The organism is Acinetobacter sp. ABJ-A23_2, assembly GCF_044538765.1.
GTDB lineage: Bacteria > Pseudomonadota > Gammaproteobacteria > Pseudomonadales > Moraxellaceae > Acinetobacter > Acinetobacter nosocomialis_A.
Window position 1 is genome coordinate 1 of the sequence record NZ_JBIUCP010000024.1, and the last position, 57671, is coordinate 57671.

At 39.5% G+C, this 57671-nt stretch carries 51 protein-coding genes, 1 other RNA gene and 1 CRISPR repeat array (1 of these 53 running past the window's edge); of the genes, 28 read left to right on the forward strand and 24 right to left on the reverse strand.

Annotated elements, in window-relative coordinates:
• From ACH63V_RS09905 to rimI, 4 genes are all read left to right on the forward strand, one after another.
• Window positions 1-650 (forward strand): EF-Tu/IF-2/RF-3 family GTPase (locus tag ACH63V_RS09905; RefSeq protein WP_396463402.1); only part of this gene is annotated, 650 nt, incomplete at its 5' end.
• A gap of 204 nt (window positions 651-854) precedes the next feature.
• Window positions 855-1736, forward strand: a complete 882-nt coding sequence (locus tag ACH63V_RS09910) for a metal-dependent hydrolase (RefSeq protein WP_396463403.1) — start codon at window positions 855-857, stop codon at window positions 1734-1736.
• A gap of 239 nt (window positions 1737-1975) precedes the next feature.
• Window positions 1976-2851 carry a metal-dependent hydrolase gene (locus ACH63V_RS09915; protein ID WP_002052039.1) on the forward strand — a complete coding sequence of 292 codons (876 nt, stop codon included), beginning with the start codon at window positions 1976-1978 and terminating at the stop codon, window positions 2849-2851.
• Between the two features lie 108 nt (window positions 2852-2959).
• Entirely contained in the window at window positions 2960-3415 is a 456-nt protein-coding gene (gene rimI / locus ACH63V_RS09920) for a ribosomal protein S18-alanine N-acetyltransferase (RefSeq protein ID WP_396463404.1), read from the forward strand.
• 44 nt (window positions 3416-3459) lie between these two features.
• Here rimI and ACH63V_RS09925 read toward each other — a convergent pair whose 3' ends face one another.
• From ACH63V_RS09925 to trxB, 3 genes are all read right to left on the reverse strand, one after another.
• Entirely contained in the window at window positions 3460-4275 is an 816-nt protein-coding gene (locus tag ACH63V_RS09925) for an arginyltransferase (protein WP_343569885.1), read from the reverse strand.
• An 18-nt stretch (window positions 4276-4293) separates the two neighbouring features.
• Entirely contained in the window at window positions 4294-5025 is a 732-nt protein-coding gene (aat, locus tag ACH63V_RS09930; protein WP_396463405.1) for a leucyl/phenylalanyl-tRNA--protein transferase, read from the reverse strand.
• A 119-nt stretch (window positions 5026-5144) separates the two neighbouring features.
• Window positions 5145-6092, reverse strand: coding sequence for a thioredoxin-disulfide reductase (gene trxB / locus ACH63V_RS09935; RefSeq protein WP_068933915.1), 948 nt, complete (start codon window positions 6090-6092; stop codon window positions 5145-5147).
• 269 nt (window positions 6093-6361) lie between these two features.
• On the opposite strand from trxB, the gene ACH63V_RS09940 reads away from it, so the two are divergent.
• Window positions 6362-9394 carry a DNA translocase FtsK gene (locus ACH63V_RS09940; protein ID WP_396463406.1) on the forward strand — a complete coding sequence of 1011 codons (3033 nt, stop codon included), beginning with the start codon at window positions 6362-6364 and terminating at the stop codon, window positions 9392-9394.
• Between the two features lie 150 nt (window positions 9395-9544).
• Window positions 9545-10165, forward strand: a complete 621-nt coding sequence (gene rhtC / locus ACH63V_RS09945; RefSeq protein ID WP_087606707.1) for a threonine export protein RhtC — start codon at window positions 9545-9547, stop codon at window positions 10163-10165.
• A 72-nt stretch (window positions 10166-10237) separates the two neighbouring features.
• Here the strand turns inward: rhtC and ACH63V_RS09950 are convergent, their stop codons facing one another.
• From ACH63V_RS09950 to ACH63V_RS09980, 7 genes are all read right to left on the reverse strand, one after another.
• Window positions 10238-10762 carry a hypothetical protein gene (locus ACH63V_RS09950; RefSeq protein WP_396463407.1) on the reverse strand — a complete coding sequence of 175 codons (525 nt, stop codon included), beginning with the start codon at window positions 10760-10762 and terminating at the stop codon, window positions 10238-10240.
• 144 nt (window positions 10763-10906) lie between these two features.
• Complete coding sequence (locus ACH63V_RS09955; protein WP_001218560.1) at window positions 10907-11194, reverse strand: PA4642 family protein; 288 nt, start codon at window positions 11192-11194, stop codon at window positions 10907-10909.
• A gap of 83 nt (window positions 11195-11277) precedes the next feature.
• The gene (minE, locus tag ACH63V_RS09960; RefSeq protein WP_000896934.1) at window positions 11278-11550 is read right to left on the reverse strand and encodes a cell division topological specificity factor MinE; all 273 of its coding nucleotides are present in this window, start codon (window positions 11548-11550) and stop codon (window positions 11278-11280) included.
• Between the two features lie 2 nt (window positions 11551-11552).
• Entirely contained in the window at window positions 11553-12365 is an 813-nt protein-coding gene (minD, locus tag ACH63V_RS09965; protein WP_134262941.1) for a septum site-determining protein MinD, read from the reverse strand.
• 70 nt (window positions 12366-12435) lie between these two features.
• Window positions 12436-13158, reverse strand: a complete 723-nt coding sequence (gene minC / locus ACH63V_RS09970; RefSeq protein ID WP_309454342.1) for a septum site-determining protein MinC — start codon at window positions 13156-13158, stop codon at window positions 12436-12438.
• A 121-nt stretch (window positions 13159-13279) separates the two neighbouring features.
• Window positions 13280-14326: a preprotein translocase subunit SecA gene (locus ACH63V_RS09975; RefSeq protein WP_396463408.1), complete on the reverse strand. Its 1047-nt coding sequence runs from the start codon at window positions 14324-14326 to the stop codon at window positions 13280-13282.
• 14 nt (window positions 14327-14340) lie between these two features.
• Complete coding sequence (locus ACH63V_RS09980; RefSeq protein ID WP_002051994.1) at window positions 14341-15267, reverse strand: acyltransferase; 927 nt, start codon at window positions 15265-15267, stop codon at window positions 14341-14343.
• Window positions 15268-15511: 244 nt separating this feature from the next.
• Here ACH63V_RS09980 and ACH63V_RS09985 point away from each other — a divergent pair, with 244 nt between their 5' ends.
• The 10 genes from ACH63V_RS09985 (at window position 15512) to ACH63V_RS10030 (ending at window position 25512) form a co-directional block, all read left to right on the forward strand.
• Window positions 15512-16165: an OmpA family protein gene (locus ACH63V_RS09985; RefSeq protein WP_396463409.1), complete on the forward strand. Its 654-nt coding sequence runs from the start codon at window positions 15512-15514 to the stop codon at window positions 16163-16165.
• 193 nt (window positions 16166-16358) lie between these two features.
• On the forward strand, window positions 16359-18398 hold the full coding sequence (gene rep, locus ACH63V_RS09990) for a DNA helicase Rep (protein WP_263613088.1): 2040 nt from the start codon (window positions 16359-16361) through the stop codon (window positions 18396-18398).
• A 23-nt stretch (window positions 18399-18421) separates the two neighbouring features.
• Window positions 18422-18874, forward strand: a complete 453-nt coding sequence (dut, locus tag ACH63V_RS09995) for a dUTP diphosphatase (protein WP_000868152.1) — start codon at window positions 18422-18424, stop codon at window positions 18872-18874.
• Between the two features lie 188 nt (window positions 18875-19062).
• The gene (locus tag ACH63V_RS10000; RefSeq protein ID WP_396463410.1) at window positions 19063-20481 is read left to right on the forward strand and encodes a phosphomannomutase/phosphoglucomutase; all 1419 of its coding nucleotides are present in this window, start codon (window positions 19063-19065) and stop codon (window positions 20479-20481) included.
• Between the two features lie 14 nt (window positions 20482-20495).
• Complete coding sequence (gene argB / locus ACH63V_RS10005; RefSeq protein WP_263613091.1) at window positions 20496-21404, forward strand: acetylglutamate kinase; 909 nt, start codon at window positions 20496-20498, stop codon at window positions 21402-21404.
• A gap of 118 nt (window positions 21405-21522) precedes the next feature.
• Window positions 21523-22305, forward strand: a complete 783-nt coding sequence (locus ACH63V_RS10010) for a GNAT family N-acetyltransferase (protein WP_114271870.1) — start codon at window positions 21523-21525, stop codon at window positions 22303-22305.
• Window positions 22306-22413: 108 nt separating this feature from the next.
• A complete protein-coding gene (locus ACH63V_RS10015; RefSeq protein WP_032047991.1) occupies window positions 22414-23262 on the forward strand; it encodes a class II glutamine amidotransferase in 849 nt (282 codons plus the stop codon).
• A 251-nt stretch (window positions 23263-23513) separates the two neighbouring features.
• Window positions 23514-23969 (forward strand): bacteriohemerythrin, encoded by a 456-nt coding sequence (locus tag ACH63V_RS10020; RefSeq protein WP_000782976.1) that lies wholly within the window; start codon window positions 23514-23516, stop codon window positions 23967-23969.
• Between the two features lie 152 nt (window positions 23970-24121).
• A complete protein-coding gene (locus tag ACH63V_RS10025) occupies window positions 24122-25189 on the forward strand; it encodes a hypothetical protein (RefSeq protein ID WP_396463411.1) in 1068 nt (355 codons plus the stop codon).
• Window positions 25189-25512, forward strand: a complete 324-nt coding sequence (locus ACH63V_RS10030; RefSeq protein ID WP_396463412.1) for an RnfH family protein — start codon at window positions 25189-25191, stop codon at window positions 25510-25512. Before ACH63V_RS10025 ends, ACH63V_RS10030 begins: the two co-directional genes overlap by 1 nt.
• A 55-nt stretch (window positions 25513-25567) precedes the next feature.
• Here ACH63V_RS10030 and ACH63V_RS10035 read toward each other — a convergent pair whose 3' ends face one another.
• Window positions 25568-25966, reverse strand: a complete 399-nt coding sequence (locus ACH63V_RS10035; protein WP_001170994.1) for an outer membrane protein assembly factor BamE — start codon at window positions 25964-25966, stop codon at window positions 25568-25570.
• Window positions 25967-26077: 111 nt separating this feature from the next.
• Between ACH63V_RS10035 and fur the strand changes: the two genes are divergently transcribed.
• Entirely contained in the window at window positions 26078-26515 is a 438-nt protein-coding gene (fur, locus tag ACH63V_RS10040; protein WP_002052029.1) for a ferric iron uptake transcriptional regulator, read from the forward strand.
• A 69-nt stretch (window positions 26516-26584) separates the two neighbouring features.
• Here the strand turns inward: fur and ACH63V_RS10045 are convergent, their stop codons facing one another.
• Both ACH63V_RS10045 and ACH63V_RS10050 read right to left on the reverse strand, forming a co-directional pair.
• Complete coding sequence (locus ACH63V_RS10045) at window positions 26585-27703, reverse strand: PilT/PilU family type 4a pilus ATPase (protein WP_396463413.1); 1119 nt, start codon at window positions 27701-27703, stop codon at window positions 26585-26587.
• A gap of 27 nt (window positions 27704-27730) precedes the next feature.
• Window positions 27731-28768 (reverse strand): type IV pilus twitching motility protein PilT, encoded by a 1038-nt coding sequence (locus tag ACH63V_RS10050; protein ID WP_107972265.1) that lies wholly within the window; start codon window positions 28766-28768, stop codon window positions 27731-27733.
• Between the two features lie 126 nt (window positions 28769-28894).
• On the opposite strand from ACH63V_RS10050, the gene ACH63V_RS10055 reads away from it, so the two are divergent.
• Together ACH63V_RS10055 and ACH63V_RS10060 are read left to right on the forward strand one after the other, a co-directional pair.
• Entirely contained in the window at window positions 28895-29587 is a 693-nt protein-coding gene (locus ACH63V_RS10055; RefSeq protein ID WP_396463414.1) for a YggS family pyridoxal phosphate-dependent enzyme, read from the forward strand.
• A 107-nt stretch (window positions 29588-29694) separates the two neighbouring features.
• Window positions 29695-30537 carry an undecaprenyl-diphosphate phosphatase gene (locus tag ACH63V_RS10060; protein WP_396463415.1) on the forward strand — a complete coding sequence of 281 codons (843 nt, stop codon included), beginning with the start codon at window positions 29695-29697 and terminating at the stop codon, window positions 30535-30537.
• Window positions 30538-30658: 121 nt separating this feature from the next.
• On the opposite strand, the gene ACH63V_RS10065 is transcribed toward ACH63V_RS10060, so the two are convergent.
• Both ACH63V_RS10065 and ACH63V_RS10070 read right to left on the reverse strand, forming a co-directional pair.
• The gene (locus ACH63V_RS10065) at window positions 30659-34255 is read right to left on the reverse strand and encodes an AAA family ATPase (protein ID WP_396463416.1); all 3597 of its coding nucleotides are present in this window, start codon (window positions 34253-34255) and stop codon (window positions 30659-30661) included.
• Window positions 34256-34264: 9 nt separating this feature from the next.
• Complete coding sequence (locus tag ACH63V_RS10070; RefSeq protein WP_192834604.1) at window positions 34265-35533, reverse strand: exonuclease SbcCD subunit D; 1269 nt, start codon at window positions 35531-35533, stop codon at window positions 34265-34267.
• 163 nt (window positions 35534-35696) lie between these two features.
• Between ACH63V_RS10070 and ACH63V_RS10075 the strand changes: the two genes are divergently transcribed.
• Window positions 35697-36170 carry an OsmC family protein gene (locus ACH63V_RS10075; RefSeq protein WP_396463417.1) on the forward strand — a complete coding sequence of 158 codons (474 nt, stop codon included), beginning with the start codon at window positions 35697-35699 and terminating at the stop codon, window positions 36168-36170.
• Between the two features lie 74 nt (window positions 36171-36244).
• Here ACH63V_RS10075 and ACH63V_RS10080 read toward each other — a convergent pair whose 3' ends face one another.
• Entirely contained in the window at window positions 36245-36625 is a 381-nt protein-coding gene (locus ACH63V_RS10080) for a VOC family protein (protein ID WP_396463418.1), read from the reverse strand.
• A 374-nt stretch (window positions 36626-36999) separates the two neighbouring features.
• On the opposite strand from ACH63V_RS10080, the gene ACH63V_RS10085 reads away from it, so the two are divergent.
• Entirely contained in the window at window positions 37000-37452 is a 453-nt protein-coding gene (locus tag ACH63V_RS10085; protein ID WP_107972257.1) for an ABZJ_00895 family protein, read from the forward strand.
• Between the two features lie 82 nt (window positions 37453-37534).
• Window positions 37535-38440 carry a TIGR01777 family oxidoreductase gene (locus ACH63V_RS10090; RefSeq protein WP_396463419.1) on the forward strand — a complete coding sequence of 302 codons (906 nt, stop codon included), beginning with the start codon at window positions 37535-37537 and terminating at the stop codon, window positions 38438-38440.
• Here the strand turns inward: ACH63V_RS10090 and ACH63V_RS10095 are convergent.
• Complete coding sequence (locus ACH63V_RS10095; RefSeq protein WP_396463420.1) at window positions 38432-39547, reverse strand: NAD(P)/FAD-dependent oxidoreductase; 1116 nt, start codon at window positions 39545-39547, stop codon at window positions 38432-38434. The genes ACH63V_RS10090 and ACH63V_RS10095 overlap by 9 nt on opposite strands.
• A gap of 25 nt (window positions 39548-39572) precedes the next feature.
• Window positions 39573-40586, reverse strand: a complete 1014-nt coding sequence (gene hemB / locus ACH63V_RS10100) for a porphobilinogen synthase (protein ID WP_396463421.1) — start codon at window positions 40584-40586, stop codon at window positions 39573-39575.
• Window positions 40587-40728: 142 nt separating this feature from the next.
• Between hemB and ACH63V_RS10105 the strand changes: the two genes are divergently transcribed.
• The 5 genes from ACH63V_RS10105 (at window position 40729) to ssrA (ending at window position 46989) form a co-directional block, all read left to right on the forward strand.
• Window positions 40729-41226 carry a thioesterase family protein gene (locus ACH63V_RS10105; protein WP_396463429.1) on the forward strand — a complete coding sequence of 166 codons (498 nt, stop codon included), beginning with the start codon at window positions 40729-40731 and terminating at the stop codon, window positions 41224-41226.
• A 267-nt stretch (window positions 41227-41493) separates the two neighbouring features.
• Window positions 41494-42645, forward strand: coding sequence for an EmrA/EmrK family multidrug efflux transporter periplasmic adaptor subunit (locus ACH63V_RS10110; protein WP_002052058.1), 1152 nt, complete (start codon window positions 41494-41496; stop codon window positions 42643-42645).
• A gap of 6 nt (window positions 42646-42651) precedes the next feature.
• Window positions 42652-44175: a DHA2 family efflux MFS transporter permease subunit gene (locus ACH63V_RS10115; protein WP_004703256.1), complete on the forward strand. Its 1524-nt coding sequence runs from the start codon at window positions 42652-42654 to the stop codon at window positions 44173-44175.
• Window positions 44176-44480: 305 nt separating this feature from the next.
• Window positions 44481-46466 (forward strand): gamma-glutamyltransferase, encoded by a 1986-nt coding sequence (gene ggt, locus ACH63V_RS10120; protein ID WP_396463422.1) that lies wholly within the window; start codon window positions 44481-44483, stop codon window positions 46464-46466.
• A 163-nt stretch (window positions 46467-46629) separates the two neighbouring features.
• Window positions 46630-46989: a transfer-messenger RNA gene (gene ssrA / locus ACH63V_RS10125) on the forward strand.
• A gap of 57 nt (window positions 46990-47046) precedes the next feature.
• A CRISPR array of direct repeats spans window positions 47047-51334; the repeat unit is 28 nt; unit sequence TTTCTAAATCATCTATGCGATGAGCAAG.
• A gap of 97 nt (window positions 51335-51431) precedes the next feature.
• Here the strand turns inward: ssrA and cas1f are convergent.
• The 6 genes from cas1f to ACH63V_RS10155 all read right to left on the reverse strand — a co-directional run bounded on the left by cas1f (window position 51432) and on the right by ACH63V_RS10155 (window position 56540).
• Entirely contained in the window at window positions 51432-52385 is a 954-nt protein-coding gene (gene cas1f / locus ACH63V_RS10130) for a type I-F CRISPR-associated endonuclease Cas1f (protein WP_396463423.1), read from the reverse strand.
• A gap of 11 nt (window positions 52386-52396) precedes the next feature.
• Complete coding sequence (locus ACH63V_RS10135; RefSeq protein ID WP_238516823.1) at window positions 52397-53005, reverse strand: type I-F CRISPR-associated endoribonuclease Cas6/Csy4; 609 nt, start codon at window positions 53003-53005, stop codon at window positions 52397-52399.
• A gap of 2 nt (window positions 53006-53007) precedes the next feature.
• Window positions 53008-54069 carry a type I-F CRISPR-associated protein Csy3 gene (csy3, locus tag ACH63V_RS10140; protein WP_396463424.1) on the reverse strand — a complete coding sequence of 354 codons (1062 nt, stop codon included), beginning with the start codon at window positions 54067-54069 and terminating at the stop codon, window positions 53008-53010.
• Window positions 54070-54098: 29 nt separating this feature from the next.
• Complete coding sequence (csy2, locus tag ACH63V_RS10145) at window positions 54099-54983, reverse strand: type I-F CRISPR-associated protein Csy2 (RefSeq protein ID WP_396463425.1); 885 nt, start codon at window positions 54981-54983, stop codon at window positions 54099-54101.
• Window positions 54980-56146, reverse strand: a complete 1167-nt coding sequence (locus ACH63V_RS10150; RefSeq protein WP_396463426.1) for a hypothetical protein — start codon at window positions 56144-56146, stop codon at window positions 54980-54982. The genes csy2 and ACH63V_RS10150 overlap by 4 nt, the downstream gene beginning before the upstream one ends.
• A 175-nt stretch (window positions 56147-56321) precedes the next feature.
• Complete coding sequence (locus tag ACH63V_RS10155) at window positions 56322-56540, reverse strand: hypothetical protein (protein ID WP_396463427.1); 219 nt, start codon at window positions 56538-56540, stop codon at window positions 56322-56324.
• Between the two features lie 587 nt (window positions 56541-57127).
• On the opposite strand from ACH63V_RS10155, the gene cas3f reads away from it, so the two are divergent.
• Window positions 57128-57671: the 5' end (the start) of a type I-F CRISPR-associated helicase Cas3f gene (gene cas3f, locus ACH63V_RS10160; protein ID WP_396463428.1), read on the forward strand. Its footprint extends 2693 nt past the window's final position; only the first 544 of its 3237 coding nucleotides appear in the window; its start codon is at window positions 57128-57130; its stop codon lies off the right edge, out of view.

Consider the following 57671-nt stretch of genomic DNA (forward strand, 5'->3'; position numbering starts at 1 on the left):
GTGAAGCAGGTCCTTACGGTGAAGAATCAGTTCTTGCTCTTGTAGCAGCTCTTGACTCTTACATCCCAGAACCAGAACGTGCTATCGACAAAGCATTCTTAATGCCAATCGAAGACGTATTCTCAATCTCTGGTCGTGGTACAGTAGTAACAGGCCGTGTAGAATCTGGTATCGTTAAAGTTGGCGAAGAAGTAGAGATCGTTGGTATTAAAGATACAGTTAAAACAACTGTAACTGGCGTAGAAATGTTCCGTAAACTTCTTGACGAAGGCCGTGCAGGCGAGAACTGTGGTGTATTACTTCGTGGTACTAAGCGTGAAGACGTACAACGTGGTCAAGTACTTGCTAAACCAGGTACAATCAAGCCGCACACTAAATTCGACGCAGAAGTATACGTACTTTCTAAAGAAGAAGGTGGTCGTCACACTCCATTCTTAAATGGTTACCGTCCACAGTTCTATTTCCGTACAACTGACGTAACTGGTGCGATCCAGTTGAAAGAAGGCGTTGAAATGGTAATGCCAGGTGACAACGTTGAAATGTCAGTAGAATTAATCCATCCAATCGCAATGGACCCAGGTCTACGTTTTGCGATCCGTGAAGGTGGTCGTACTGTAGGTGCTGGTGTTGTTGCGAAAGTAACTGCATAATCACTTTTCAGTGAAAAAAGCGCTCCTTTTGGGGCGCTTTTTTTTATGTTTAATTGTTCGACAATTCAATAGAAAGCTGGCCTTAACTGATACTTCAATGTCCCTATTTGCACTTAAGCCTTTTTATTAAGTTTGTATGATAAGAATCAAGAAAACGAACAATAAAGTTTAAGTAACTATGGTTACTAGCAAGGAGCTTTCACTATGAACGCTAAAGTAAATATTACGAATCGTGCCGGAGCAAGCTTTCCTGTACGTCGTATGAACTTTGACTTTAATGATGTGCCGGAATATTGGATGGATGGTTCTGCTGGGCTTACGCATTTTATGACAGCATTATCAGCACTATTTCCTGCTGGTGAGAAGTTCTTTATTGATAGTGTACGTGCAGTGCGTTATCACCCAGCGATTAAAAACAATGAAGAGCTACAAAAAGAAATTAGTGCTTTCATTGGTCAAGAGGCGATGCATACTCAAGAACATGTGAACTTTAATGCATCTGCACAAAAGTTTGGTCATGATGTCGAGACGTTGGAAAAATTTACTGATACAGCTATTCAGACTGCGCGTAAGACTTTTGCAAAGATCGTAAAACCATTTGGTATGACGCAAGAAATGGTAGATTTAACTGCGACTACAGCTCTTGAGCATTTTACTGCAACGATTGCATCCCAGCTTTTAGTTAATACCCATATTCAAGAGCTTATGAAAGATAAAACAATGTCAACCATGTGGTATTGGCATGCAATAGAAGAAAATGAGCATAAAGCCGTAGCTTTTGATGTTTACGAGGGGGTATTTGGCAAAGGTGTTAAAGCTTATGCATTACGTACAAGCTCACTTGTATTTGCGATGGCGCTTATTTTCGCAATTCAATCTTCGTTTGTGCTACGTCTTTTAAGACAAGATAAAAAATTAAACTTAGATGAATTGTCTGTGATTTATAAATATGGTTATAGCCCATCCAAAGGTATTATTACGGGTATGGCTAAAGAGATGTTGGCTTATTTTAAACCAGGCTTTCACCCTAATGATTTAGACACAGTGGGTCTATTAAAAACATGGAAAGCCAAACTTGGTCTTTAAGTGAAAAACAAAGTGAACAGGACTGTTAGCAGTCCTTTTTTGTTGTCTTGAAACTACTGCCCATTTTTAAAAATGATAGGTATTCATTTTGCTCCAGAAAGGGGCTGGTAATGACCTCATCTGATAATTTGCTGTCCTCATCTGCACTTAAATAGCGCTTTTAAAGGCGTATTATTATAAATATTAAGAAAATAAATAAGGATATAAGTGAATTGATGGTTCACTTAAAGGAGTCTGACATGAATGCTAAAGTAAATATTTCTAATCGTGCTGGAGCAAGCTTCCCTGTACGTCGTATGGACTTTGAATTTGCTCAAGTCCCACGCTATTGGGCAAATTACGATGCAGGATTGACTCACTTTATGACAGCATTATCGGCTCTTTTTCCTGAAGGCGAGCAGTTCTTTGTAAATAGTACGCGTGCAGTGCGAAATGATCCTAAATTAGCTGACCCAGCTCTTCAAAAAGAAATAAGTGCTTTTATTGGTCAGGAAGCTATGCATTCTAAAGAGCATTTAGCTTTTAATGCTTCTGCGCAAGCATATGGATATGATGTTCGCAAAATGGAAAAGCAAACAGGTACAGTCATTAAAATGGGGACAGCAGTTGTAACCAAGTTAATGAAACCTTTTGGTTATACTAAAGAGATGATTGATTTGACAGGTACTTGTGCTTTAGAACATTTTACATCGACGATTGCCGCTGAACTTTTACAAAATCCTGAAATTCAGGCCATGTTCCAAGATGACACCATGTATCACTTATGGATGTGGCACGCGGTAGAAGAAAATGAACATAAAGCTGTGGCATTTGATGTGTATACAAGCATGTATGGGCAAGGGCCAAAAGCTTATTTTATGCGCTCAACTGCTTTAATTATTGCAATGGCTTTAATCTTCGCAACTCAATCTTATTTTACTGCTAAGTTGCTTAAGACTGATGACAAATTAACTTGGAAAGACACCAAGTACATGCTTAAGTTTATGTATGGCCGTAAAGGTTTTATGACACGTCAAATTCCAGAGTTACTTGATTTCTTAAGACCAAAATTTCATCCAAATGATTCGGATACAACGGCTTTATTAGCAACTTGGCGTGAAAAGTTAGGGCTTTAACAGACGTATTAAAAAAAGGGCAATTTAATTGCTCTTTTTTTTGCTCGTTTTTTCTATTTAAGTTTCTATAATACATTTACTTTGAAATCTGAAAATGTGTTGAAATTCATGATTCGTACTATGCAAGCCTCCGATATTGATAGTGTTGCTCAAATTGAGAAGCTTGTTCAGACACATCCATGGTCTAGGCAGCAATTTGTAGAGTCTGTGAACTCTTATCAATGTACGGTAATTGAGTTAAATCATAAGGTTGTTGGTTTTTGTATTTTACAACCTGTGTTAGATGAAGCGAATTTATTGCTTATGGCAATTGATCCTGAAATGCAAGGCAAAGGCTTGGGATATCAATTGTTAGATGCATCGATTGAGCAGTTAGAAAATCAACCTGTACAAATTTTTTTAGAGGTTCGTGAAAGTAATAAAGCGGCAATAGGGCTATACGAAAAAACAGGTTTTCATCAAATTGATGTGCGTCGCAATTATTACCCAACTCAAGAGGGTGGGCGTGAAAATGCCGTTATTATGGTAAAAAGCTGTACAGATGATTTTGCTTCTTTATTTTAAAAATGGCTGTCTTGTTGCGGACTTAACAACAAGACAGAATCGAGCTATTTAATAATTAAATTATTCCACTCAGAAGGTAATGTCGTCATGAGTGAATTACCTAACTGATTGATCTCTTCAGGCGATAATGATCGATTTAAGCGGCGCCATTGCCCGTCTAGTAAAAGTTCTAGGGGGGTATATTGAGATTTATAATTCATTTTGGATGAGTGTGGCACCCAATAGCCTAAGTAAAGATATTCTAAACCAAGTGATTTTACATATTCGATCTGATTTAAAATTGAATAAACACCTAAAGATCTACGGTGTTCGTCTGGGTCAAAGAAAGTATAGACTGCAGATAATCCATCATCCATTAAATCACAAGTAGAAACGCTAATAAGACGGTTATCTTTCCATAGTTCTAAGAAGAAACTATCTGTACAGCTATGAACCAAGAATTTTTCAAACTGATCTAAACTTGGTGGAAACATATCGCCATCGGCATGGCGCTCATTAATATAACGTTCGTATAAATCATAATGAATTTGTGCAGCTTGCCGTGTTGGCAGAACAGTCATGGTAAGGTCTTGATTTCGCTTCCACGCTTTTTTTTGCATACTGTTCATTTGGAAATCGGCAACTGGAACACGACAAGACAAACACTGTCTGCATAAATGACATTCAGGACGATATACAAAGTCACCACTACGACGAAAACCTAATCGCGATAACTCTGAAAGAGTCACCACATCAATTCGGTGAATCGGGTCTAAAAAGACCATACGTGCTGACTTATTTTCTAAATAGCTGCAATCGTGAGGTGGGGTAATATAATATTGCAGATCATTTAAAAGGGACTTCGGGTGATATGATTTCATGATTGGTCCCTCCTGTTATCATTCCATTAATTTTGCATTTAATGCTATTGTTTTACTTGAAAATACACGTTCTTGATACTTTTTCCAATTGATAGAGGGGTGAATAATTACATCTTGTAACGATTTAAGATATTCCTGCCGAGAAAGTGTACAAGCCCCAAGACTAATTAAGTGACTATTTACAAGTTGGCAGTCAACCCAAGGAAGCTGATTTTCTTTACCAATTAACATTAAAGTATAAAAAGCCATTTTAGAAACATCGGTTTGGGTACTAAACATAGACTCGCCAAAGCAACCCTTACCGATCGTTACCCCATATAAACCACCTACCAGCTGTTCGTCTTGCCAAACTTCTACGCTATAGCCATAACCTGCATTAAACAACGCACAATATCCCTGAATAATATCTTCGCTAATCCAAGTTTCATTGGCATAACTTCGAGGTAGTGAACATGAACGTATGACCTGTTCAAAAGCACGATTTACCGTAATAGTGTAATCATACTTTTTCATATTCCGAATGAGCGATTTACTTGGTTTATAGTTTTGAGGATAAATCACACAGCGTGGTTGAGGGCTCCACCAACAAATAGGCTCATCTTCATTAAACCAGGGAAAAAGTCCGTGGGTATATGCTTCATAGAGCGTAGAAGGGGAGAGGTCAGCACCAATACAAATTAGACCATGACCATCTGGATCGGCTTCCTCTGGATCTGGGAAAATATATTGAGATAGAGGTAGTGTGTTCATAAGACTAAAATAATATGTGCTTAAGGGTTATGCTATAAAAATTAATTTGAGGCAGCCAGTAATTATTATAAATGATAAAAAAACAGCCGTTATAAAACGGCTGTTTGAAATATCTAAACTTAAAGGTTATCTAGATATTTTTCTGCATCTAATGCTGCCATACAGCCTGAACCAGCTGAAGTAATGGCTTGACGGTAGATACTGTCAGCCACATCACCCGCAGCGAAAACACCTGCTACAGAAGTTGCTGTTGCATTACCTGAAGTACCACTTTGTACTTGAATATAACCATCACGTAAGTTTAACTGGCCTTCAAACATTCCAGTATTTGGCTTGTGACCAATGGCAACGAATAAGCCTTGAACTTGGATATCTTGTTTGCTTTCATCTTTTGTAGATTTTAAGCGAACACCTGTTACACCAGTATTGTCGCCAAGAACTTCTTCAACTTCATGATTCCAAACAATGCTGATTTTGCCTTCTTTTTCTTTAGCAAATAAGTGATCTTGCAAAATCTTTTCAGAGCGTAAAGAATCGCGGCGATGAACTAGCGTTACATGTTCAGCAATATTTGATAAATAAAGCGCTTCTTCAACAGCAGTGTTACCACCACCTACAACCATTACTTTTTGGTTTTTATAGAAGAAACCGTCACATGTTGCACATGCGCTCACGCCTTGGCCCATAAACTTTTGTTCAGACTCTAAACCAAGGTATTGAGCTGTAGCACCGGTTGCAATAATTAATGCATCACAAGTGTACTCATCCATATCACCTTTAAGAACAAAAGGACGTACATTTAAGTCCACTTCATTAATATGATCATAGACGAGTTCAGTTCCGAAGCGTTCAGCATGTGCTTGCATACGGTCCATTAAAGCAGGACCAGTCAAACCTTCAGGATCGCCCGGCCAGTTGTCAACTTCGGTTGTTGTTGTAAGTTGGCCGCCAAGTTGTAAACCAGCAATAAGTGTTGGTTTAAGATTTGCACGTGCTGCATAGACAGCTGCACTATAACCCGCAGGGCCAGAACCGAGAATAATTAACCGAGAATGACGAGCACTCATTGAGGGTATCCTTATTTATTTCGAGAATTTTGAAAATTATACGTGAAATTGCCGACCAATAGCGTGAAATCAATGTGGATAATATTGATCAGGACAATCGAATTAAGTTATATAACAATATAGAAGAGCCTTATGTTAACAACAACTGTAAAGAATCATGCACCTTTTTTGTAAGAACAGGTGCATAATATAAAGTTCATTCGTTGAAGATCTGAAATGTAGGTCTTCACATCTCTAAACCAATAATTAAATGGGTTACAGGACAGTATATGACTGCGGTGTCAAGTGTTTATGCACAGCGCTTATTGATGACATTATTCTTGGTCTCTTTTGGTATTTATATGTTTCTGGCGACAGTAACATATACGCCATTTGATCCGGGCTGGATGCATATTTCAAGTGATACTCAGCAAGTATCCAATGCAAGTGGTATTGCCGGTGCATGGATTGCAGATTTGCTGTTTGGCTTTTTAGGTTGGGCAAGTTTACTTATTCCAATTTTTCTATTTGTTGAAGCTATTCAAGTCTGGTGGCCGCATAGTTTTCTAAACCGTCCATTCCGTTATGCTGCTCAATTCTTCTTAATTCTTGTTGTGTCGAGTTTGCTTTACTTACATTGGAATGTACCCGCAGATACTTTAGATAATGCGGCAGGCGGGATTATTGGTTATGAGTTGGGACAAAGCTTATCTCAACTGTTAACGATTTATGGTGCGACCTTATTTTTATTGGTTTTCGGAGTGGTATTGTTCACTTTGGCATTTGGGGTGCAGTGGAGCAAAACATGGGTTACGCTCAAAGCAATGCCAAGTTATTTACAAGATTTATTCTATAAGAACGTATCGCCAAATGAATCTGCTTATGACTTAACTACACAGCCTGCAAATAAAACAGCAACGGTGAAAGTTGCTGAGATGCCTAAAGCTGAAGTTGCTGATGAAGCAGAGCTAAATGTTCAGCCAGAAAAAACTCAAACCAAGGTTGGCTCTACACGACACGATGAAATGGCGGAGCGTTTATTTGCCGATGTGTTAGCGAAAGAGCAAAGCCAGCCTGAAACTGTTGAAGAAAAACCAGCTCCTCAGCCAGAAAGCTTTGAGCGTACACTTGAACAAGCTCAACAGCTTAAAAAAGACAGTGAGCGTTTAGTGGCGACAGGTGAGGTTTGGCGTGCCTTACAGCGCGATGATGCCAGTCATAAGCAAGAAATTGATGCGTTGTTAAGAGCTGCGGATGATTCAAATGAACATCCAAGTCATGAGCAATTCCAAGAAACGGCTTATCAGGCTAAACAAGCACAACCTCAAGCATCGAATAGTCATCAAGGTTTAGATTGGAATGATGATGAGATTTTTGATGAATTACTTGCCGCAGTTCCAAACAGTAAAACTGCTACTGATGTGCATACACCGTTCGTTCAAGATCATCATGTTGAACCAGCAGTAGCACCGCAAACACCTCATACATCAGTTGAAACATCTGTACCTGTATCGAATTTAAATCAGTCACCTAAAAACTTATCAAATGAACAGGTGTTTGATGATTTCGATGACTTATTAATTGATGAAGATATTGCTCCAGCAGCTCAACCGGTCAAAGCAAGTAGCTATGCGCAATCTTCAGCATTTGTAAAAGCACCTATTCAAACTACGATTGGTGCAGAGAAGCTTTCAAAAGAAGAGTTTATTGAAGCTTGGCAAGAAACTGCTGGAAAGCCAGAAGATGATCTTGAAGATGAGTTCGATTTTGATGCGCCATTAACTGATGCATCTGGTCGACCAGTGTCTCGTGCAATGCAGGTAGCCAAGAAGCGTTTAGATTTGCCAACATTACCGGGCTTTGAACTGCTTGATAAGGTTGATCCAAATAAGAAAGTTAACTTTACTGAAGAGCAGCTTTCTCGTTTGTCTGAATTGTTAGAGATTAAATTACAAGAGTTTAATGTTAAGGCTCAGGTGGTTGAAGCTCAGCCGGGTCCAGTTGTTACGCGTTTTGAATTAGATTTGGCACCGGGTGTGAAAGCATCTAAAGTGACTAATATTTCCCGTGACTTGGCGCGTTCAATGTCTATGGCTTCTGTGCGTGTTGTAGAAGTTATTCCGGGTAAACCATATATTGGTATTGAAGTACCAAATAGTGCCCGTGAAATGGTACGTTTGATCGAGCTATTGGAAACTCCAACATATCGTGACCCAAGTGCACTTATTAGCATGGCAATGGGTAAAGATATTTCGGGTAATCCAGTATTAACCGATTTAGCAAAAGCACCGCATATGTTGGTTGCGGGTACTACAGGTTCGGGTAAATCTGTTGCAGTTAACTCGATGATTTTATCGATGTTACTTAAGTATACGCCAGACCAATTACGTTTAATTTTAATTGACCCGAAACAGCTTGAATTAGCGAACTATAACGATATTCCGCATTTATTAACGCCTGTAGTCACTGACATGAAAGATGCAGTGAGTGCATTAAACTGGTGTGTAAATGAAATGGAACGTCGTTATAAGCTTATGTCGTTCCTTAAAATTCGTAAGTTAAGTGACTACAACCGAAAAGTTGAAGAAGCAATTGCGAATGGGGAAGACTTGATTGATCCAACGTGGAAACCAAGTGACTCAGCGACACAAGAGCGTGCACCTCGTTTAACGCCGTTACCATCAATTGTAATTGTGGCAGATGAGTTTGCCGACATGATCATGCAGGTAGGTAAGAAAGCGGAAGAAATGATTACGCGTTTGGCGCAAAAATCTCGTGCTGCCGGTATTCACCTTTTACTTGCAACTCAGCGTCCATCGGTAGATGTTATTACGGGTCTTATTAAAGCCAATATTCCAACGCGTGTAGCTTTACGTGTAAACAGTAAAATTGACTCACGTACGATTTTGGATGCTGGTGGTGCAGAAGACTTGTTAGGTCATGGTGATATGCTGTTCTTAGGGCCAGGTAAGATTGAGCCAGAACGTGTACATGGTGCATTTATTAGTGATGATGAAGTTAACCGCATTTGTGACGCTTGGCGTGAACGTGGTGAACCAGACTACGTAGATGAGATCTTAACGCCATTTGATGAAGAACCTACATCTCGTGGCTTTGAAGAAGGTGAGGGTGGTTCAGACCGTGATGCGCTTTATGACCAATGTGTATCGTTTGTCCTAGAAACTCGCAAAGCATCTACATCTTCATTACAGCGTAAGTTTAGCTTAGGTTATAACCGTGCTGCCCGTATTATCGACCAAATGGAAGAGAACGGTATTGTGAGTGCTATGGGTGCCAATGGTAAGCGAGATATTTTAGTTTAATATCTTCACTTGAAATTAAGCCTCTTCGGAGGCTTTTTTTGTAGTTAAAAATAATCATTATTCAGTGGTAATTTGAGATTTTATCAAATAGTAAAAAATGCTAATGTGTGCTTCTAAATAAATAACAATGAAACAAATCAGGAGGACAACATGTTAGTCGCGTTAATTACGTTAGCTTTTATTCATTTTTGTGCGCTTATTACTCCAGGACCTGATTTCTTTCTGGTATCGCAGACCGCAGTGAGCCGATCTCGTAAAGAAGCTATGTTGGTTGTTGCAGGAATAACAGCAGGCGTTATGTTTTGGGCATCTTTAGCACTGATGGGCTTAAATATTATTTTTGAGAAAATGGCTTGGTTAAAGCAAGGTTTACTCATCGCAGGTGGTTTATACTTATGTTGGTTAGGTTATCAAATGTTGCGTTCAGCATTTTCAAAAAATCAGCAGGAAGAGGTTACGGCTGTTGAGTTGCCTAAAGCACCTTACTTATTTTTTATGAAAGGATTACTCACCAATTTATCGAATCCTAAAGCTGTAATTTATTTTGGTAGTGTGTTTTCTTTATTTTTAGCTAACCCTCAACTTGATCAAGTGCATTGGTTGCTTTTTATTATTGTGTCGGTTGAAACGATTTTATGGTTCTGCTTTGTGACGTTTATTTTCTCGTTACCGAGTTTCAGAGTGGCTTACCGTAATTTTTCAAAATGGATTGATGGTATTTCCGGTGGTATTTTTACCGTATTCGGTATTTTCCTGATTGGAAATCGCTAAATCCAGACAGTAAAAAAGCCTCTTAAAAGAGGCTTTTTTTAATTACTAAATTTTAGATCACTTATACAGGGTTCATATAACAAAACCGATAAAAATCAGTAGCCACATAATAGATCCTATAATAATTAAAATAATTTGAGAGGTATTGAATTTCCCTTGCTCAACTGTCGTTACTATTTGTTTTTGTGCATAGCTCAGTGCTTTAAATGCTGGTATTAAAAATATAATGTCGCAGAGAGAGATGAGCCAATACGGATCAGGTAAGTAAACTAGTAAAGATGTAATTAGATATGCTAAATACATCCTACCTGAAGAAAAGTTATTGGTATACCCTTGTTCTTTCGAGTAGGTTTTTATGTGATTAAATAATGAATATAAAAAGAATATAGAAAAAACTGCACGAGCAGCAGGCATAATATTTAATTTATTTTTGATTAGAAAAAATCGCCATGCTTTAAATATCCACCAAATTTGATATAGACCAAAGGAAATAAAGGATAGAAAGATAAACTTATTAACGCTAATAACTTTTAAATTTTCTATATGATTTGATTGGATAGATTGTGTTTGATTTAAATTAATAGGTTCTGGATTCATGAATTTATATTTGGAATGAAATAGTGCTGATGACTTTAAGATTATTTTTTATAAAAGTAAATAATTTAGATATTTGAATAAACCACATAATCTATCTACTAAGTTTTACAAGATAGATTATGCAGTCTTATTCAAATAAAAAGCTTAAGCAAACTTTGCTAAAACTTCTAAAAACGGCGCTGATTGACGCGGAAATTTAGCAATCACGTCATGAATGCGTTCGCCTTCAGGGTTTGTTGCATTGATGTCTCGTCCATCTGCAACAAATTTAGTCAAAAGACGTTCATAGTCATTTGGACGCATATGTTTGAAAGCATGGTAGAGCACGTGAAAATCTGCGTTCACACCATTTGGAGGAAGTTGGTTGAGGTAGGCAAAAACACGCTCATCGGACCATTCTTCATTGAAAGTTGCTGGCTGTGATAATGCCATGACAATCTCCTCATTTTAAAAAAGGCAAAATAACTTGCGTTATTTTGCCTTGATTCTGATTTGTTGAATAGTCAGAAATAGAATTATCGTTCTTCAGGTAAATTGATATTCATTTCTAACATTTCGATATTTGCTTCAGAACGAACTTGCATTTGGATATGCTGTTCGCCTACACCGCTTACATAACGACTCACCACCTGCATGATTTCTTTCTTCATTTGGTCAATCTTGTCTTGGCTTAAACGACGGCCTAAACCTTGTTCTGATGCAACAATAACTTTTAAACGATCTTTGGCAGTTTGAGCACTTGATGGTTTTTCTTCACTGCTAAATAATTTACTCCAGAATCCTGCCATATCTACGCTCCAAATAGTCGTGCTAACCAGCCTTTAGGTTGAGCTGTGATGTGTCGATAAGGGCGGTCTTCGCCAAGAAAGCGAGCAACCAAGTCATCATACGCTTGTCCAGCTTTAGTTTCTGAATACAGAATAACTGGCTTACCTTCGTTTGATGCTTGTAATACACTTGGACATTCCGGAATAACACCTAATGTCGGTACGCGTAAAATATCTTTAGAAATATCATCAATCGTCAGCATTTCCTGACGGTCAGCACGTTCAGGGTTAAAACGTGTAATACATAAATGCTTACGTATACGTCCTTCGTTGTGTTCAACTTTTTTAGTTTTGCTGTCTAACATTCCGATGATGCGGTCAGAGTCACGTACTGAAGAAATTTCAGGATTTGTCACAATGATTGCTTCATCTGCATGGTACATTGCTAAAATTGCACCACGTTCGATCCCCGCAGGTGAGTCACAAATAATGTAATCAAATTCTTGAGCAAGCTCATCAATTACACGAGCAACACCTTCGTCGCTCAAAGCATCTTTATCACGGGTTTGTGAAGCCGGTAAAATATAAAGGTTTTCGATATCTTTATCGCGAATAAGGGCTTGTTGCAGACGTGCTTCATTGTTAATTACATTGACGAAATCATAAACAACACGACGCTCACACCCCATAATTAAATCAAGGTTACGTAAGCCTACATCAAAGTCAATCACAACAGTTTTATGACCACGAAGGGCTAAACCTGTTGCAAAAGATGCACTCGTTGTAGTTTTACCTACACCACCTTTGCCTGATGTTACGACAACAATTTTGGCCACCGAATCCACTCCTATTATGGTCATACATACACCCTTAAAAGGGCTGTTTTTTGGTGATTTGCTTAATAAACTAAAGTTCTAGAGCTTCAAATTCAAGCTCTTGCTTTTCATTTAAATAAATATGTACTGGCTTTTTTACCACATGTTTAGGGATATCATCTGCGACACAATATGTTCCGGCAATGGAAACGAGTTCAGCCTCTAAAGATTGGCAAAAAATGCGTGCAGCAGCGTGCCCACCCGCACCAGCAATGACTCTACCACGAACCGTGCCATAAATATGTATATTTCCTGAAGCAATCACTTCAGATCCACTATTCATGCCAGCTTTTAAAATAATATCGCCTTGGTCTTGTACAAGAGATTGGCCTGTACGCAAAATTTCATCATGATAAGAGGTAATATGGGCAACTGCATTATTATTTAGTGGTTTTTTTGTTTCTGGTGAAGCTTGTGCAGGTGCCGGTTTCTCTACAATTGCAACTTGCTCCGCAGTTGCTTTAATGCGTTGTAATGGCTGGTCGGCTGGTAATACAGGGAACTGAATGGCGCGTGCCTCATCACCTAAAATGCCGTCAATGACCGCCATAGGTTGCAAACCTAAGCTTACTAACAGCTGAATTAAAGCAATGAGCTCTTGCTCAACTGTACTATCTATAATAACGACAGTTCCCTGATAGGAACCTTCATTTAGAATATTTGATAATTGCTGGCGGATCACATCATGATCATTCGTATCGAAGGTTATCCTGCTAAAGTTAACCATTCTGCCGGTAATCCGGATATCAGCCATAAGTCTTCCTTCAAGGCGTTAAAACGAGCTGTAATATCGTTAAGTTTATTGTAAATAGAGCAAATGCTAGAACAAATCGTGCCAATTCTCTAGCGTGTTTCATAAAAAATTAAGTAAATGCTTATTCTTTGATTCGATCACGCTCCGCAAGGGTTTGTTGCCATTGTTTGACTTTAACTTGTTTGCGAATTGCTTCAAGACTTTCAAATACAACAGACTCGACAAGTTGCTCAAGCTCACGGTTATTAATATTCACGTTACTTATTTTTTCTGAAATTAATTGATACGTTGCATTGGGTTGATCTTTTGATCCTTCAATTAAAGGTTCAATTAAACCGGCACTGATATTTTCACCGAGTCGTTGACCAATACTTTGAATTTGCTGTTCGATACGACCACCCACTAAAGGAATTAAGCGTAATAATTGGGTTAACTCCGGCGTATCTTCTATTGCCTGATCAACAATTTGTCCCACACCTTTTGTGATTGCAGGTTTTTGTTCTTTTAAAGCCGTAGCTAAAGATTCTTGCAATATAGAGGTTAGGGTAACCGTAAATTGTTCGCGATGGTGATTAACCAGCTCATGAATAATTTGCTTATGTGTTGAGCTAGTTTGAAGCTCATTACGAATGCCATCAATAACCGTAATAACAACACGGTCAGATAACTCTTCCATAACAACACGGTAATAAAATAGTCCAGTTTTTCTCCAGCTTTCAGGAATAACAGGATAACCTAGTTCATATAAGCGATACGCGATAATACCAGCACGAAATAAACGTAAAAAACGTAACTGAGGAATGATGGCTAAAATTTCATACCAGTGAATGAATGGAAAGAAAAACCAACGCTTGTGGTGTTTATAAATAATTGAAATGCCCCAGCGGACAACAAATTCAGTAATTAAAAAGCCAATAAACCAAGCTTCAGTCGTAATTACCCAAGGGTGTAAATAAGTTTTATAAAACGTAAGTACTTGGGGCAGGTGAATATGTTCAAAAAACCATGCCCCAATACTGCTCATTAAAAAGAAATTTGCTGCAAGACAGAACAGATTGAAAATAATGATAAACACCATAAAGATGTCATAAATCAAAAACAGCTTAAATGAAGCGCTGCTTGGGTCCATATGGTAATATTTTGCTTGTTTTCTGGAACTGTTCTGCATAGCTATAAATGCTTTTAATGAGTTGAAGTAGTATATCGAGCTTTCATTTGTTCGATGAGTTGATCTTTTTCAGTCCAGAGTTCATGTACCCATTGTTGAAAACGTTCACGGTACACTGGGTCATCTTCATAGTTACCGCCGAGTACCCAAGCTGGTATTTCAATTTTACGAAGATTTACCGCAATTTGTGAAACATCACCTAACCAGAAATCGCCATAACCCGGTACACCGTCAGGGTAGACAATGGTCATATCAACTAAAGCATCAATTTTGTCGCCCAAAATATTTAGAGCCAGCGCCAAACCACCCGCTTTAGGTTTCAATAAATGTTTATATGGCGAATTTTGTTGGTCATGCTTTTCTTGGGTAAAACGCGTACCTTCTAAATAGTTTAATAAAGTAAAAGGCTGGCTCAAGAGCTGCTCACACGCTTTACGTGCTTCCATCATATCGCGGTCTTTAAGCTCAGGGTTTTTCGCAATTTGCTCTTTGGTATGACGCTTCATCATTGGGAAGCCTAAAATTTTAAAGGCTTGACCAACGAACGGAATAAAGATGAGTTCCCACTTGGTAAAAAAGCGGGTAAGGGGCATACGGGTTAAGCCGAAATACTGGTTTACGGTAGTATCCACCCAGCTTTGATGGTTACACGTCATTAAGTAACGGCCTTGCATACTTAAATCAAGACCTTCGTCGATCGTAATATCCCATTTTAAATTAGGTAGAACATGGTCAATGAGCCAATTATTGACACTGAGCCAGCTATTTGTAATTTGAATGTTGGTTTCATCTACTTTGGATGATTTTTTAAATAACTTGGTTAAGCCCAAAGCCAATACAGGTGGTCCATGAAAAAAGGTGCTACCTGTGATGACTGTACCTACAGTGAGTCCACGTGTAATTTTTTTTAGCGCAGATTGCTTATTGGGTGCAGTTGACATATAAATGGCCCCGAATATCCAAAATCCATAGAAAGTTGTTCAACTATAACTATCGTGAAATGAAATACAACGATATCTTAGACAACAATGAAGAAATTGTGATGAGTGCACGTCTTAAAGTGCATCAAAATATTACAAAAAACTAACTAAACTGTTTATTATTAACAAAATATCAATGTTTTATACTTCCTTTTTGTTTCATTATTCACTCAACAACAAAACACTCAAAGTGAGGAGGCATGCAATGCGTGCATTAGTTATTTCAACAGTGGTAGGGGCAGCAGTAGTACTTTCTGGTTGTCAAACAACAGGTAACAACCTTGGTGGCGTTGAATACGATAAAGCCGCATTAGGTACATTAATCGGCGCAGCAGCTGGTTACGGTATTTCTAAATCAAGTGCAAACTCTAGCCGTCAAAACAACCGTGCTGCGGCAATCGGTGCAGTTCTTGGTGCAGCTGGTGGTTTATACCTTGACCAAAAAGAGAAAAAATTACGTCAACAAATGGCTGGTACCGGCGTAGAAGTTGGTCGTAACCCAGATGGTTCTGTTCAATTGATCATGCCTGGTAGCATCACTTTTGATACAAACAAATCAAACATCAAGCCAAACTTCTATGCAACTTTGGACAAAGTAGCACAAACATTGGCTGAAGATAACAAGAGCGCGATTTTGGTAACTGGTTACACAGATAACACTGGTAATGACTCTATCAACATCCCATTATCTCAATCACGTGCTCAATCAGTTAAAAACTATTTAGCTGGTAAAGGCGTTCCATCTAGCCGTATCGATGCACAAGGTTATGGTTCTTCTAACCCAATCGCAGACAACTCAACTGCTTCTGGTCGTGAACAAAACCGTCGCGTAGAAATCAGCATTTATGCTAAACAATAAGATTTAGTTTATTGTTTCAAAAACCACCTTCGGGTGGTTTTTTTATGGATGCAGTATAAGAAATAATCACGACATTCTGCGGCGCGTAAATTGCATTATTAGACATCATTTATACATATCCGTAGATTTACTATTGGGATTCTAAAAAAGAGATGACTATAATCATGCTCGAAAAATTAAGAGGTAATACACGATGTCATCTGCCAGTCAACTGAACAACAAGCAAGAAGAAGCCATGAAATATACTCAAGGCCCTTTATTGGTGCTTGCTGGCGCTGGTTCAGGTAAAACATCGGTAATTACGCGTAAAATTGCCTATTTGGTGCAACATTGCCGTATTCCTGCGCATCGTATTACAGCGATGACCTTTACCAATAAAGCTGCGCGTGAAATGAAAGAGCGTGTGACCAAGCTTTTATCTCGTGAAGAAGCAAAAGGTTTATCCGTTTCGACTTTCCATACTTTTGGTTTAAATCTTTTACGTTTAGAACTTAAAAATTTACCTTTAAAAGCTAATTTTTCGATTTTGGATGCAGATGACTGTAAACGCATTTTGATGGATTTGATGCATCGCGATAATTTGTCGGGTGCGGAGAGTAAAGAATTAATTGCCAAGGCAATGAAGAAAATTTCAGATTGGAAGAACGATCTGATTTTGCCTGAACAAGCACATTCGACGTGTGAAACTCCTGAAGATGTGCAGTTTGCTCACCTTTACCAACTTTATGAACGTAATTTACGTGCCTACAATGCTGTCGATTTTGATGACCTCATTGTTATGCCAACGCGATTATTGCAAGAAAATGCAGAAGTACGTGACAAGTGGCAAAACCGTGTTCGTTATTTATTGGTCGATGAATATCAAGATACCAACACCGCGCAATATATTTTAGTGAAACTGTTGGTTGGTGTAATGGGGCAGTTTACAGCTGTGGGTGATGATGACCAGTCAATTTACGCATGGCGTGGAGCGAAGCCTGAAAACATGGCTTTGCTTAAACAGGATTTCCCAAATTTACATATTATTAAGCTTGAGCAAAATTACCGCTCGACCAGCCGTATTTTGAAAGCTGCGAACTGTGTAATTCAAAATAACCCGCATATTTTTGATAAGAAATTGTGGAGTGATAAAGGGCATGGTGAGGTCATCCGAATTATTACCTGTCGTAATGATGACGATGAAGCAGAGCGCGTGGTCAAAGACCTACTTACTCATAAGCTCATGAACGGTAAAAACTGGAAAGATTATGCAGTTTTATATCGCGGGAACTTTCAGGCGCGTGTATTAGAAACACAGCTTCGCCAAATGCAAATCCCGTACAAACTCTCTGGCGGTACATCGTTCTTCGCTCGTGCAGAAATTAAAGACGTGATGAGCTATCTGCGTTTGATTATTAACCCTGAAGATGACAGTGCTTTCTTACGTATTATTAATACCCCTAAACGCGCGATTGGCCCAGTTACTCTTGAGAAGCTAGGTTTATTTGCGCAAGAAAATAATTTGTCTTTACTTGGAGCTTCTTCTGACCAACGCTTAAGCATGGTTCTTCCTAAAAAAGCAGAAACTCAATTGCATGAGTTTGCTGACTTTATCGCAACGTTTACGCGTGAGTTACTAGAAGATGATGAGCCTGTGCCTAAAGTTCGTCAAATGATGAATGAAGCGGGTTATATCGACTATATTCGCGAGCAATCAGCAACACCTGCTCAAGAGAAAAGTAAACTCGATAACATCGAGAATTTATTTACCAGTATTCAAAATCTGATTAATCGTGCAGAAGATGTTGATGAAAAGAATATTGAAAGTGTTATTCGCAAACTGGTTTTACTTGATCTGTTAGAACAGCAGCAAGAAGAAGAGGACACTGACAAAGTAAACCTACTTACTTTGCATGCAGCAAAAGGTTTGGAGTTCCCATATGTGTACATTATGGGACTTGAAGAAGAGCTTTTACCGCATAAAAACTCGATTGCAGCTGAAACCATTGAAGAAGAACGCCGTCTTATGTACGTGGGTATTACTCGTGCACGTCAAGGGCTGACTTTGACTTTGGCAGAACAGCGTAAAAATGGTGGTCAAATGAAACAAATGACCCCAAGCCGTTTCCTTGATGAGCTTCCACAAGACGAACTCGAATGGTTAGGGCGTAAAAAGAAAATTGCAGCAAATGTTGACCCTAAAGAACAGGCTCAACAATATTTGGCAAATTTAAAAGCTTTATTAAAGCGTTAATTTTTTAATTTTTAGGAAATCCCATGAAAGTTCAAGTTAAATTGCTCGATCCGCGTTTAGGTAAAGAATGGCCTTTACCTTCGTATGCAACAGCAGGATCAGCAGGTTTAGATTTACGTGCCTGTTTAGATGAAGCAATTGAAATTGAACCAGGCCAAACTGTATTAGTTAAAACAGGTATGGCAATTTATATTCATGATGTGAATTTTGCTGGTTTAATTTTACCGCGTTCAGGTTTAGGCCATAAACACGGTATTGTTCTTGGTAATTTAGTTGGGTTAATTGACTCGGACTATCAAGGTGAATTGATGGTTTCAGTTTGGAACCGTGGTCAAACGACATTCCGTTTAGAACCAGGCGAGCGTTTAGCACAATATGTTTTAGTCCCAGTTGTTCAGGCTGAGTTTGAACAAGTAGAGGAATTTGAAGAAACTTTACGCGGTGCGGGCGGCTTTGGTCACACTGGTAAACAATAATTAACTTATAAAAAATAATGAAAAGAAACGCCTGTTTTACAGGTGTTTCTTTTTATACCTTGAATGTTACAATGAATTATATTACAACACGCTTTACTCATACTCTTTTAACTTTTTTAGCAAATACCCTTTTGAATACTCTATGTTTTTGCGATAGATCAGATTGATCTTTAAATAGAAGATACGCTATGAATGTAAGACACTCATTCCCAAAAAATATTTTCCGTGCTTACGATATTAGAGGCAAACTTTCTTATTTAACTACGGACGTGGTCCGTTCAATTGCCTATGGATTGGCACAACAATATAAACAAGCAGAACAAACTCAACTGGTCATTGGTTATGATGCCCGCCTTACCAGCCCCGCTTATGCGCATTTAATCGAAGAGATATTGGTAGAGCAGGGTTTAACTGTTACAAACATTGGTTGCTGCTCGACTCCGATGATGTATTACATTGCACGTGAGTTTGGTGGTAACGGAATTATGGTAACCGCTAGCCATAATCCGAAATCAGATAATGGTATTAAATGGATTTTAAGAGGTGAACCTCCATCTCCTGAAATGATTCAGCAAGTCGGTGAGTTTGCCCAAACTTATGTTCCAACTCATCCAATTTCATTATTAGAATTATCAACTCCTCAATTTAAATCAGAATTTTGCAAAAAATACCAACAGGCTCTCTTTAACGATATTCAACTCAAACGCCCATTAAAAGTCGTATTAGATGGTTTACATGGTTCGGCAGGGCACTGTGCGAAACTGGTACTTGAAAAAATGGGTTGTGAAGTCATTGCCTTACGTACTACTCCAAATGGCGAGTTCCCTGACCATGCGCCAGACCCTTCACATGCTGCCCATTTAAAAGAATTACGAAAAACGATTATTGAGCAAGCTGCCGATATTGGTATTGCGCTTGATGGTGATGGCGATCGTGTCGTATTACTCGATGAGAAATCCAACATACTTACAGCTGACCGTTTATTGTCGCTATTTGCACAAATGTGTCTGGAACAACAAACAGATAAGGAAATCGTATTTGATGTGAAATGCTCGTTGATGGTTCAAAGAACCGTAGAGCGACTCGGTGGTAAACCGAAAATGATTCGTACGGGTAGTAGTTTCCTCCGTTCTTATTTATCTAAGTCCAAAGGGCAAGCCATTTTTGGTGGTGAATATGCTGGCCACTATGTGTTTAATGACGGACGTGGTTTTGGATATGACGATGGTATATATGCTGCACTGCGCGTAATGGAATATTTCACCGAGTCTAGTGCGGCAACAGTTTCAGATTTATTTTCTATTTATCCTGAAAGATGCTGTACCGAAGATACCTATATCAGTACTCACCAATCAGACCCTAAGCATGTATTGCAAGATATTGAAATTCTGAGCCATCGTTTAGGCGCTCATATTAGTAAAATTGATGGCGTACGTCTTGATTTTGATGATGGTTTTGGCATTATTCGAGCATCAAATACGGGTGAGTATTTTACCGTAAGATTTGATGCTGATAGTCCTTTGCGTTTAAAGGAAATTCAGCAAAAATTTATTGATATGTTGCAAGAGCGTTATCCGCAAATTGCACAAGAACTTTCTGAGGCCTAATAAGGAGAGGCGCAATGCCACAACATCAGCATCTTGGCGTCGACAAAGCAAAAATCTTGATTGAAGCTTTGCCATATATTCAACGTTTTTCTGGTAAGACGCTGGTGGTGAAATACGGTGGTAATGCGATGACTGATCCGGAATTGGAAAGTTCATTCGCTCGCGATATCGTTTTACTTAAAACTGTGGGTTTAAACCCGGTTGTTGTACATGGTGGCGGCCCACAAGTTGACTCTTTCTTAAAACAATTAGGCCGTGAGTCTGATCGTATTGATGGTATGCGTGTGACCGATCAAGCCACTATGGAAGTGGTTGAAATGGTATTGGGCGGTAGCGTAAACAAATCTATTGTTAATTTAATTAATAAACATGGTGGACGTGCGATTGGCTTAACAGGTCAAGATGGCAATCTATTACGTGCCCGTAAATTATTAATGGAAAAGCACGAAGAAGACGGTTCTATCAAACATATCGATTTAGGTATGGTAGGTGAAGTGACTGGGGTAAAAACAGACGTATTAGAGATGTTTACCCAAAGTGACTTTATTCCGGTTATTGCTCCTTTAGGCGTTGATGAAAAAGGTAATACCTACAACATTAATGCTGACTTGGTCGCTGGTAAGGTTGCTGAAGCATTAGGTGCAGAAAAATTAATTCTGCTTACCAATATTACTGGCGTATTAGATGAAAACAAAAATCTCTTAACTGGTTTAACTACACAAGAAGTTGACCGTTTAATCGAGACAGGCGTGATTTACGGCGGAATGATTCCTAAAGTAGGTTGTGCGCTTGATGCTGTAAAAGGCGGTGTTGTGAGTGCACACATAGTAGATGGTCGTGTACCACATGCAACATTACTTGAAATCTTTACAGATCACGGTGTGGGTACGCTTATTTCTAACCGTTCAAATGCATCTCACTAAAGTGAGTATTTTGATTAAAAGACCACGCTAAGTGGTCTTTTTTTATGTCATCTAATTTTGGTCATTTTTTTGTCATGAGCTTTGACTAGTGTAAGGGGTGTCACTAGGAGCGTTCATTATGCTGGAAAAATTTAATCAATATCGCCAAACGTGGACTTTACCTCTAAATCGTCATAAGACTACGAATCAAACACAATTTCGCTTTGAATGGGTTGATAATTTAAAAGAATTACAAGATGTACAACGGTTTCGCGCACAACAATTTAGTAAACAATTCGGCATTCATTTTGAAGATAACTTAGATCAAGATATTTACGATTTTAGCTGTGAGCATGCAGTATTACGTGAGAAATGGACGGGAGAGATTGTGGCTTATACACGACTCAAGCTCTTCCAAGGCCATGAAATAGCGCAAAGCTATAGTGCTCATGAGTTTGATATTGTTCCTCACTTATCGCATTTGCCAAATGTATTAGAAATAGGGCGTACCTGCGTACATCCACGTTTTCGTAATGGTAAGGCACTTTCAACGTTATGGCTGAATCTAGCACCTAAAGTATTGTGGTCAATGCGAGCTAAATACTTGATGGGCTGTGTAAGTATTCACCTGCAAGATAATTTGGCTAGAGCGTACTATACGCACCGTCAGATTCAGCAATTACCAGACAGTAAAACCATCGATATTCGTTCTAAAAAGATTTATGAACCAGAATATCCAGAGTTCAGCTTTCCTCAAGATGAACGTATGCCAAAACTGTTCCAAATGTATTTGAGTATGCAATCTAAACTGTCTAAAGATGCCTTTTTTGATGCTGAATTTAACTGTCTCGATTATTTTGTATTTTTGGAAGTAAATAAAATCGCGACTTCCTTTGTAATGAACAAAATGGCTCAACGATAAAGATATCTTATATTTTGTAATAGCGAGCGCATATTGGGATTTACAAGCTATTTTACTCTCATGCACAATAGTATGTATGAGGTAATGAAGCGAAAAGTTTAGAACAATATGTGCCAGCTATTAGGAATGAATTGTGCAACACCAACGGATATCACTTTTTCTTTCCGTGGTTTTTCACAGCGCGCAGGAATTACCTCTGACCATAGTGATGGTTTTGGTATAGCCTTTTTTGAAGACAAGGCATGCCGTTTATTTGTAGACAACCAGTCTGCGGTTGAATCTCCAATAGCTGATCTTATTCGTAATTATCCCATCAAATCGCGTAATGTAATCGCCCATATTCGTAAGGCGACCCAAGGCAAAATCACGCTTGAGAACTCACATCCTTTTATTCGTGAGTTGTGGGGACGTCATTGGATTTTTGCCCATAATGGCGATTTACATGATTTTAATCCACCTTTGAGCGGGCGTTTTACACCTGTAGGAAATACAGATAGCGAAAGAGCATTTTGTTATTTACTCGACCAGCTCGTAGAAGTATTTGGTTATGAAGAGCCAAGTCTTGAGCAGATATTTGAAGTGTTAGAAAAAATTTCTCCGCAAATTGCAGAATATGGCACATTTAATTTCTGTTTATCTAATGGTAAAGCTTTATTTAGTTATGCCATTACTAAATTACATTGGTTAGTTCGTGAATATCCATTTAATAATGCACATTTAATTGATTTAGATGTCGAAGTTGATTTTAGTCAGGTAACTACTCCTGAAGATCGTGTGGCAGTAATTACTACTGAGCCTTTAACACATAATGAAACTTGGACAGCTTATCAACCCGGTGAAATGATTTTATTTCAACATGGTCAGCCTATAAAAAAATCAATAACACATGTTGAAAGATTAATACGTGAAGAGAAAAACCCTGAACTTAAACGTATTACTCGGGCAGACCAATATTAATTTTTAAGTAAATGAGTGTAAATGCTTAATTAATATATATATTTACTTAATTAATAATAAAGTATTTTGTTTAAAAAATACTTTATTGTTTTAGTTGGTTAATATTAATTAATTTTTTAAAAATCAAAAACTTAATTCATTATCTATTTTTATTTATATAAAGCCGACGAAATAGGTTTGTTTTTATTTATACCCTTTAAAGATAAGATGCGGCTTATGCAACAGTCATTGAACATCATTGGGGGTGGTGTATGAAAATGAAATGGGCTTCAGAATATAATACGGGTATTGATGTTATTGATGAGCAACACAAACGAATACTTGATTATATTAATGAGATTGATGATGTAAAAGATGATGAGGATAGACGTCGTATTAAGGATGTTTTAGATAATATTATCGATTATACGCAGTCACATTTTACCTTTGAAGAAAGTTTGCAAGAAGAAGCTGATTATAAATATAGAGTACCGCATAAACGTGTACATGACTTGTTTATTAAGAAAATAGAGTTATATCGTGAACGTTTTGAAATGGGACATACAATTGAAGCTGAATTACAAGAGATTTTGGCTAAATGGTTAATTAATCATATTCAACATGATGATGCTGATTATGTGGGGGCAGTAAAAGAAAATATGATGGGGATTATTAGAGAAAAAGAAAAGAAGAAAGGAAAGAATTGGTTCGCCCGTTTTTTCTCATAACTTTAAGTCGAAAAACTCTAATATACAGTTAGCGCGGCAAACTATCGTTTCGGTGGTTTGCTTTTTTTATGGCGCAAACTTTGATTTTCATGCATGAGACGGGCAAAATATCTAAAGACTTTTTCAAGGAATGCATAATGCAGGACATACCTATGTCACGTTGGTTATCGCCTCTTATGGCGTTTTGCTTATCTTTTGTCATCATGGCCACTTTGGCACCAACCATGGGCATCCAGATTGATCGTCAGCTCGATTTCTGGTTATTGTGGTTTGGCACAATGTTGTTATTGGCATTACCAGTTTGTTATTTGGAAATTGCTTTAGCAAAACGATCTAAAACAACCGCTTTAAATGCGTTATCGAGTTTAACTCGTGAAGCAGATAGCTCGCCTAAATGGCGCGTGGTTGGTTGGCTTGCTGTTGTTTTTATTCCTTTCTTGGCGGGTAATGTGCTGAGCACCGCAAGCAATATATTAGTTGCGCAGTTTGCTCCAAGCATTTCAGGTCAAATCATTTTTGCAGGCCTTGCAGTTACTGCCTTGGTCTTATCATTTATTCCTCGTCAAATTCTTGTTTTGTTAATGACCTTAGGGGTAATCGCTTCTATTGTGTTAGCAAACATGATGGGTACGACTTTGCAGCCTTGGCATTGGACCAATGTAGAGTTTAAAGAGTGGGGTAATGCAACCGTACTTGCGCTTGTAGCGAGTGGTTTAGGTTTAGGACTTTACTGGCAAAATAGTGTCGGCACTGTTCAGACTCAAGAAGGTGCAACTAAAACTGTTCTTCCAATTTGGTTGGCTCAACTCATTGCTGTAATTGCTTTTGGTTTCTTCTCGCTTCAAGCTCAATTACCTGTCCTTACGTGGATATTTACAGGTGTGATGACATCAGCGTTATTTGTGCAATTGGCAAGAGAGCAACTTGCTCAGCGTCAGCTTATGCCTGTTTTACAATGGGTAATTCTTGTTGTTGCGATTGCAGTTTGGGCGGTGCCTGAACTTCATCACTTATTTACGCTTGTTCTTATGCTTTGGGGCTTACTCATTAGTTTGATCTATGCAATTTTTGCAGGTTGGATTATGAAAATTAGTCACTTACGTAAATCAATGAATTTCAGCAATGAGCTTTTCTATAATTTATGGCGTATTGCTGTACGTATTGTATTACCACTTTCAATTATTGTGGCAATGATTGGTGTAATTGGGCAAAGTATCTAATGGAACGCATTCAACAAGTTTGGGTGGCATTTGCGGCGCCAGAGCAACAGTTTCTAATCTCTGTTCCATTTGAACAGGGAATGACTGCTTCACAGGCAGTTCAAGTCAGTTGTTTATCAAGTCAAGTTGATTTGCCTGAACCACTTCAGCTTGGTGTTTTTGGTGTAAAAGTAGAAGCTGATGCAGTACTACATGCGGGTGATCGAGTTGAGGTTTATAGACCTTTAACGATTAATCCAAAAGACATTCGCCGGAAACGTGCCGCGAAGAATCCTGTAGGCAGATACATTAAAGGCAATCGCTTTAAGCAATCAGCTCAATAAGCAAAACCCCTCAAGTTTTTTCACTTGAGGGGTTTCTTTTTATTAGAAAAAACGATTATAGTGGTGGGGCAGTTAAGATCGCTTCTTTAGAAGCAGGTAAACCTGGTTGCGATTCTGGAATAGTCTCTAAACCTTCAATTTTAGTTACAGTTCCAGTTCCATCAAAGTAAATTTTTAAATGCTGACCATGTGCTGCGGGGATTTTCGCTTTTTTAGCATATGTTCCCGGGATATAGTTGTAGATATAGTCCCAACGTTGTGGATTGAGGGGATCAGTCACTGTTGGGCTACCAAGCAAAAAGCGCACTTGCTGGAAATTCATGCCGACTTGTACTTGAGAGGCTTGAGCTTTAGTCAATGGAGTCCCTTGAGGAATATCAACCTTATATACACCAAAGATTGAACAACCAGCTAGGAGTGAAGTGACGAATAACGTCAGCACGAGTTTTTGCATTTTGCTACACTATCCCAATAAATTATGATGCATTTGATCAAAGGATAGATCATACTTCATATAAATTCTATTGCCTATTCCAACTTGAGATTTGTTGAGAGACCTTTTTTCATGCCTATTTCCAATCAAGATTTGCGCAAAGCTGGACTTAAAGTTACCCTTCCACGAATTAAGATTTTGGAATTATTAGAAAATTCAAAACAGCATCATCTTAGCGCTGAAGATATTTACAAGACTTTGTTAGAGCAAGGGGAAGATGTCGGACTTGCGACAGTTTACCGTGTGTTAACACAATTTGAAGCTGCGGGCATTATTCAACGTCATCATTTTGAAAATAACCATTCTGTTTTCGAAATTATGCAAGAAGATCACCATGATCACTTGGTTTGCCAAAACTGTAACAAAGTTATTGAATTTACTAATGATGTTATCGAGAAAGAACAGCATTCTGTAGCAGAACAACATGGGTTCACCTTAACAGGTCACTCATTAAATCTCTATGGTTACTGTAATGAACCTGAATGTCAGGATGCACTGCGCAAGAAATAATCGTTTTCACATAAAGAAAACAAATAAAAAAGGAAGGTTACGTTTAACCTTCCTTTTTTTATGAAGAAATTACTGACGGTCAAAAGTTAAATGCTGTTTTTCGTCTGTAATTTGATCAGGGCCTTCATTTGCAAGCTTAATCGTTAAACGTAAATCGTTTGGTGAGTCGGCATGCTTAAGGGCATCTTTATAAGTAATTTGGCCTGCTTTATATAAATCAAATAAAGCTTGGTCAAAGGTCTGCATACCCAGTTCACGTGAGCGTTTCATTAAATCTTTAATTTCATGAATTTCGCCTTTACGGATATAGTCTGAAATTAATGGTGAGTTAATTAAAATCTCAATCGCTGCACGACGTGAATTACCATCCGGCGTTGGAATAAGCTGCTGAGCAATCATGGCTTTTAAGTTAAGCGACAAGTCCATGTAGAGCTGGCTATGTCGGTCACTTTCGAAGAAGTGGATAATACGGTCGAGCGCTTGGTTGGCATTGTTGGCGTGCATGGTAGCTAATACAAGGTGACCTGTTTCAGCAAAGCCAATTGCGTAGTCCATCACTTCACGAGAACGGATCTCTCCAATTAAGATGACATCGGGTGCTTGTCGTAACGTGTTTTTTAAAGCAATTTCGAATGAGTCAGTATCAATACCGACTTCACGTTGAGTAATAATGCAGCCTGCATGTTCGTGAATAAACTCAATCGGGTCTTCAATGGTAATGATATGGCCTTTAGAGTTATGGTTACGATGGCTGATCATTGAAGCCAATGAAGTCGATTTACCTGTACCTGTTGCACCTACGAAAATAATAATGCCGCGTTTGGTCATCGATAAATCTTTAAGCACAGTCGGCAACTGTAAGTCATCAATCGAAGGAATTTTAGTTTCAATTCGACGTAGAACCATGCCCGGCATATCGCGTTGCTGAAAAGCACTCACACGAAAACGCGCCGTTTTATCGCGGTTCATAATGGCAAAGTTACATTCACGAGTTTCTGCAAATTCTTTACGCTGTTTGTCACTCATGATGGAATGTAAGAGTTGACCAATTACTTCGCCTGAAAGACTATTTTTTGAAATTGGAACAATTTGCCCGTTAATCTTCATTGATGGTGAAACGCCATCTGTAATAAAAAGATCCGATGATTTTTTCTCAACCATCAGGTTGAGCAAGTCATTAAAATCCATAATTGTATTCTCGCTGTTTTGTTATTTTTATAGGAATGATTCAGGCTGTTTCGCCGCTGTACGCGCCGTTTGCGGGCTAATTACACCACGAGACACCAAGTTTTTTAAGCTTTGGTCGAGGGTCGTCATACCATGGTTGGCACCCGTCTGAATGGCTGAATACATTTGTGCGACTTTGTTTTCACGAATTAAGTTACGAATGGCAGGAATACCAATCATGATTTCATGTGCTGCCACACGACCGCCGCCGTTCTTTTTAAGCAGGGTTTGTGAAATAACAGCTTGCAAAGATTCAGACAGCATGGCACGTACCATGTCTTTTTCTTCGGCAGGGAATACGTCAATTACACGGTCAATGGTTTTCGCGGCTGATGTGGTGTGAAGTGTACCAAATACTAAGTGACCTGTTTCGGCAGCTGTAAGAGCTAAACGAATCGTTTCAAGGTCACGCATCTCACCGACCAAAATAATATCAGGGTCTTCACGCAGTGCTGAGCGAAGTGCTTCATTAAAGCCATGTGTATCACGGTGTACTTCACGTTGGTTAATCAGGCATTTCTTTGACTGATGTACAAATTCGATTGGATCTTCAACCGTTAAAATATGGTCATAACGGTTTTCATTAATATAGTCCATCATCGCTGCAAGCGTGGTTGATTTACCCGAACCTGTTGGACCTGTAACTAGGACAATCCCGCGAGGATAATCACAAATATCCTTAAAGATTTGACCTAAGCCTAAATCTTCCATAGTAAGTACTTTAGATGGAATGGTACGAAATACTGCGCCAGCACCACGGTTTTGGTTAAATGCATTCACACGGAAACGTGCAACATTAGGTACTTCAAAAGAAAAGTCAGTTTCAAGTTTTTCTTCATAGTCACGGCGCTGTTTATCGTTCATGATGTCATAAACAAGGCGGTGGACATCTTTATGTTCTAAGGCTGGTAAGTTAATACGACGAACTTCACCATCGACACGAATCATTGGTGGCATGCCAGCAGATAAGTGTAAATCGGATGCGCCATTTTTCACAGAGAAGGCGAGTAGCTCTGTAATATCCATAATTTCCCCAAGTAAATCAAAATATGTCATTATTTTGTAGAATAATATACGGCTTTCACCGAGGCTTACCAACACCTCGCTTTAGGTGAAAAGCAAAAAAGTTTTTTGAAAATGAGAACCTTGTCAATGAATTACCTGCAAGATGCGCGACAGCACGTATTACAGCAAATCAGAACTGCTTGTGAACATGCTCAGCGTGCGCCTGAAACTGTACAACTTTTAGCCGTATCAAAAACACATCCAAGTGAAAGATTGCGTGAAATGTATGCAGCAGGGCAAAGGGCATTCGGAGAAAATTATTTACAAGAAGCTTTGGACAAAATTGAAGCTCTACATGACTTAGACATTGAATGGCATTTTATTGGACATGTTCAACGTAATAAAACTAAGCATTTAGCTGAAAAATTTGATTGGGTACATGGTGTAGACCGTTTGATTATTGCAGAGCGATTGTCTAACCAGCGTGATGATGACCAAGCTGCACTTAATATTTGTTTGCAAGTGAATATTGATGGCCAAGACAGTAAAGATGGCTGTGCGCCGGAAGAAGTTGCTGAATTGGTTGCTCAAATTAGCCAACTGCCGAAAATTAAACTACGTGGCTTAATGGTAATTCCCGCACCGGACAATACCGCTGCTTTCGCTGATGCTAAAAAGCTATTTGATGAGGTGAAAGGGCAACATGCTCATGTGCAAGACTGGGATACATTAAGCATGGGAATGTCGGGCGATTTAGATGCTGCAATTGCAGCAGGGTCAACCATGGTCCGTGTAGGTACAGCTTTGTTTGGTAAGCGTGACCCGATTGAGAAAAAATAACTTTTACGGGTTAGTTAAATATTTTGTGGTGGAACTGTAATCAGTTAATTTAAATTTAATTTTCCTCATTTATAAACCAGATATTTTAATATTTGAGTGCGTAATGTATGGATTTATTGCATGTTTTCATTCTGGCAGTCATTCAGGGTTTTGCTGAATTATTGCCGGTCTCTAGTTCCGCACACGTTATTTTAGCTGAAAAGTTAATGGGGTATGATCCATCTGCACCTGACATGACCTTCTTACTTGTAATGTTGCATACAGGTACGATGTTTGCAGTGATCGTCTACTTTTGGAAATCTTGGAAAAAAACCTATTTTTCTTCTTGGGAAAGTTTCAAAAAACAAGCCTTCTATATTATTTTGGCAACGTTCATTACAGGCGTGCTCGGTTTAGCACTCCAATCTATTATTAAACATGTGTTTTTCGGTGGTGCGAGCAGTTTCGAAATTGAGCATTTGTTTAGTAACTCAAAATTAATGGCTGCTGCACTAATTTCGGCAGGTGTACTTATTATTTTATCTTCGCGTTTAGATCGTGGTCAGCAGGGTGAAATCAGTTTGCGTAGTGCTTCTATTATTGGGGCAGTGCAGGCGTTATGTTTACCTTTCCGTGGTTTTTCACGTTCAGGTGCAACCATTTCTACAGGGCTATTTTTAGGTGTATCTCGCCAAAAGGCTGAAGAGTTCAGTTTTGCGTTGGCTGTAGTATTGACACCAGCAGTGATTTTAAAAGAATTATATCGTTTAGTTCACGCTCAAGGCTTACAAACCGTAGCTCATGGACAAGTGTTCCATTCGATGGTTCCAAGCTTGTTAGGTATGTGCTTTAGCTTTGGTGCTGGTCTTTTGGCATTGAAATGGTTGTCTTCATGGTTAGAACATGGCCGTTGGCATTTGTTTGGTCTGTACTGTATTGGTTTTGCGATTGTCGTTCTCTGCGTGAATTAATTTTTAATGTTTTAAAAATAAAAAATTAGTACAAGACCATACAAGAAAAAAAGGGGCGTAAATGATACGCCCCTTTGTTATATAAGATTCAATTAAATTTAAGATAAGTACCTAGATTAAATTAACCTACGACTTCAATGGTACTTGCACCCGCGCCGAGTGGTTTTACCTGAATTTGTACAGGAATACGCTCATGCATTTCTTGAATGTGTGAGATGAGAATGACTTGGCGTCCCTGATTTTGCAATTGGTCTAAAGCATTCATCACCATGTGCAAAGATGAGGCATCTAAAGTACCAAAGCCTTCATCAATAAACAGCGATTCAATTTTCATTGAGCCCGAGGCCATATTGGCAATCGCTAAAGACAAGGCAAGGGCAGTTAAGAACGACTCGCCGCCAGATAAAGATGCGACCGAGCGGGTTTCTCCATCCATGTCATGGTCAATAATCGCTAAACTTAAGGACTGATCTAGGCGTTTTAGCGTATAACGTTGCGATAGCATCGCCAGTTGTTGATTGGCATGTTCGACTAAAATATCGAGGTGATACTGCTGGGCATAGTCACGGAACTCTTTACCTTTAGCGTCACCAATCAAACCTGAAATTTTGCTCCAGCGATGTTCTTCTTGCTGAATGTTTTGAATTTGTTCGGCGTATTGTTGCTGCTTCGCAAGGTTTTGCTGATGTACTTCGAGCTTAAGCTTCAGTCGATCACGTGCTTCAAGTTGGGCTTTAAGCTCTGCAATATTGTCTTGAATGAGACTCACAAGCTTTTCATGCTCAATATCTGGCTGAGTTTGTAAATGCTCACTCAATTGCTCTTGCATGGTTTTTAGGGCAGAAGAAGCTTCACTTAATAAACGCTCGGCATGATTAAGACGGTTACGAATGTCTTGCTCTTGGGCGGAATTGATCGGCATGAGCCCTGTAAGATCAGATGCTTGAAAATCAGTGTGGGCTTTTAACCAGTTTTGAATTTGCTCATCAACCTGCTGCTGATGCCCCGCAGTGTGTTGATGTTGATGTTTAAGTTGATCGAGAGCTTGTTTTTGCTGCTCAAAGTGCTGTCTAGTTTGTTCGAAGCGTTGTTTAGCTTCATGATACGCCGTTTGTTGCTGCTGACGTTTAGCGTCGTGCTCAATTAACCATTCGTGCGGTTTAATATCACCATGGCCTGTCATTTGTTGAATGAGTGACACCGCTTTTTCATTATTTTGTTGGCCTTTAAGTGTAATCTCTTTGAGATTTTGATCGATCTCATCAATTTGCTTGGTTAATTGCTCAAGGTTAGCAGCTAACATTTTAAGGTCTTGTTGCTGTTGTTCAAAACGCTGTGAAAGCTGTTCTTGCTGCTCAAGTTGTTTCGCACGTGCATCAAGAATAGTCCAAGTTTGCTTAGCTATTTGGCTACTTGCTTGCTGCCATGCGTGTTGTTCAGTTTCCGATAAACACTCAACAATATGTTGAACTTGTTGTTGCCATTGCTGTGCCGTATTGAGCAAGCTTTCATTACGCTGAATAGATTGAACAAGCTGATTGTGTTGTTTAATGGCTTGGGTTAAACGCAAGTTTTCTGAGTCAAATGAACTTAAAACAGTTTGCGCAGCTTGTCTAAGCTCATTAAGTGTTTGCAAGATTTTTTCAGGAGCTTGATTAAGCTCAATGTGTAACTGATTGAGGCTGAATTGCTGCTCAAGTTCTTGCTGTAAGTTTGTTTGTTTGACTTGAAGTTGAGTTAAGTACTTCTGAACCTGTTCAAGTTCGGCACAGCACTGAGTAAGTGCATGCTGTTGGGTTTGCCATGCATTAAATTTAGTTTGCTCTAATGCAATAGCTTGTTGCTCTTGCTGTTGCTGCAAGTCGAATAAAGCTTTGGAAACTGCACTGTCATCAACACGGTAGGGATGGTGTGTGCTTCCACACACTAAGCAAGCTTCGCCATCTTTAAGATTGGCCCGTAACTGCTCAATATTTTCGGTGTGTAATAAACGCTGCTGTTGCAGAATGTGCTGTAACTTTTCACGTTCAGTTTTTGCTGTTTGGTATTCTTGTTCAGCTAACTGGCAAACGGTTTTAAGTTGCTGCTCTTGGGCTGATACTTGAGTTTGTTTTTCAGAGAATTGCTGAAGCTCAGCATATAGCTCATGATAAATTTTTATTTTTTGCTGAATAAGATCTAACTGCGTGACTTGAGCAAGCTTTTGTTCTTTGTCTTTACGTTGCTGTTCAAGCTTTAACTCAATTTGTTCAACTGTACCGTGTGAAGCTGTCAGTTGTTCAAGTTCACTTTTAGCTTCCGATAGCTTTTGGCGAGCAAGGGTAGGGTTTCCGAGCTGCTGTTCAATTGCTTGGTAATTTTGAATAAATTGCCCGAGCTGATGTAGATGTGCTGAAAGGCCTTTGTCCAATACAGCATATTGCTGAGTCTGGATCAGCTGCTGTTGTAGATGAATTTGGTTTTGCTCAAGCTGTGAAATGTGCTGTTGCACAGTGTTTTGCTGCTGGTGCAGTGGACTGAGTTTTTGCTCAAGTACGTTTCTTTTTTCTTTGCACTTTTTATATTCATCGGCAATAAAAGCGCGTTCTTGAATGGACTGTCGAACTTGATTTAAAGCATGTTGATGCTGTTGCTCAAAATCGAGCGTGTGTTTGAGCTGTTTTTCTGCAAGTTGATATTGTTTTTGTTCCGTTTCAAAAACTTGTAGCAGGTCATTAAATTTGGTCTGAGCTTGCTGAATTTGTGGCTCAAGTTGTTGTAGTGTTTGTAAATTTTGAGCTTGCTGAAAAACTTGTGGGCGTATTTCAGAGAAAACTTCGAGTCGTTTTAATTGCTCACGTTCACTAGCCAATTGTTGATGATGATTTTGCTGGGTTTGAAACTGTTGCTGTTTAGCCTGAACTTCTTGCTCAAGTTTTGCTTTACGTTCAAACCATTGTTGTTGTTTGTCTAAGACATGTTTTTGTTGTTCTAACTGTTGATGGTTTTGCTCGGCTTGCTGATATTGCTCGGTAAATGCAGCAATCTCTTCATCAGACAAAATTTCAATGTGGCCTAAGAACTCTTCAAGCTGTTTACGCTGCTTTGCAATATCTGCTGTTTTACGAAAAGCCAGTTCACCAATTTTAGCAAAAATACTGGAGTTGGTTAGGTACTCAAGTAATTCACCACGTTCGCTGTCTCGTGCTTTTAAAAATGCAGTGACTTCGGACTGCGCAAGTAATACGGCACGAGTAAACTGTTCAAATGAAAGTTGGGTAATTTGTTTAACTTTTTCATCGACTGCTTTGGCTTTGTCGGCAAGCACTACACCATCAGTCAGGCATTTTAAGTGGCGCTGTACACTTTGTAATTTACCATTTGGGTTTTCACGGGCGCGTTTAATTTCCCAACGTGCCAAATAGCGTTTTTGATCTTGTGCAATAAAGCAAAGCTCAGCAAAACCATGTCCTGTACCACGGCGTAATACAGTCAAAGGTGAGTTAGTGAATAACTCTGAACCATCAACATCTTTTAATTTGCCATCGCTGTCTTTAAGGCGAGGAACCCGATTAAACAAGGCCAGACACATCGCATCTAAAATAGTCGACTTACCAGCCCCAGTTTTTCCCACAATCGCAATGAGACCTGCATGGGCCAGAGGTGCGCTTTCAAAATCAATAAAGTGTTCATCAGAAAGAGATGCCAGATTTTTTATTCGAATGGATAAAATTTTCATGACATATCCTTAAGGGGTTGCATCATTTTCAAGATTTTTTTGTGCTTCTTGTACCAGACTCAGAAAATCTTTTAAGACCGCATCATCGGCGCTGTAACCTTGTTTTTCCCAGATATTTTGAAAGAGTTTTTCTGGTGTTGGCGGTTCAAGAGCGATTTGCTGAGTGGTATTTGAATCGGTGGTGTCTTTATTCACATATTGACGTGAAATACGTACTAAACGGTAGCGGTCAGGTGGTAGAGCCGCTTCAAACTGCTGACGTAAATTCGGCTGTGGTGGCGTTAAACTATAATATTCAATATCGACATATTCACGGTGGTCAATATTCTCAATCACACCGTTTGGCAATGCTTTGAGTTGTTGCAGCACTTCGTTTAATTCACCACGAATACGGTGCAATTGTATGCAACGTGGAATTTCGACAGCTTCAAATTGCAAACGGTTGTCTGTCTCTTGAGCTGGGTCAATTTTGACTTCAACCACTTGGTGTTTATAGTTAATTTCACTAAAAGAAAGTGGAATTGGCGAGCCACTATAACGAATGTGCGGCTGACCCACTTTTTGTGGTTTATGTAGATGCCCTAAAGCCACGTAGTCAACAGCATCTTCAAATAAAGTCGTTGAAAGTGCCTCTTCATTACCAATAATAATTGGACGTTCAGAGTCAGATGTTTCTCCACCTTGCATGTGGGCATGCGACATTAAAATAAGGGCTTGGTCTGGTGTTTTACGACGTTTGGCTTCTGCAATGAGTTGCTGGTGCAAATAGGCAATCGCATTTTTACTGTTAGTGGTATGTTCATTAAAGCCCGTAATTTCGGCCGAGCGTAAAAAAGGCAAGGCAAGGCACCACGCTACAATATCTTGATTTTGATTATAAATAGGTAAAAGTAGTCGATCGAGGTCTAGGGTTTTGTCTTCATTCCAGCGAACCACGCCCACGGTTTTTGCGTTGTATTTTTCTAATAGTGGCTCGACCTGTTCAATACGGTAGCCTGAGTCATGGTTACCCGCAATCATGAGTGTTTGCATGTGTGGTGCAATACGGTGTGCATCTGCTAAAAATTGGTAGAGTTGTTTTTGTGCTTGAGAACCCGGGTTAATGACATCAAAAATATCGCCAGCAATGAGCAGGGCATGCGGTTGTTTTTCTTGAATTTGAGTGAGTAACCAGCTTAAAAATTGTTGGTGTTCGTAGTGGCGTGAATGATTATAAAAAAACTGCCCCAAATGCCAGTCAGAAGTATGTAGAAAATGTACGGACATAGAAACAGACATCAAGCCAAAATAAACACAGATACGTTAGCATAAATTGGCAGGAGATTTTATCAAGACATTTTAAAGTGCTCGTTATTTAAGCCAGCAATGAAATCTGAATTATTTTGTCTCCTTAAGCTCTGCTTTGTTACTATCGACTTAAACCATGAACTTTGAGAACAAAATGACCATTCATAAATATGAAGTAAAAATACAGTGGGAAGGCAATACGGGTACAGGTACTTCATCTTATCGTTCATATAAACGCGATTTTAGTATTCAACATCCTCAAAAAGTTACTATTCAAGGTTCATCAGACCCTGCTTATTTGGGCGATGTGACCAGATGGAATCCAGAAGATTTATTGGTGGCTTCTGCTTCAGCTTGTCATAAGCTTTGGTATTTACACCTGTGTGCAGTCAATCATATTCATGTGTTGAGTTATGTCGATCATGCACTTGGTTTTATGGAAGATGCAGATCCAGTTAAACGTGGTCATTTTACCCAAATTATTTTAAGGCCTGAGGTTGTTTTAGAAAAAGGTGCTGACCCAGAGCTTGCAGCAAAACTACATGAAGAAGCACATCACGAATGCATGATTGCCAATTCGGTGAATTTCCCAATTACATGTGAAGCAAGTTTTAGCTTTGCCGAATAAATAATATGAAATAGCCACCGATAACAAGGCGGTGGCTATACATTAAAAATAAATAGAGTCGTTAAATAAGATCTTTAAGCTGCATTTTCATCGACTTGGAAAATACCAAAAACGTTGTAGTCTAAATCGACAAAGTAGCCATGCCAAGCACGACCGGGAATGGCGAATTTATCCATCGCGACAATACCACCTTGCTCTAAAATTTTTGCAGCCACTTCATCGAAATTTTCGACCTGAACCGAGCAGGTAAATGCATTGGTGCCATATTCCATTGGCGGAGTTTGGGCGGCAGGGCGCTTTAATAATCCACCCATGAGTGACGGCGTTTCTATACGATAATATTCAATGGGTAAGTTTGGATCTAATTTAAATTGCCAACCAAACACAGCTTGGTAAAACTGCGCATCGCGGGCAGGGTTTGAAGACTGGATTTCAAAATAGGCAATGTTGTTCATATTATTAAAAACATATTTTTATGGTGTAAAAAGTATACGCATGACTTTCATGGCTATGAAATAACGATTGTGTATGTTGAGCGTAAAATGAAAGTGCTAGAAAATAAAAACCGACGATTCGAGTGATGAGAGAATCGTCGGTCAAAGACTTCATCAAGGGTTTGGCTGCTAACAAAACCTAATCCGAAGGAAGAAAGAGTCGTAATGAAAGGTCACCGAAACAATTTTGCGGATGCCGTGCAAAGGAAGTATTCGGTTGCTGCGACCTTGTTACCCTATATAACGTCAAGAGATCAGGATTGGTTGACAGAAAAATGAAAAAAAATCGAAAAAAATTTATAATTATTTTTTGAACCCATAAATTAGGCAAAAATATGACCAAATTACGTTCTTACTTTCTCTGGTTTTTTGCTATATGCATCGTACTTACCTTAATTGTAGGCGTTGTTGCAGCACTATTGCCAGCGAGTGTAGGTGGTATTTTAACAGCCGTTCCATATTTAGGTGCAATGATTTTTGTCTTGTTTAGATTTTTAAAAAAAGAACGCCGTGCTCCGACTGTACCAGAAAAAAAGAAATTTACTTTAGGCTTTACCCTAATTTTTTGGGGCTATAACTTGTGTGGTGTTTTGTTTGGTCTGTTTTTATTTTCAAGACAAGACCCTGAGATTTTGCAAAACTTTATGCTTTACCTCAAGCAGCCTCAGTTCTTAAGTATCATGGTGATTATGATTTTAATGTTAGCTATTCCACTTTACTTAATTACTTACTGGTTCTATGGCAAACAAGCACAGCGAATGGCAGACAAAATGTTGAATGTGCAATAGAACACTACAAAAACAGCTAAGATTAGATCTAAATGATCCTTATATAATGAAATAAAACTGCTGTCCTCGTTTTGGAGGAAATATGAATAAGAATGTATTAATCACTGGTGCCAGTGGTTTTATCGGAACGCATTTAATTAAGTTCCTATTACAAAAAAATTATAACGTGATTGCTGTGACACGGCAGGCTGGAAAGGAATCTGACCATCCTGCCTTACAGTGGGTACAAAAGTTTGAAGATATTTCGACACGTCAAATTGACTATGTAGTGAATTTGGCTGGGGCAAATATTGGTGAGAAACGCTGGACTGAGTCACGTAAAAAACAACTCATTGAAAGCCGTGTAAATACGACCCGAAAACTTTATGTGTGGCTCCAGCAATCTCAAATTTTCCCCGAAGTGATTGTCTCTGGTTCAGCGATTGGCTATTACGGTATAGACGATCAAGAAAAGTGGGCAGAGGTGTGCACCGAACAAAGCTCACCACAACCTATTTTTATGTCTCGACTTTGCCAAGAGTGGGAACGAGCAGCTTTAGCAGACGCTCAGCAAAACACTAAAATTATTCGCTTAGGCGTAGTGTTTGGTAAGGGTGGTGGCATTTTGCCTAAAATGTTATTTCCTATTCGACTCAATTTAGTGGGGCAAATTGGTCATGGGCGTCAGCCTGTAGTTTGGGTACACATTGAAGATGTGTTAAATGCCATCGAGTTTATATTTAAACACCCCCAATCTACTCAAATTCATAATGTGGTAGCACCAGAAAATGTGACCCAAAGGGTATTTGTTGAGCAAGCTGCTGCGGTACTCAATAAGAAACCACTGTTGTCGGCGCCAAGCACGGTTTTTCGCTGTTTGTTGGGAGAGCAATCGCAATTGATCTTAAATGGTCAATACGTTAAACCCGCCGCCTTACAAGCTGAAGGATTTGAGTTTGCTTATCCTCAATTAAAAATGGCTTTAGAGAATGTACTTGCGTCAGGCTAAGATTTTATTTTGCAAACGCTCTGGTGAATATGCTTTAGCATCCACTAATGTCGGTTGACCCAGCATAAGCTGACGGAGCAATTGTGCAGAGCCTGCGCCCATACATAACCCATTTCTAAAATGACCAAAGTTTGCCCACAGGTTATCTATTTCAGGCATTTTGCCAATGTAGGGAACACCATTTGGTGAACTTGGTCTGAGGCCTGCCCAGCGCTGTACAATCGGGAAATCGGCCAGTTCAGGCACCATTTCTAAACACGCTTCTAAAATGTTGTGCTGGGTAGTTTCGTCGGTAGAAGTGTCAAAACCACGATGTGCCATGCTAGACCCACACACGATATGACCGTCCATACGTGGAATGAGATACATCACTCGATTCATACACATGGTCGGTAGCCAATGAGCAGGGGTTTTAAATAACAGCATTTGACCTTGAACAGGCTCGACTGGAATTTCGAGTTGTAATTGTGAGTTCCAGTAATGGCTCCAAGCGCCCGAAGTTATTACAAAATGATCTGCTGTGTGTTTGCGACCATCTTCGGTTTGTATGGCTTGTATAACGTCGCCATGTTGAATCAGTTTTTTAACAGCAGAGTGCTCAAAAAATTCAACTTTTGGATGTTGTTTTAAATAACTAATCAGGGACTGTAAAACGCGTGGATTACGGATATTAGACAGTTCAGGGAAATAAATCGCTTCTTGGAACTGATCGGAAATATGCGGGTTGACTTGTTCTAGCGCATCTCGCTGTAAATATTCACAGCGCTGCATCGGTTCTTGATGCTGCTCGGCGTAGGAAAGTCCAATGTCAAAATCTTCTTCATCAAAAATCAGCATGCCTGTGTCATGAATTTCAAAATCAATCCCTGTAACAGGGTAGAGCTTTTGGTTCCATGCTTGATAAGAGGCCTTGCCAAATTGAGCGAGTTGGTTCACTGCATGCACATAACGCCACGGGTACATCGGAGAGAGAATTCCTCCGCCAGCCCAAGAGGCTGCTTGTCCCGCTTGTTGTTGATCAAAAATGCTGACTTTACAGCCTTGTTCAACCAACTCCAGCGCAGACATTAATCCACTTATGCCCGCGCCAATGATTGCAATATGCATGCAGTGTTATCCTTTCTCTGCGAACTTAGTTCATTTCCTTGAGTTTTTCGGCAGCGGTTTCTGCAAAGTAAGTCCAGATCCCGTCTGCACCAGCACGGCGGCAGCACATGAGTGATTCTAAAATGACTGAATCTGATAACCAGCCATTTTGAATTGCGCCCGCTAACATTGCGTATTCGCCACTCACTTGGTAAATGAATGTCGGAATACCAAAGGTATCTTTCACTTCACGTACTACATCCAGATATGGCATGCCTGGTTTTACAATCACCATGTCGGCGCCTTCTTGAATATCTAGCGCAACTTCGTGTAAAGCTTCGGCACGATTACCAAAGTCCATCTGGTAGTTATATTTATTACCACCTTTTAGGTTGGTTGCAGAGCCAACAGCATCACGGAACGGACCATAGAAGCTAGATGCATATTTTGCAGAGTAGGCCATGATGTTGGTATAGATGTGGCCATTGGCTTCTAAAGCTTGGCGAATCGCGCCAATACGGCCATCCATCATGTCACTTGGTGCAACGACATCGGCACCTGCTTCTGCGTGACTTAAGGCTTGTTTAATCAAGCATTCTACAGTCTCGTCATTGAGCACATAGCCTGTTTCATCAATAATGCCGTCTTGACCATGCGTCGTGTATGGGTCGAGAGCACCATCAGTGATTAACACCATTTCTGGTAATTCTTTTTTAAGCAAACGGCAGGTAGTTTGTACTAAACCATCTTCACGCCATGCAGCTTCTGCGGTAAGACTTTTATCTTCTTGCGGGGTAACTGGAAAAAGAGCCAGTTTTGATACGCCTAATTCTAGAAGTCTTTCAGCTTTTTTCAGTAACAAATCTGCCGACAAACGCTGAATGTTCGGCATACTTGGAATATCTTGGGTCTGATTTTGTCCCGGTAATACAAATACTGGATAAATCAAGTGATTGGTAGTGAGCTGTGTTTCGCTGACCATCGCACGCAACTGGTCATTTTTACGGATACGGCGCATGCGAGTAGCTGGAAATGCAGGACGATTGAACGTATAAGTCATAACAATCTCGATGTTCGGTATTACACTAGGATAGGTTGGCGGATATTCCATTACTGTCAACCGACTGCTGTATTGTAGCCCCATAATGCTGGATTTGTACAAAATTATGGGTGTTTATCATGCTTTTAAATTTAGGCAACGTATGAGTGATGAAAAGAAAAATTGGACGGGGAACATACAATTAGGTGCAAAAACTGACCTAACTGTGGTGCTCAGCCAGTTATGTAAGGCGTTTAATAGCTCTCCTTTTTTTAAGCATAGTGGAATGATTATGCGTGTGGTAGATGGTCACATTGAAGGCTATATCGAGATGCAACCCAATCTGATTGGTAATCTGGCATTTCAGATTTTGCATGGCGGCGTTGCTGCAACTTTGCTCGACAGTATTGGTGGAATTGTGGCAATGGAACATCTCTATCGCCGTTCGACTCCAGAAACTTTAACCGAAACCATTAAGCAAGTATCGCGCTTGGCAACTGTCGATATGCGTGTAGATTATTTGGCGCCGGGACGCGGTAAGTATTTTATTGCACGCGCGGAAGTGTTACGTTTAGGTCGTAAGGGCTGCACTATGCGTATGACGATGGTCAATGATGAAGATAAAGCCATCGCTGCGGGTATCGCTTCATATGCCTATTAGGCGATGAATTGAACTATTTAAAAGCGCCATGTGCGCTTTTTTTAGTGCTTGAAAAGCTGGAATTTTCATAAAAATCTTGAGATAAACATTAATTTAATTAGAACGAACGCATGAGTTATATTTTTTTATTCTCATATCATGAGGTTTTAGCGTTAAAATTGACTGCTTTGACAATGCGATATGTCTTGTTCATAGAATAATAAAAACTCTATAACAAGGTGTAGTGCGAGATTGATGGCAAAGCCAACTCATCTTTAGGAACATACCATGACTGATGCACAAAGCAATGTACAAGAAACAGTGCCAACAACATCTGCCTCGGATGACAACAACCAAAACAAGCGCAAAAAATTTCTTGGTTTTTTTGCGCTGATTTTATTGATCGCCGCTATTTTATATGCAATTTGGGCATTATTTTTAAATCACTCGGTGAGTACAGATAATGCTTATGTCGGTGCAGAAACCGCGCAAATTACCTCAATGGTGAGCGGTCAGGTCGCTCAGGTTTTGGTAAATGATACTCAAACAGTACATCGGGGTGATGTGCTGGTTCGTATTGATGACCGTGATGCCAAAATTGCATTGGCTCAAGCTGAGGCTGAACTTGCTAAAGCAAAACGCCAATACAAACAGACTGCGGCAAACAGTAGTTCTTTAAACTCTCAAGTTGTGGTGCGTGCTGACGAAATTAACAGTGCCAAAGCACAAGTTGCACAAGCACAGGCCGACTACGACAAAGCAGCTTTAGAACTCAACCGCCGTGCGCAGCTTGCTGCTTCTGGTGCAGTGTCTAAAGAAGAACTGACTAAAGCACAAAGTGCGGTTGAAACAGCTAAAGCAGGGCTAGAGCTTGCCAAAGCTGGTTTAGCGCAAGCGTCTTCAAGCCGTAAAGCTGCTGAAAGTACTTTAGCTGCAAATGAAGCCTTAATTCAGGGTGTAAGCGAAACATCGACTCCGGATGTACAAGTTGCACAAGCCCATGTTGAACAAGCTCAGCTTGACTTAGAACGTACCGTAATTCGTGCCCCAGTCGATGGTGTCATTACCCGTCGTAATATTCAAGTGGGTCAACGCGTTGCACCGGGTGCCAGCATGATGATGATTGTGCCGCTGAATGAGTTATATGTAGACGCTAACTTTAAAGAAAGTCAGTTGAAAAAAGTCCGTCCAGGTCAACCAGTGACACTGACTTCAGATTTATACGGTGATGACGTTGAATACCATGGCAAAGTGGTAGGCTTCTCTGGTGGTACAGGCTCTGCCTTTGCCTTAATTCCGGCTCAAAACGCAACAGGTAACTGGATTAAAGTGGTTCAACGCTTACCGGTTCGTATTGCACTTGACCCGAAAGAACTTGCTGAACACCCACTGCGTGTTGGCTTGTCGATGGAAGCAAAAGTCGACTTATCTGCGAAGTAAACGCTTATGAAAACGCAAACACCTTTTGCCGAGTTAAGCGGTGGCCGTTTACTACTGGCAGCGTTTGTTATTGCCTTGTCGAACTTTATGGTCGTGCTTGATACGACCATTGCCAACGTCTCTGTACCACATATTACCGGTAACCTTGCTGTTTCAAGTACACAAGGGACATGGGTTGTTACGTCCTATGCAGTTGCAGAAGCGATTTGTGTACCTTTAACAGGCTGGCTTGCTGGTCGCTTTGGAACGGTTCGGGTCTTTATTTTTGGTTTAATTGGCTTTACGGTCTTTTCTTTCCTGTGCGGTTTGGCGACATCACTAGAAATGCTGGTGTTTTTCCGTATTGGGCAGGGCCTTTGTGGTGGTCCACTTATGCCACTCAGCCAAACCTTGCTTATGCGTATTTTCCCTCAGGAAAAACATGCACAGGCGATGGGGCTATGGGCAATGACTACCGTCGTGGGGCCAATTTTAGGACCAATTTTAGGCGGTCTGATTAGTGACAACTTGTCTTGGCACTGGATCTTCTTTATTAACTTACCTGTCGGTATTGTCTGTGTATTAGCAGCAATGCGCTTGTTAAGAGTAGCTGAAACAGAAACCATTTCTTTAAAAATTGATACGGTTGGTTTAGGACTGTTGGTACTTTGGATTGGTGCGCTACAGCTTATGCTCGACTTGGGGCATGAACGTGACTGGTTTAATAGTACCAGCATTGTGGTGTTAGGCTTAACTGCTGCCATTGGCTTTGTGGTGTTCCTGATATGGGAACTCACCGACAAGCACCCCGTGGTAGATGTCAAAGTCTTTAGGCATAGGGGCTTTGCCATATCGGTACTGGCCTTGTCACTTGGCTTTGGCGCATTCTTTGGCAGTATTGTATTGATACCGCAGTGGCTGCAAATGAACCTTTCCTATACCGCGACGTGGGCCGGTTATTTAACCGCAACCATGGGCTTTGGTAGTTTGACCATGTCACCGATTGTGGCAAAGCTCTCGACCAAACATGACCCGCGAGCACTTGCAAGTTTTGGTTTGATTTTACTGGGTATAGTGACCTTAATGCGGGCATTCTGGACTACAGATGCCGACTTTATGTCACTGGCTTGGCCGCAAATCCTGCAAGGTTTTGCTGTACCGTTCTTCTTTATTCCACTGTCCAACATCGCACTTGGTTCGGTACTCCAGCAAGAAATTGCATCTGCTGCGGGCCTCATGAACTTCTTAAGAACCATGGCAGGGGCGATTGGTGCTTCAATTGCAGTGACAGTCTGGGACGACCACGCTAAAGTTGCCCGTAGTGAAATGGTATCAAACCTGAACCCAACTGAAGTACAAAACAACCTTCTGCAAAATGGTTTTACGACTGATTCGACCTTAGGAATCATTTCTAACCTTGTCGATAAAGAAGCCATTACCATGTCGGCAAACCATGTATTTTTGCTGTTTGCGATCGTGTTTGTCTTTGCGGGATTAGTGATTTGGCTGTGTCCAAAACCCAAACAGGTCAGCGGCATGCCTTCTCACTAAACATAAAAAAAAGCATCTCTTCGGAGGTGCTTTTTTTAGGCTTACTAAAAAATGAGTGAATTTATAAATAGCAGATTTCATCTACATTTAAAGAAATAAAACATGCCAGAGTTGAGCAAATCAGTTATAAAAGAGTGTGATATCAAGCAAGGAGGCATAACACAGGGCACAGGATTAATGCCTTCAATCATTTAATATTATTAAAACTTTATTTTTATCAAAGATTAAAAAACTGAAGACCTGAAAACAAAGAAGCTTGCATGGCAATTGCATGGATAGGCAGGCGTATATATTGGAGTTATCACGTGAATAAAAGATATTCATTTTTGTTCAGTAGTTTATTAGCAGTCGGTTTATTACAAGGATGTGGAGATGACTCCTCGTCAGATCAGCCCAAGGATGATTCAAATACAACCCCGCCCAATTTAATTGTAGATAATGATCCGACCAGTTGTAGCAAACTGGCACAAGACGGTTCAAGCGTGGTGGTCGGTTCAAACCAAAATGGTGACCACGCCGCGCCAGAGGGTGCATCGGGTTATAGACTCGGTAACACGGTTAAATACGCAGATAAATATATGGTGGTGGCAAATACGCCACTTGCGGTAAAAGCAGGTTGTGATGTTTTAAAAGCAGGCGGTAGCGCAGTCGATGCAGCCGTTGCGGTACAAGCAGTGCTTGGTTTAGTCGAGCCACAGTCGAGTACCATTGCCGGCAGTGGTTTTATGATGTATTACGATGCCAAAACCAAGAAAGTCACGGCGTATGATGGCCGCGAAACCGCACCAGCCGCAGCCAACGAATTTTATTTAATTCGCCAAGATATATATGACCCAAATTCACTGGCACCAGTACCAAGTGCGCGCCGTAGTGGTCGCTCGATTGGTGTGCCGGGTGTGATGCGTTTACTGGAACAAGCGCAACAAGAACATGGCAAACTTAAGTGGAACCAGCTTTTTGGTGAAGCGATTGGTTTGGCTGACAACGGTTTCCGTATACCGGGACGTTTGGCAGATGCGATTACAAGTAATGCAAGCAGCTTAGCGCTCGATGCAAATGCAATGGCAACCTATTTCTACCCAGATGGATCACCACGTAAAGTCGGTGAGACCATGACCAATAAAGCCTATGCCAGAACGCTTGAAGCACTTGCTTCACAAGGGGCAAATGCACTGCACACCGGGCCTATTGCGCAAGCCATTGTGGCAAAAGCAGGCCAAACGGTGGGGGATGACCCAGCACGGACTCCAATTACCCCAAGTTTGATGACCTTGCAGGATTTATCGAACTATCAGGTGAAAAAACGCGACCCGATTTGTACGACGTACCGTGACCGTTACTATGTTTGTACCATGCCGCCTCCATCTTCGGGAGGAATTGCAGTTGCGCAAACACTGGGTATTTTAGAAAACTTTGATATGTCGCTGTATCCACCTAAAAATTCTGAAAATGAAGGTGGTGTGCCGGATGTGATGGGCGTGCATTTAGTATCTGAAGCAGAGCGTTTGGCCTACGCCGACCGTGACAAATATGTGGCAGATACCGACTTTGTTCGTTTGCCGGCACAGGGTATTCCAAGTTTTATTGATAAAAATTACTTGAAGCAGCGTGCAGCACTGATTAACCCGAACCAAAGTATGGGCGTAGCACCAGCAGGTAATTTCAATACAGCGGCAGGTGTGGACACCACTGTTGAACATGGCACGACTCAGTTCACGATAGTAGATGCCTATGGCAATGTGGTTTCAATGACATCGACTGTTGAATCGAGCATGGGTTCATTCCACATGGTGGATGGGTTCTTGCTGTCGAACCAATTAACTGACTTTAGCGCGAACCCTTATGACAGCACTGGGGCACCAGTTGCTAACCGTGTAGAAGGCGGCAAACGCCCACGTAGTACTATGGCGCCAACCTTAGTGTTTAAAGGCACCACGCCAGATGAGTTTTATATGGCAACAGGTTCACCAGGTGGCGGTACCATCATTCAATATGTGGTTAAAACTTTGGTGGGTGCATTGGACTGGAACTTAAATGCACAGCAGGCCACTTCGCTTGTAAACTTTGGCGCAACCAATAGCAAAAACACCAATGTGGATAGCTCGAATGTACAGCTTTCCTTAGTTGACCTAATTGAAGGCTTAAAAGCAAAAGGGCATGGCATCTCTAACACTGCGCAAACCAGTGGTATTTCAACGATTATGAAAGTAAATATAAATAATCAAAGTAAATACGCAGGTGGGGTAGACCCACGCCGTGAAGGGATCGTGTTAGGCAATGGTGCTTTATAGAGCAGGCTTTAAAAAAAAGCTGTCATTTTTGGCAGCTTTTTTTATAAGGGGCCTTGAAAAAAACAAAAGGCACTCAATTATGTAAGTATGTTCATCAGTAGCAGAGTGTTGATAAAATGCACAGCATTTTATTTTAGTTATGCTATGATGTGCAGACATTCATGGGGATGTTATTGGCTTCGACGCCGGTGATGAAACTCATAGATGCATGCCGAGAGCGCATTTTCTCTCGTAAATAAAATTTGCATTTTAATAGTCGCAAACGACGAAACTTACGCTCTAGCTGCCTAAGGGCAGTTTGTCCGCTTCCTAGAATACTTGTGGTTTAGGAACCCGACCGTAGCGCACGCACACAAGTCCGTATAGAGTCAAGCCTCGGGGCTTTATACCAAACTTAGAGGATCGCACCTTGTACCCTGTTCGTCGGGTCACTTGGTGTTAAAACAATAGACGATATCTAAGCATGTAGTATTCTCGAGCGTAGTGCTGGCGGACGCGGGTTCAACTCCCGCCATCTCCACCAAGATTCGAAAAAGCCCTGAAACGTAAGTTTCGGGGTTTTTTCTTTTTAAGATTTAAATTATTAAATCATCTACGCACTGAGCAACTGGTCATGGCTACAGCTGCTAAGAGATTGAATTTTCTAAATCATCTATGCGATGAGAAGTACATTTGCTACTCCCTTACTCATAGGCTGAGCTTTCTAAATCATCTGTGCGATGATGAACATCGTATTTTCTAGCAACTATGCAATGTATGCTTTTTAAATCATCTGTGCGATGAGCAACATGTTGAAGAAGGTCGTCGCATGAAGACGATTTTTCTAAATCATCTATGCGATGAGCAACAGTAACATCTGCTTCTTTGCAGAACTTGATACTTTCTAAATCATCTACGCGATGAGCAACGATCAGTTTATGAATGCAGTCTGTGTTATGGATTTCTAAATCATCTATGCGATGAGCAAGAAATTGAAGTGGGCCGACAAGCAACTGGTGGTTTTCTAAATCATCTATGCGATGAGCAAGATCCTAATGCAATTAGTCCAACAGGGGCTAGATTTCTAAATCATCTATGCGATGAGCAAGCAGAAAAAACTCTGTTTAGTTGTTATCCGTGATTTCTAAATCATCTATGCGATGAGCAAGCCAAACCAGCTACAAGCGACTTCAACCCTTCATTTCTAAATCATCTATGCGATGAGCAAGTTTGCTGCTGTTCAAAAGCTGCCTTAGCTTCTTTTCTAAATCATCTATGCGATGAGCAAGCCTATCATTTGCCCGCGTTCTATTCTCCGATCTTTCTAAATCATCTATGCGATGAGCAAGCAGGACGTTACATGTGGGGTGTACGCGCAATGTTTCTAAATCATCTATGCGATGAGCAAGTGAAAGTAAAGTTGTAGAAGTTTGCTGTCATATTTCTAAATCATCTATGCGATGAGCAAGGCTTGTGATAAATTCGGCGCTTTTGCAATTCATTTCTAAATCATCTATGCGATGAGCAAGATTGAATGACAAGTCCAGTACGACCATTTTCATTTCTAAATCATCTATGCGATGAGCAAGATCGATATAGACCTTCCCATAAATTCTTAAAATTTCTAAATCATCTATGCGATGAGCAAGCCACACCCCAACACCATCATCGTATGCTTTAATTTCTAAATCATCTATGCGATGAGCAAGCAAAAGGCCGATTCAAGCTTGTTGACGGCAAATTTCTAAATCATCTATGCGATGAGCAAGGTATACGCCAGACATTGCCTTTAACCACAAGATTTCTAAATCATCTATGCGATGAGCAAGAGACTGGGACTTTACTCCAGAGAATCAAGATATTTCTAAATCATCTATGCGATGAGCAAGGATTGCTTCAGAAGCTAGTACTTCAGCATTTTTTTCTAAATCATCTATGCGATGAGCAAGGGAGGTACTTGGCCAGATGTTAAAAGCTGGCTTTTCTAAATCATCTATGCGATGAGCAAGTGGGTATTGTTCCAAATAATACTGGCGGTTTTTTTCTAAATCATCTATGCGATGAGCAAGGACGTAATGCATTTTGCAGTTCATTTACTTCATTTCTAAATCATCTATGCGATGAGCAAGGTTTTGAATCTGAAGCTGCTCTTCCTCCTGGTTTTCTAAATCATCTATGCGATGAGCAAGTTATGCTTTTCGTACCATCAAAAATGGTTATTTTTCTAAATCATCTATGCGATGAGCAAGTGCAATGGCATCAAAAAGCCATTGATCGCAATTTTCTAAATCATCTATGCGATGAGCAAGTTTTATAAATCAAGAATATGGTCGGAGCAGTATTTCTAAATCATCTATGCGATGAGCAAGTGCAATGAATGATATGGCAGGTGACTTAGCTGTTTCTAAATCATCTATGCGATGAGCAAGTCAATGTATCTGATATTGGAGACGCTACACAGTTTCTAAATCATCTATGCGATGAGCAAGAAAAAGCTACCATTTTGGCGTACTGGCGCGGATTTCTAAATCATCTATGCGATGAGCAAGGTCGGAATGTTGACTGTTGCTGTGTTGATTTGTTTCTAAATCATCTATGCGATGAGCAAGTTGAAGTGCCCTGATGATCTTAAGTATGTGTTTTTCTAAATCATCTATGCGATGAGCAAGAGAGCCAAAGACTGCGATCTGCTTGATCAAATTTTCTAAATCATCTATGCGATGAGCAAGTAACAAACCTCATCTGATTTGTCGGCTTTATATTTCTAAATCATCTATGCGATGAGCAAGAAGTCTTGAGTAGTGGCAACTTGTGTACCATTTTTCTAAATCATCTATGCGATGAGCAAGTAACTTCGCCTTGCGAATTTCGAACGGGTTCATTTCTAAATCATCTATGCGATGAGCAAGAGTTAAAAGTAATAAAACCATCTTGCTCGATTTTTCTAAATCATCTATGCGATGAGCAAGCTGAGTACTTAGCTAACACAACTATTTTTAAATTTCTAAATCATCTATGCGATGAGCAAGGCTAAAAGGTATGGTTTTGCTATTAAAGTTCTTTTCTAAATCATCTATGCGATGAGCAAGAAGTTTGGCGAAGCAACTATTAAAAAACTTGATTTCTAAATCATCTATGCGATGAGCAAGTTTATGGTGTTATTACTGCCGCTCCGCATATTTTTCTAAATCATCTATGCGATGAGCAAGCAGTCAGCATTGTGACCAATGGGAAGAACCTCTTTCTAAATCATCTATGCGATGAGCAAGGCTTTTGTTGGCTTGTCGCATCGACCAAGGACTTTCTAAATCATCTATGCGATGAGCAAGTTTCTGACATTGAGCGATTGATTTTACCCAGCTTTCTAAATCATCTATGCGATGAGCAAGCACGACTTCTAGGGGTTCTTGGTGGCCCAGTATTTCTAAATCATCTATGCGATGAGCAAGTATTGACCAGCTTAATAAGCGTCTGTCTTGGTTTTCTAAATCATCTATGCGATGAGCAAGTAAATACATTATCGAAGCCATTAAAGAGGCTTTTTCTAAATCATCTATGCGATGAGCAAGGCCACCCACTAGATGCTGGGTTTATTTATATTTTTCTAAATCATCTATGCGATGAGCAAGACCGCGACCTGACCCAGCATAACTGTCGCCAATTTCTAAATCATCTATGCGATGAGCAAGCGAGCCATGCGGTTATCGTTCTCCATTAATAGTTTCTAAATCATCTATGCGATGAGCAAGAGCAGATTTTAGAAGTCTTAGACCCACCTAAATTTCTAAATCATCTATGCGATGAGCAAGAGACCAAGCGGCTGATTACTGGCGATAACATTTTTCTAAATCATCTATGCGATGAGCAAGTTTACGACCATCAAACTAAACGAATTATTTCCTTTCTAAATCATCTATGCGATGAGCAAGCACTAATAGTGCCGTAATAGTTCACATTGAATTTTCTAAATCATCTATGCGATGAGCAAGACGGCGGTGCAATATCATACGGGTTCAATCATTTTCTAAATCATCTATGCGATGAGCAAGATGTGCATGAATCCTACCCTCACTTGTATTATTTTCTAAATTATCTATGCGATGAGCAAGAAGTAAACATACATTTAGCTAACTCTTAAAAATTTCTAAATCATCTATGCGATGAGCAAGATAAAGCCATTTGTTCAGCATGCAACACATGTTTTCTAAATCATCTATGCGATGAGCAAGAACAAGAATGGCTGCAATCTTTAATGATGAAATTTCTAAATCATCTATGCGATGAGCAAGTTTTTCATTCTGGAAGCACAAAAGATGATGGTTTTCTAAATCATCTATGCGATGAGCAAGGTTAAGGTCCCTGCAATACTGATTTCAGCATATTTCTAAATCATCTATGCGATGAGCAAGGTTCGTTCATTGTTTATTTCCCGATACGTTAATTTCTAAATCATCTATGCGATGAGCAAGAATAATAGAATTTACGGGGGTGTTCGTTTCTTTTTCTAAATCATCTATGCGATGAGCAAGAATTACAAGGTTCACATTAGATGCTCAAAGAATTTCTAAATCATCTATGCGATGAGCAAGTACAAGGACTTGAACGCGGTAAGTCTGGTTTATTTCTAAATCATCTATGCGATGAGCAAGTACTTTTCAGGAAGTTGTCTATTTCACTTTCATTTCTAAATCATCTATGCGATGAGCAAGGTCGTAGAAGCCACCTTAGATTTCAATGATTATTTCTAAATCATCTATGCGATGAGCAAGGTTATAAACTTCTGCATAAGCGCGTGGCTTTTTTTCTAAATCATCTATGCGATGAGCAAGCGCATAACAGCACGAAATATTCATCACGTATCTTTCTAAATCATCTATGCGATGAGCAAGTAGAGTTAAGTTAAAACAAAACTCTTAAAATCAATTATATAAGTTTTTAATGAGTGAAAATACTTCGTTATGAGGTACTTAAGTTAATTGTATGATTTTATTTGATTTTACTACATGTGTCAGTAATGAAGCTAAACATATAATCTAAAATATCTTGGTCTTGGCATGTTTCAATAAGCTGCATTCGGAATTCTTTTTGATTTAATCCTTTTGCTGCACATGTAAAAGCGAGTGGCATTACAAAAGCATCTTTAACTAGGTCCGCTAGGTCAAAGACCAGACCTCCACGACGTGTTTTACCGTGCAAAATAGGGAGGGCAAAGCTAATTCCCATTCCATTTAAAGCAACTGCTGCATAGCCATAGGCAATATAGTTTCCATGATCGAGGTAGCTGTTGGCTATATCAGCAATAGTGTCGTGAGAGTTTTTTCCTTCATCACGAATAAATTCAACTCCAAAGCCTTTAGCAAGTTGTTTGTATAACGTTTTAGCCCAACGTCCTTCGGCTGCAAGTAATTCTTGTTGATTTTCGGAGCGATCAATATCTTGTTTAAACGTGTTTAAAGCATTTTCATCAATATAAATACCAGATTGAATCAAATCAAAATTCTTTTTCCATGATTGTGATACGAGGGCAATACGTTCAAGTAATAATATTTTTGCCATCAGTAAACGTGCATCATCTTCTAACCATGCTCTCATCCAAATTTGCATATATTCAGTAGGACGGTATTCACTTTGGGGCGCTAAAAATGTTAAGTCTAATGATGAAAATAAAGGGGAACCACCAGAACCGCAAAAACCAACCATGACATTAGATTCCGCTAAACGTCTGGCAGCCGCATCTGTTAATGAACTGCCTTTGCCAAGGAGTAAAAAGGCTGTGTTTTTCTCGGGAATATTATAAAAATATTCGACAGGTTGTGAGTTCTCCGTCAAGTAAACAATTCGATCATCTTTTAAAACGACACGAACTCTTTCGAGATAAAATACGCAGGCACGCTTTGAAAGCATAAGTGGGCGGCTGCGTTCTTGACGGAGTTGACTCATATTATATTTCCTTAAAAAACGGGTAGGGCAAAAGGACTTTCCTTACGGGCAAGTCCATAGCTATCGGGCAGCCCGTATCCCGCGTTTTCACTCTCCTGAACATCAATAATGACTGTAAAACCATGACCTGTACTGCTGACTACCTGAAAGAAGGGCATTCCTTTTGCAGTTTTTAAGCGTCTATCTCTTAAAGGTTCATTTTGATGAGAAAGCTTTGTGCGTTCAGCTTTTTGGGTTGGAATACGAAACTTTCGATAACTTTTCCAACCAGAAATTTTGGCCGTAGGAACAGGAATTGCGGCACCTAAAACGGTATAGTCGCGAATTTTCCAGTGTCCTTTAATTGCCTCGATTAACTCATCTAACTCATCCTGTTTTTCTGCAAAAATTCGCAAAATATCAAAGTTAGGTTTAGCTGAACGACCATGTTTTTTTTCAAACTGTTCCTGCTTCGCTTTCAATTTATCGGATATCTCCAACGCAAGAGCGTAATGCGCAGGTAGTTTTCGAAATGCACCATGAATGACGGTGTAAATTTGATTACGAATATGACCAAGTTTTAAATCCGTATCATCTGATGATTCAATAACACGGATATCCAGATAGTAATTGGCATCCATCATTATTCACCCTCGGAGTACACGCCACCACGAATTAAACATGCAATCAGGAACATCCCTTTTTCGCTGTTTACATCTAGTTCATCAATTTCTTTTAAAATATCGAATGCAGAAACTTTGTCTTTACCTACGCGATAGAAAATCTGTCCTTCTAGGTTTGCACCGTTAGGCTCTACTGCAATTGGCTTTTCATCGTTTTCTTGAAATAGTGGATACCAAGTGTCAATTGTTCTTAGAGCATTTCCTATTTTTTGGTCACGTAATGCGGCTTGACCTAGATATTGGTTGTCATTTGCTTTGTGGTCTGGCTTTTTCGGTGTTAATTGATATAAAGATCGAGAGAAACCTTTTGGTTTATCTTCTAAGTAATTTTGAGAAGGGAAAACTTCTACACCACCCATTCCAAAGTCAACAATCGCTTCAATATGCAATGCTGCACTTGTGGATTCGCCAGTAATTCCTTTTAACAAAATATCTGCTAGTTTTTGTTCTTGTTCAGATGGTTGATCAAAACTCTTAAGGTTATAAGAAAGTGCATCAAAGCTAAATGTTTCAGGGTAGTCTTGAGCAGTCACTTGAATGGTAATACTTTCAGCGACAATGCGATTACGCCATAACCAACGGCCATTAACAATATTACGTACATAACGACGCACAACTTCTTTAAGTCCATCGCTTTCTTTGGCGCGATTTACAAAATTTAAGAAAGCTTGACGGAAATTATATTCTTCAGTTTTGTCAGCACCAGCTTTAGAAGCACTTGCAAACAGTACATAGCTCAAGTCAATAAAACGAAAGTCCCATTTCACCAAAAGTTTGGCTTTAGGTTGTAATTTTGCAGATTCGGTAAGCTGAATATTGGTGACTTCGCGAGCAAGTGAATTACCTGTTGCAGCCCCTTTTTCTTTGTTACCTGCTACGTTTTGAGTACCTCGAATACCGTGATACATCACATGTAAAGGCTCTTGTTTACCATCTTCAAATAAATTAAAAAAAGCCCCATCACTCACCACTGTACCGCGTTGTAAAGAAAGGCTACCCGGTAATTTCTTAAAAATTGTCATGTGAAAAAATCCTTATGCTTAAAAGTAAGTTATGCATTGATACAATTTTGTTTTAAAAGAAAAATGTCGTCTTGCGGCCAGTGGTAGGTCCACAATAATTTTTGCAAGTTATGCCAAGTGTCATCCTCAGTCTCGGTATTTTTCCTTAGAATCTCGCCTAAAGAAAAATACTGAACAATGCCGGTAAGCGGTTCTGCATAGGCATGTGCTGTCGTTTCCTGATCTTGTGCTTGGCGAATACCAGCTCGTTGGTCTGTGAGTGGCTCAAGTAGGGCGTACCCCAAATTAGTTGCCGATATCCAACTTAAATTTTGATCATTAAAGAAAGCTCTAAGCGCATCTGCTTTTAATGCCAACAGTTGGGTAAATGCCTGAACTCGATTAATTTGTTTACGCTGCTGATATTCAATAAGCAAATCTTGTCGATCTAAAATGGCAAATCCAGTTTTGATTTTCTTTAGAGCTGCTTCTAATTCATTTTCAGCATATGTCGTAATTTCTAAAAACTCGATAATTTGTCCGCCAGCAAAACGGCTACGTTTCAGTATATTTGTTAGCTTTTCTGGACTAATCCGAGAGCTAGAAAATTTGATAACAAGGCTAAACTCTAAATGACAAGATGCGGTTGGTTGTAAAGACAACGCATATTTATTTTTAGAAGAATAGTCCTTTTTACCAATAAACACGGCACCACGACGTTGAGCAGGCGTAAAGCGGCCATAGGCTTGCCCACCTAAACGTTGTTGGTCATGATGAATATAAATAATGCCTTCTTCTTGAGTGCCTAATTGTCTTGCCAAATGATGAGCAAACATATTGGCTGCAAACAAAGGCACACCACCTAATAAAACGCCATTGGTTTGCATATTTGCATTTTGTACTCGCATACGAGGAATAACGACATAACGACTCATCGAATAATCTCCCGTAAGCGACGGGCGATATAACCTTCTGAATTACTATCTAGGCTAATTGATACAGTTTCATTATTTATTTCTATATCAAACGTTTCATTGGTAATTTTTCTAGCCAGATAATTTGAGAACTTTATTCTCCAGTTATCATCTCTTAGTTCTGGATCAATCAAACCTTGTAAAACAAACGAAAGGCTCGGATGAACCCAAAATGAAGGGCGCTCAATCTCTTCCATACTTGGTAGAATTGCTTCAGCTTCTTCTAAAATATTTTTTTGGAAAGTCGCTTGTCTTAATACATCTTTAGCAAGGATATTCAGGAAAACAACTTCTTGGTCTCGAACATCCCGATTGGTAGAAGGAGCGAAAATCTCGAGATCATGCCAATTTTGAATAGTATTCGTTGCAGTAATAACAAGTTGGCGATTTAAAATTTCTGACCACTCTTTAATTGCTTCTTTTGCCCGTTTAGTTCCATTAAGCAGTTTTATTTTGCGGGATAGACGTATCGTAAATCCGTTATAGAAAATCGCTAATGCTTGGCGTACTTTTTCACTTGCTTGAGGAGCGTCAACTGTAATAGGGCGTTGCATTGAACGAACGAGGCTTCCCACATTCTGTGGATTGGCTCCGCCTATGCCAAAAACAGCAGTTTGAATGCGGTTAAACTCACTGTCTTTTTCTTTGCGTAATTCATTTACAGTATCAACTTCTTGGTTCACCAGATAATTTACACCAGCAGCAGTAAGTGGGCTTACTGAAACGTATTCACCATTTTTGGGAATTAAAAGCTGGCGCATACGAATATCAATGTTTTCTGTACCTGCTTGATACGGCTCATTAAAAATAGATGAAATGGATGGCTTGAGCTGTTCCACTTGTTGTTGAAACTCAGCTTCTTCTGAACTGATATCATCATTAATCATGGCTGCTTTTACGACTTTAAAAATAGAAGCCGTTTTACCTGCATTTGCCTGATAATCGGTTGGAATAAGGAAGTCTTCATTTAATAAAGTTCGAGCACTAAGATAGGGTAAATCAAGGGCTTGTTGTTTACTTAAACGAATCCCGCCTTTTTCAATATTGGAATTAATCGTCTTTAAACTAAAGTGTACCGATTCTTCTAAAGCGTTTATAAAAATATCAGTTTGTGGTTCAGGCATTATCTTCCCCGTTTTTGTTATCTAGCCAATTTTTAACACATTATTTGAAAAATGAAAGTGTTGAAGAAACACTTGGCGTCATAAATTGTCGCCAAGTGTTTTGGACATTAAAGTGACTGTTAATTAATTTAAATAAAGCCGACCTTATTCATAAATATCGGCTTTAAATAGAGTTCTAGCTGGTATGACATGCATTACAGCAGTAATAACATCCGTTGATTCGAGCGTTAGGCCATCTTTGTTTTGCTGCTAAAACTGCGCTAAAACAATTCAAATGTTCACCCAAATCTACTCTGTTTTGAGGATATGGCATAAAAGAGCAACCTGTTGTGAGGTTATGAACTTCATAATCGCCATTTGCTTGAACATTTTGATTGATGATGAATTTAGACATAGCTCTTACTCCTCACAAATCACAATGATTGAAGGTAGATCTACGCTTTGCTGTGTAGCAGGATGAGACAAAAATTTGAAATGTTGTGCTATCATTTGATAGTCCTCCGTAGTAATTGAACGCTGTGGAAATGGACTAGAGCAGATATGAAGTTTTTGCGGGCTGAATATCTGCTTTTTTTATGCCTATTTCTTGATCTAAGTATTAATGTATTAAATTACTATGTCAAGTTTTAAATTTAAAATGATTCAAAGAATCTAAATCTATATATTAAGGGTTAAGTTTTATTGTGGAGGTGTCATTTTTCTTTATTATTCAAACTAAATCCATTTAAGCAATGGCAAACATTCATTAAAAGAAACTACATCTATAGATTAATTTCTCAACTACTTACGCAGTAGCGAACAAAAGCTATTATACAGAAACGACTACAACTACTTGCAACTATTTGTTAAGTACAGATAAGCTAAAATATACTTTCAAAACGACATGAGATGTCGCTCTAGGACTATATCCTGTCATTAAAACTTTCTCTTTTTAAAACAAAAGATTATATTTTTATTACATTTGAACTTTAACAATAAACTATGCACGTCATTCTCATCTCGGCTTGTGAAAAAAGAGCTTTAAAGAAAACTCGAGCGATTTTGGATAGCTATGCTATTCGTACAGGACATTTGTCTTGGCAAGCACCAATGACAATGGACGGCTTAAAAGAAATTCGTAGTGCATTAAAAAAAGTAGCCACCCGACAAACTGCGGTAGCTGCTTATATTAATTTTGGTGTGCGAAGAATGAAGCTGGCTTGGGTTGTGGGAGCAAAACATAAATTTGCACACGATGGTGCATATCCAGTTGCATCAACTAAAAAACAGCAAAAGTTACTCATGCTTGATGAGTGGGTCAAAGTAAGTAGCTTGTTGGCAGGTGCAGCAGGGGACATGCATGATATTGGTAAAGCTTCACAACATTTTCAGAACAAATTAAGTCCAGAAATGGCAGGACAAAAAATTAGAGATGACATTCGACATGAATGGCTATCTTTAAAACTATTACAACAACTCCGAAAAAATGGATGGGACTGGCAGCTTGCTTGGAAAAATTTAGATAAAGGTTTAGATAAATTTACTT

Excerpts from the sequence above, each read along its gene's own strand:
- ACH63V_RS09910 (WP_396463403.1), top strand. The coding sequence starts at position 855 with ATGAACGCTAAAGTAAATATTACGAATCGTGCCGGAGCAAGCTTTCCT.
- ACH63V_RS09915 (WP_002052039.1), top strand. The coding sequence starts at position 1,976 with ATGAATGCTAAAGTAAATATTTCTAATCGTGCTGGAGCAAGCTTCCCT.
- rimI (WP_396463404.1), top strand. The coding sequence starts at position 2,960 with ATGATTCGTACTATGCAAGCCTCCGATATTGATAGTGTTGCTCAAATT.
- ACH63V_RS09925 (WP_343569885.1), bottom strand. The coding sequence starts at position 4,275 with ATGAAATCATATCACCCGAAGTCCCTTTTAAATGATCTGCAATATTAT.
- aat (WP_396463405.1), bottom strand. The coding sequence starts at position 5,025 with ATGAACACACTACCTCTATCTCAATATATTTTCCCAGATCCAGAGGAA.
- trxB (WP_068933915.1), bottom strand. The coding sequence starts at position 6,092 with ATGAGTGCTCGTCATTCTCGGTTAATTATTCTCGGTTCTGGCCCTGCG.
- ACH63V_RS09940 (WP_396463406.1), top strand. The coding sequence starts at position 6,362 with ATGACTGCGGTGTCAAGTGTTTATGCACAGCGCTTATTGATGACATTA.
- rhtC (WP_087606707.1), top strand. The coding sequence starts at position 9,545 with ATGTTAGTCGCGTTAATTACGTTAGCTTTTATTCATTTTTGTGCGCTT.
- ACH63V_RS09950 (WP_396463407.1), bottom strand. The coding sequence starts at position 10,762 with ATGAATCCAGAACCTATTAATTTAAATCAAACACAATCTATCCAATCA.
- ACH63V_RS09955 (WP_001218560.1), bottom strand. The coding sequence starts at position 11,194 with ATGGCATTATCACAGCCAGCAACTTTCAATGAAGAATGGTCCGATGAG.
- minE (WP_000896934.1), bottom strand. The coding sequence starts at position 11,550 with ATGGCAGGATTCTGGAGTAAATTATTTAGCAGTGAAGAAAAACCATCA.
- minC (WP_309454342.1), bottom strand. The coding sequence starts at position 13,158 with ATGGCTGATATCCGGATTACCGGCAGAATGGTTAACTTTAGCAGGATA.
- ACH63V_RS09975 (WP_396463408.1), bottom strand. The coding sequence starts at position 14,326 with ATGCAGAACAGTTCCAGAAAACAAGCAAAATATTACCATATGGACCCA.
- ACH63V_RS09980 (WP_002051994.1), bottom strand. The coding sequence starts at position 15,267 with ATGTCAACTGCACCCAATAAGCAATCTGCGCTAAAAAAAATTACACGT.
- ACH63V_RS09985 (WP_396463409.1), top strand. The coding sequence starts at position 15,512 with ATGCGTGCATTAGTTATTTCAACAGTGGTAGGGGCAGCAGTAGTACTT.
- rep (WP_263613088.1), top strand. The coding sequence starts at position 16,359 with ATGTCATCTGCCAGTCAACTGAACAACAAGCAAGAAGAAGCCATGAAA.
- dut (WP_000868152.1), top strand. The coding sequence starts at position 18,422 with ATGAAAGTTCAAGTTAAATTGCTCGATCCGCGTTTAGGTAAAGAATGG.
- ACH63V_RS10000 (WP_396463410.1), top strand. The coding sequence starts at position 19,063 with ATGAATGTAAGACACTCATTCCCAAAAAATATTTTCCGTGCTTACGAT.
- argB (WP_263613091.1), top strand. The coding sequence starts at position 20,496 with ATGCCACAACATCAGCATCTTGGCGTCGACAAAGCAAAAATCTTGATT.
- ACH63V_RS10010 (WP_114271870.1), top strand. The coding sequence starts at position 21,523 with ATGCTGGAAAAATTTAATCAATATCGCCAAACGTGGACTTTACCTCTA.
- ACH63V_RS10015 (WP_032047991.1), top strand. The coding sequence starts at position 22,414 with ATGTGCCAGCTATTAGGAATGAATTGTGCAACACCAACGGATATCACT.
- ACH63V_RS10020 (WP_000782976.1), top strand. The coding sequence starts at position 23,514 with ATGAAAATGAAATGGGCTTCAGAATATAATACGGGTATTGATGTTATT.
- ACH63V_RS10025 (WP_396463411.1), top strand. The coding sequence starts at position 24,122 with ATGTCACGTTGGTTATCGCCTCTTATGGCGTTTTGCTTATCTTTTGTC.
- ACH63V_RS10030 (WP_396463412.1), top strand. The coding sequence starts at position 25,189 with ATGGAACGCATTCAACAAGTTTGGGTGGCATTTGCGGCGCCAGAGCAA.
- ACH63V_RS10035 (WP_001170994.1), bottom strand. The coding sequence starts at position 25,966 with ATGCAAAAACTCGTGCTGACGTTATTCGTCACTTCACTCCTAGCTGGT.
- fur (WP_002052029.1), top strand. The coding sequence starts at position 26,078 with ATGCCTATTTCCAATCAAGATTTGCGCAAAGCTGGACTTAAAGTTACC.
- ACH63V_RS10045 (WP_396463413.1), bottom strand. The coding sequence starts at position 27,703 with ATGGATTTTAATGACTTGCTCAACCTGATGGTTGAGAAAAAATCATCG.
- ACH63V_RS10050 (WP_107972265.1), bottom strand. The coding sequence starts at position 28,768 with ATGGATATTACAGAGCTACTCGCCTTCTCTGTGAAAAATGGCGCATCC.
- ACH63V_RS10055 (WP_396463414.1), top strand. The coding sequence starts at position 28,895 with ATGAATTACCTGCAAGATGCGCGACAGCACGTATTACAGCAAATCAGA.
- ACH63V_RS10060 (WP_396463415.1), top strand. The coding sequence starts at position 29,695 with ATGGATTTATTGCATGTTTTCATTCTGGCAGTCATTCAGGGTTTTGCT.
- ACH63V_RS10065 (WP_396463416.1), bottom strand. The coding sequence starts at position 34,255 with ATGAAAATTTTATCCATTCGAATAAAAAATCTGGCATCTCTTTCTGAT.
- ACH63V_RS10070 (WP_192834604.1), bottom strand. The coding sequence starts at position 35,533 with ATGTCTGTTTCTATGTCCGTACATTTTCTACATACTTCTGACTGGCAT.
- ACH63V_RS10075 (WP_396463417.1), top strand. The coding sequence starts at position 35,697 with ATGACCATTCATAAATATGAAGTAAAAATACAGTGGGAAGGCAATACG.
- ACH63V_RS10080 (WP_396463418.1), bottom strand. The coding sequence starts at position 36,625 with ATGAACAACATTGCCTATTTTGAAATCCAGTCTTCAAACCCTGCCCGC.
- ACH63V_RS10085 (WP_107972257.1), top strand. The coding sequence starts at position 37,000 with ATGACCAAATTACGTTCTTACTTTCTCTGGTTTTTTGCTATATGCATC.
- ACH63V_RS10090 (WP_396463419.1), top strand. The coding sequence starts at position 37,535 with ATGAATAAGAATGTATTAATCACTGGTGCCAGTGGTTTTATCGGAACG.
- ACH63V_RS10095 (WP_396463420.1), bottom strand. The coding sequence starts at position 39,547 with ATGCATATTGCAATCATTGGCGCGGGCATAAGTGGATTAATGTCTGCG.
- hemB (WP_396463421.1), bottom strand. The coding sequence starts at position 40,586 with ATGACTTATACGTTCAATCGTCCTGCATTTCCAGCTACTCGCATGCGC.
- ACH63V_RS10105 (WP_396463429.1), top strand. The coding sequence starts at position 40,729 with ATGAGTGATGAAAAGAAAAATTGGACGGGGAACATACAATTAGGTGCA.
- ACH63V_RS10110 (WP_002052058.1), top strand. The coding sequence starts at position 41,494 with ATGACTGATGCACAAAGCAATGTACAAGAAACAGTGCCAACAACATCT.
- ACH63V_RS10115 (WP_004703256.1), top strand. The coding sequence starts at position 42,652 with ATGAAAACGCAAACACCTTTTGCCGAGTTAAGCGGTGGCCGTTTACTA.
- cas1f (WP_396463423.1), bottom strand. The coding sequence starts at position 52,385 with ATGAGTCAACTCCGTCAAGAACGCAGCCGCCCACTTATGCTTTCAAAG.
- ACH63V_RS10135 (WP_238516823.1), bottom strand. The coding sequence starts at position 53,005 with ATGGATGCCAATTACTATCTGGATATCCGTGTTATTGAATCATCAGAT.
- csy3 (WP_396463424.1), bottom strand. The coding sequence starts at position 54,069 with ATGACAATTTTTAAGAAATTACCGGGTAGCCTTTCTTTACAACGCGGT.
- csy2 (WP_396463425.1), bottom strand. The coding sequence starts at position 54,983 with ATGAGTCGTTATGTCGTTATTCCTCGTATGCGAGTACAAAATGCAAAT.
- ACH63V_RS10150 (WP_396463426.1), bottom strand. The coding sequence starts at position 56,146 with ATGCCTGAACCACAAACTGATATTTTTATAAACGCTTTAGAAGAATCG.
- ACH63V_RS10155 (WP_396463427.1), bottom strand. The coding sequence starts at position 56,540 with ATGTCTAAATTCATCATCAATCAAAATGTTCAAGCAAATGGCGATTAT.